47 protein-coding genes (1 of these 47 running past the window's edge) are annotated in these 57671 nt (G+C 37.3%); 15 read left to right on the top strand and 32 right to left on the bottom strand.

Annotated features, from left to right (window positions below):
- The 3 genes from IEV85_RS22715 to IEV85_RS22705 form a co-directional block, all read left to right on the top strand.
- Positions 1-333, top strand: the 3' portion of a protein-coding gene (locus IEV85_RS22715) for a cryptochrome/photolyase family protein (RefSeq protein WP_188467570.1). 1200 nt of this gene lie to the left of the window's left edge; the window shows 333 of its 1533 coding nt (coding positions 1201-1533); its start codon lies off the left edge, out of view; its stop codon occupies positions 331-333.
- A gap of 346 nt (positions 334-679) precedes the next feature.
- Positions 680-1378, top strand: a complete 699-nt coding sequence (locus IEV85_RS22710; protein ID WP_188467569.1) for a hypothetical protein — start codon at positions 680-682, stop codon at positions 1376-1378.
- An 85-nt stretch (positions 1379-1463) separates the two neighbouring features.
- Complete coding sequence (locus IEV85_RS22705) at positions 1464-2492, top strand: alkaline phosphatase D family protein (protein ID WP_229712702.1); 1029 nt, start codon at positions 1464-1466, stop codon at positions 2490-2492.
- Positions 2493-3284: 792 nt separating this feature from the next.
- Here IEV85_RS22705 and IEV85_RS22700 read toward each other — a convergent pair.
- Positions 3285-3539, bottom strand: a complete 255-nt coding sequence (locus IEV85_RS22700; protein WP_188467568.1) for a type IX secretion system membrane protein PorP/SprF — start codon at positions 3537-3539, stop codon at positions 3285-3287.
- Between the two features lie 442 nt (positions 3540-3981).
- On the opposite strand from IEV85_RS22700, the gene IEV85_RS22695 reads away from it, so the two are divergent.
- Positions 3982-5019, top strand: coding sequence for a CNNM domain-containing protein (locus IEV85_RS22695; RefSeq protein ID WP_188467567.1), 1038 nt, complete (start codon positions 3982-3984; stop codon positions 5017-5019).
- Between the two features lie 89 nt (positions 5020-5108).
- Here the strand turns inward: IEV85_RS22695 and typA are convergent, their stop codons facing one another.
- From typA to folP, 3 genes are all read right to left on the bottom strand, one after another.
- Positions 5109-6914 (bottom strand): translational GTPase TypA, encoded by a 1806-nt coding sequence (gene typA, locus IEV85_RS22690; RefSeq protein WP_188467566.1) that lies wholly within the window; start codon positions 6912-6914, stop codon positions 5109-5111.
- Between the two features lie 249 nt (positions 6915-7163).
- Positions 7164-8015 (bottom strand): diadenylate cyclase CdaA, encoded by an 852-nt coding sequence (gene cdaA / locus IEV85_RS22685; protein WP_188467565.1) that lies wholly within the window; start codon positions 8013-8015, stop codon positions 7164-7166.
- Complete coding sequence (folP, locus tag IEV85_RS22680) at positions 8012-8869, bottom strand: dihydropteroate synthase (protein WP_229712701.1); 858 nt, start codon at positions 8867-8869, stop codon at positions 8012-8014. Before folP ends, cdaA begins: the two co-directional genes overlap by 4 nt.
- Positions 8870-8904: 35 nt before the next feature.
- Here folP and IEV85_RS22675 point away from each other — a divergent pair, with 35 nt between their 5' ends.
- From IEV85_RS22675 to IEV85_RS22650, 6 genes are all read left to right on the top strand, one after another.
- On the top strand, positions 8905-9450 hold the full coding sequence (locus IEV85_RS22675; protein ID WP_188467564.1) for a DUF1599 domain-containing protein: 546 nt from the start codon (positions 8905-8907) through the stop codon (positions 9448-9450).
- The gene (locus IEV85_RS22670) at positions 9450-10544 is read left to right on the top strand and encodes a BT_3928 family protein (protein WP_188467563.1); all 1095 of its coding nucleotides are present in this window, start codon (positions 9450-9452) and stop codon (positions 10542-10544) included. Before IEV85_RS22675 ends, IEV85_RS22670 begins: the two co-directional genes overlap by 1 nt.
- Positions 10544-11041, top strand: coding sequence for a shikimate kinase (locus IEV85_RS22665; RefSeq protein ID WP_188467562.1), 498 nt, complete (start codon positions 10544-10546; stop codon positions 11039-11041). The genes IEV85_RS22670 and IEV85_RS22665 overlap by 1 nt, the downstream gene beginning before the upstream one ends.
- 140 nt (positions 11042-11181) lie before the next feature.
- A complete protein-coding gene (locus IEV85_RS22660; protein ID WP_188467561.1) occupies positions 11182-12030 on the top strand; it encodes an alpha/beta fold hydrolase in 849 nt (282 codons plus the stop codon).
- 16 nt (positions 12031-12046) lie between these two features.
- Positions 12047-12538 carry an RNA polymerase sigma factor gene (locus IEV85_RS22655; RefSeq protein WP_188467560.1) on the top strand — a complete coding sequence of 164 codons (492 nt, stop codon included), beginning with the start codon at positions 12047-12049 and terminating at the stop codon, positions 12536-12538.
- A complete protein-coding gene (locus tag IEV85_RS22650) occupies positions 12525-13130 on the top strand; it encodes a hypothetical protein (RefSeq protein ID WP_188467559.1) in 606 nt (201 codons plus the stop codon). The genes IEV85_RS22655 and IEV85_RS22650 overlap by 14 nt, the downstream gene beginning before the upstream one ends.
- A gap of 59 nt (positions 13131-13189) precedes the next feature.
- Here IEV85_RS22650 and IEV85_RS22645 read toward each other — a convergent pair whose 3' ends face one another.
- Positions 13190-14704: a hypothetical protein gene (locus IEV85_RS22645; RefSeq protein ID WP_188467558.1), complete on the bottom strand. Its 1515-nt coding sequence runs from the start codon at positions 14702-14704 to the stop codon at positions 13190-13192.
- Positions 14705-14777: 73 nt separating this feature from the next.
- A complete protein-coding gene (locus IEV85_RS22640; RefSeq protein WP_188467557.1) occupies positions 14778-16268 on the bottom strand; it encodes a pilus assembly protein in 1491 nt (496 codons plus the stop codon).
- A gap of 127 nt (positions 16269-16395) precedes the next feature.
- Between IEV85_RS22640 and proS the strand changes: the two genes are divergently transcribed.
- From proS to floA, 3 genes are read left to right on the top strand one after another with little or no spacing between them, the layout of a single operon-like run.
- Positions 16396-17871 (top strand): proline--tRNA ligase, encoded by a 1476-nt coding sequence (gene proS, locus IEV85_RS22635; protein ID WP_188467556.1) that lies wholly within the window; start codon positions 16396-16398, stop codon positions 17869-17871.
- Between the two features lie 32 nt (positions 17872-17903).
- Positions 17904-18365 carry an NfeD family protein gene (locus IEV85_RS22630; protein WP_188467555.1) on the top strand — a complete coding sequence of 154 codons (462 nt, stop codon included), beginning with the start codon at positions 17904-17906 and terminating at the stop codon, positions 18363-18365.
- A gap of 1 nt (position 18366) precedes the next feature.
- Positions 18367-19374 (top strand): flotillin-like protein FloA, encoded by a 1008-nt coding sequence (floA, locus tag IEV85_RS22625; protein WP_188467554.1) that lies wholly within the window; start codon positions 18367-18369, stop codon positions 19372-19374.
- Positions 19375-19946: 572 nt separating this feature from the next.
- Here floA and IEV85_RS22620 read toward each other — a convergent pair.
- From IEV85_RS22620 to IEV85_RS22535, 18 genes are all read right to left on the bottom strand, one after another.
- The gene (locus tag IEV85_RS22620) at positions 19947-21374 is read right to left on the bottom strand and encodes a PorP/SprF family type IX secretion system membrane protein (RefSeq protein ID WP_188467553.1); all 1428 of its coding nucleotides are present in this window, start codon (positions 21372-21374) and stop codon (positions 19947-19949) included.
- A gap of 14 nt (positions 21375-21388) precedes the next feature.
- Positions 21389-24166 (bottom strand): DUF2341 domain-containing protein, encoded by a 2778-nt coding sequence (locus IEV85_RS22615; protein WP_188467552.1) that lies wholly within the window; start codon positions 24164-24166, stop codon positions 21389-21391.
- Positions 24167-24181: 15 nt separating this feature from the next.
- Positions 24182-25366, bottom strand: a complete 1185-nt coding sequence (locus IEV85_RS22610; RefSeq protein WP_188467551.1) for a M43 family zinc metalloprotease — start codon at positions 25364-25366, stop codon at positions 24182-24184.
- A gap of 13 nt (positions 25367-25379) precedes the next feature.
- On the bottom strand, positions 25380-28301 hold the full coding sequence (locus IEV85_RS22605; RefSeq protein ID WP_188467550.1) for a PKD domain-containing protein: 2922 nt from the start codon (positions 28299-28301) through the stop codon (positions 25380-25382).
- A 6-nt stretch (positions 28302-28307) separates the two neighbouring features.
- Positions 28308-29384, bottom strand: coding sequence for a tail fiber protein (locus IEV85_RS22600; RefSeq protein WP_229712700.1), 1077 nt, complete (start codon positions 29382-29384; stop codon positions 28308-28310).
- Between the two features lie 13 nt (positions 29385-29397).
- Complete coding sequence (locus tag IEV85_RS22595; RefSeq protein WP_188467549.1) at positions 29398-31416, bottom strand: fibronectin type III domain-containing protein; 2019 nt, start codon at positions 31414-31416, stop codon at positions 29398-29400.
- A 68-nt stretch (positions 31417-31484) separates the two neighbouring features.
- A complete protein-coding gene (locus IEV85_RS22590) occupies positions 31485-32336 on the bottom strand; it encodes a hypothetical protein (RefSeq protein WP_188467548.1) in 852 nt (283 codons plus the stop codon).
- Positions 32337-32798: 462 nt separating this feature from the next.
- A complete protein-coding gene (locus IEV85_RS22585; protein ID WP_188467547.1) occupies positions 32799-33953 on the bottom strand; it encodes a hypothetical protein in 1155 nt (384 codons plus the stop codon).
- A gap of 388 nt (positions 33954-34341) precedes the next feature.
- Entirely contained in the window at positions 34342-35439 is a 1098-nt protein-coding gene (locus IEV85_RS22580; RefSeq protein WP_188467546.1) for an outer membrane protein assembly factor BamB family protein, read from the bottom strand.
- 13 nt (positions 35440-35452) lie between these two features.
- The gene (locus IEV85_RS25260) at positions 35453-35629 is read right to left on the bottom strand and encodes a M15 family metallopeptidase (RefSeq protein WP_430623645.1); all 177 of its coding nucleotides are present in this window, start codon (positions 35627-35629) and stop codon (positions 35453-35455) included.
- 115 nt (positions 35630-35744) lie between these two features.
- Positions 35745-36932 (bottom strand): outer membrane protein assembly factor BamB family protein, encoded by a 1188-nt coding sequence (locus IEV85_RS22570; RefSeq protein ID WP_188467544.1) that lies wholly within the window; start codon positions 36930-36932, stop codon positions 35745-35747.
- An 11-nt stretch (positions 36933-36943) separates the two neighbouring features.
- Entirely contained in the window at positions 36944-37303 is a 360-nt protein-coding gene (locus tag IEV85_RS22565; RefSeq protein ID WP_188467543.1) for a hypothetical protein, read from the bottom strand.
- A 171-nt stretch (positions 37304-37474) separates the two neighbouring features.
- A complete protein-coding gene (locus IEV85_RS22560) occupies positions 37475-38566 on the bottom strand; it encodes an outer membrane protein assembly factor BamB family protein (RefSeq protein ID WP_188467542.1) in 1092 nt (363 codons plus the stop codon).
- Positions 38567-38578: 12 nt separating this feature from the next.
- On the bottom strand, positions 38579-41137 hold the full coding sequence (locus tag IEV85_RS22555; protein WP_188467541.1) for a hypothetical protein: 2559 nt from the start codon (positions 41135-41137) through the stop codon (positions 38579-38581).
- A 390-nt stretch (positions 41138-41527) separates the two neighbouring features.
- Positions 41528-42052, bottom strand: a complete 525-nt coding sequence (locus IEV85_RS22550; RefSeq protein WP_188467540.1) for a hypothetical protein — start codon at positions 42050-42052, stop codon at positions 41528-41530.
- A gap of 482 nt (positions 42053-42534) precedes the next feature.
- Positions 42535-42996, bottom strand: coding sequence for a SitI3 family protein (locus IEV85_RS22545; protein ID WP_188467539.1), 462 nt, complete (start codon positions 42994-42996; stop codon positions 42535-42537).
- A 4-nt stretch (positions 42997-43000) separates the two neighbouring features.
- Positions 43001-43471, bottom strand: coding sequence for a CdiA C-terminal domain-containing protein (locus IEV85_RS22540; RefSeq protein ID WP_229712699.1), 471 nt, complete (start codon positions 43469-43471; stop codon positions 43001-43003).
- A gap of 124 nt (positions 43472-43595) precedes the next feature.
- Complete coding sequence (locus IEV85_RS22535) at positions 43596-43775, bottom strand: hypothetical protein (RefSeq protein ID WP_188467538.1); 180 nt, start codon at positions 43773-43775, stop codon at positions 43596-43598.
- A 172-nt stretch (positions 43776-43947) separates the two neighbouring features.
- Between IEV85_RS22535 and IEV85_RS22530 the strand changes: the two genes are divergently transcribed.
- Positions 43948-44541 carry a DUF4291 domain-containing protein gene (locus IEV85_RS22530; protein WP_188467537.1) on the top strand — a complete coding sequence of 198 codons (594 nt, stop codon included), beginning with the start codon at positions 43948-43950 and terminating at the stop codon, positions 44539-44541.
- Here the strand turns inward: IEV85_RS22530 and IEV85_RS22525 are convergent.
- The 8 genes from IEV85_RS22525 to IEV85_RS22490 all read right to left on the bottom strand — a co-directional run bounded on the left by IEV85_RS22525 (position 44513) and on the right by IEV85_RS22490 (position 56926).
- Complete coding sequence (locus IEV85_RS22525) at positions 44513-45073, bottom strand: hypothetical protein (RefSeq protein ID WP_188467536.1); 561 nt, start codon at positions 45071-45073, stop codon at positions 44513-44515. The two genes, IEV85_RS22530 and IEV85_RS22525, sit on opposite strands and share 29 nt — an antisense overlap.
- A 51-nt stretch (positions 45074-45124) precedes the next feature.
- The gene (locus IEV85_RS22520) at positions 45125-46057 is read right to left on the bottom strand and encodes a hypothetical protein (RefSeq protein WP_188467535.1); all 933 of its coding nucleotides are present in this window, start codon (positions 46055-46057) and stop codon (positions 45125-45127) included.
- A gap of 476 nt (positions 46058-46533) precedes the next feature.
- Positions 46534-47061: a hypothetical protein gene (locus IEV85_RS22515; protein ID WP_188467534.1), complete on the bottom strand. Its 528-nt coding sequence runs from the start codon at positions 47059-47061 to the stop codon at positions 46534-46536.
- Positions 47062-47231: 170 nt separating this feature from the next.
- On the bottom strand, positions 47232-47615 hold the full coding sequence (locus IEV85_RS22510; RefSeq protein WP_188467533.1) for a hypothetical protein: 384 nt from the start codon (positions 47613-47615) through the stop codon (positions 47232-47234).
- A 4-nt stretch (positions 47616-47619) separates the two neighbouring features.
- Entirely contained in the window at positions 47620-49578 is a 1959-nt protein-coding gene (locus IEV85_RS22505; protein WP_188467532.1) for a hypothetical protein, read from the bottom strand.
- 1 nt (position 49579) lies between these two features.
- A complete protein-coding gene (locus tag IEV85_RS22500; RefSeq protein WP_229712698.1) occupies positions 49580-54514 on the bottom strand; it encodes a hypothetical protein in 4935 nt (1644 codons plus the stop codon).
- Positions 54515-54564: 50 nt separating this feature from the next.
- A complete protein-coding gene (locus IEV85_RS22495) occupies positions 54565-56268 on the bottom strand; it encodes a TonB-dependent receptor (protein WP_188467530.1) in 1704 nt (567 codons plus the stop codon).
- A gap of 499 nt (positions 56269-56767) precedes the next feature.
- Complete coding sequence (locus tag IEV85_RS22490; protein ID WP_188467529.1) at positions 56768-56926, bottom strand: hypothetical protein; 159 nt, start codon at positions 56924-56926, stop codon at positions 56768-56770.
- A 120-nt stretch (positions 56927-57046) separates the two neighbouring features.
- Between IEV85_RS22490 and IEV85_RS24955 the strand changes: the two genes are divergently transcribed.
- Entirely contained in the window at positions 57047-57340 is a 294-nt protein-coding gene (locus IEV85_RS24955) for a hypothetical protein (RefSeq protein ID WP_229712697.1), read from the top strand.
- Positions 57341-57671: the final 331 nt, after the last annotated feature.

Genomic DNA, 57671 nt, shown 5'->3' with positions numbered 1-57671 from the left:
GAGTGGGTGGAAATCACCAATACACGGGGAATGAGTCAGTTTGCTGATGGAGGAATAATAGGCACAAAACCTTATATCTCAAGTGCTAATTATGTTCACAAGATGAGCAATTACTGTAGTAAATGCTTTTATAACCATAAAGCTAAATATGGAGAAAAAGCCTGTCCATTTAATAGTCTGTATTGGAATTTTTATGATGCGCACCGCGAAAAACTAGAGAAAAATCAACGGGTGGTAATGATGTATCGCACATGGGACAAAAAGCCTAAAGAAGAGAAAACAAAAATTCTTACGCAGGCAGCTCAATACCTAAAAGAAATAGACCAGTTATAACTTCTGTTTAAAGGTTTACAGTTGAGTCACAGTCTTCATCACACTCCATGTTAACATTTCTTAACATTGGCAGACTTCTCTTTAATATAGGATTCAACTACACAAAAATATTTAATGTAATGTTTATCAGAATCTTACAGTTAAAAATTACACCATCTCACATATTTATTTATTAATTTAATATTATATTTGTTAATAATTTGTTAACTTATAATTGAATATAGTCGTTTTAATTAACATTAAGATAACATTAGAATTGAAAGCTTTAACAACATACAGTTTCAACAGCAAATGCATTTATTTGATGCTTCTGGTGTGTTTTGCATTCGGTTTTTCTTCTTATGCTATGAATTCCCTCCCTGGCTCAGACAAAAACAATTATGAAAAACTGGCCGTCATTGATATAGAAAGTTTAGAGCAGACTCCTCAATGGAATAAGTTAATCACTAAGCTTGAAAAAAAGAGAGATTCAGATACTGAGTATTTCCTGGATTATTTATTCTATAAAACCCATCAGATCTTATTAAAGAAATATACTAAGCATACCGATTTTGAGTCTATGATCTCATCTGGCAGTTATGATTGTGTTAGTGGAAGCATTGCTTACTCGCTTTTACTTTCCTTCTTCAACATTGAACACTCAATTATTGAAACTGATTATCATGTTTTTATAGTAGCCAGAGCGGAAGGAAGAGATTATATTTTTGAAAGCACTGACCCTATTTCAGGGTTTATCAAGAATGAAGAGGCGGTTATTAAGCACATCGCTCAATTTAAACCAACTCCAACTCCCCCAAGTGTGCAAAACACTATTGAAATTGGAGCGGAAAACTATCAAACTACTGAGGGAAACACTATTTATAAAGAAGTTTCTATTGAACAACTAATAGGACTGCAATACTATAACCAGGGTATTTCCGCTATCAATAATAAAGATTTCAATTTAGCCAAAATGAAAGTTAGTCAGGCTTTAACACTTTACCCTTCTGAAAGAATTAAGTCAGTTCTTGATTTAATTATTGACCTGGAAAAACCTGAAAATTAATAATAACTTTATCTGCAATAACCTTTAAGTAACACACACGGCATTTGAGTTTTGTAGATTTACAGTTCTTAAAATCTACTAGCAGGTGAAAAAGCAATCCATTTTATTATTCATTTTATTACGCTTAAGTTTTAATATCCTTGCGCAGGATCAAACATTCAATATCTCTCCTAAGGAATCACTCGTTATTACTTTTGGTTCTTGCAACAAGCAAAACAAGCCACAGCCGCTTTGGAAGGATGTAGTTAAACATCAACCAGATTTTTTCCTCTTTTTAGGCGACAATATTTACGGTGATACGGAAGATATGAAATTGCTGGAGGAAAAATATGCAGCACAAAAAAGCCAACCAGATTATGTCGCATTACAAAAACAAACCACCATTCTGGGAGTTTGGGATGACCACGACTATGGAAAAAATGATGCAGGGAAAGAGTATCCGAACAAAAAAGAAAGTCAGCAATTGTTATTAGATTTCTTCGATGTACCGGCTGAAAGTTTGAGAAGAGAAAGAGAAGGAGCTTATTCTTCTTACCAGATTAACTGGAATGGCAGGAAGATAAGCATTCTCCTTTTAGATGCCAGGTACCATCGGGATCCACTCCAAAAGATTGATAAAAAGTATACCCCTAATAAAACGGGTTCTATTTTAGGAACTGAACAGTGGAACTGGCTTGAAAAAGAACTAAGTGATACCTCTATAGATTTGTTCATTATTGCTTTAGGAATTCAATTCATTGCTGAAGACCATAATTATGAGAAGTGGGCTAATTTCCCCAATGAAAGGAAAAAACTCTTTGATCTTTTAGCTGCCAGAAAACCTCAAGGTGTCCTTTTGCTTAGTGGCGACAGACATATTGCAGAAATATCCTCGATTGAATGGAAAGACCTGTCCTACCCCCTGGTTGACATTACGTCAAGCGGCCTTACACATACATGGAAAGAGGCCTCGGAGGAATATAATCAACATAGAGAGGGCGATCTGATTGCTAAGCTTAATTATGGCATTTTAACAATTAGCACTAATAAAGACGAGGATTTAACTGTAAATAGTAAAATAAAGGGGCAGAATCAAGAGGTTTATCTCGAAAAAATTATCCAGTTTAATAATTAACAAAATACTAATTGAATTTCCCAATTAATAAAGAGTACTAACAAAGTAAAAATTGAACAAAAACACAAGCCTTAGATTCTCCTGACCTATTTCTAATTTCTAATTTCCAAAGACCGCTTTATCAGGCTTAAAAAGAGGCTGCTAGAGCCGGAACAATTTGATCAATTTATACCAAACGAGCCAAAGAGCTTAATAATAGTTTTATTCATTGCTATAAGTATTATCCTAACAATTAACCCAGGCTACTCCCTTTTGCTCAATAAATCAGTAATTGCTGTAGAAATGGAATCTGAATTTCAAATCAGAATTTGCATTTTAAATAACCAAACCTCCATGTTAGTAATTAAAATTCATTTAAAACACCTGAAAACCTAGAACTTTAGTGAAAAATACGGATTTTAGGCTGTAACGAGGATGCTTGCTTAGACCAAGCTTTTTCAATGCTTAAAAAGAAGTAGTCTATCCCCTGACTTTTGCGAGCTTTTAGCTCATACGAAGTAGCAGGCGCTGGATGGTTCTTGAAGAACAGGTTTAGTACAAGTTAGCTTTCTAAGTTGAAAACTCATTTTTTTTAGAGTCCTGGTTGCAAACGAGGACTAGCGAAATTTTCCTCATGACTTTATTGAAGCCATAGAAAACCGCGGTAGTATTATGAAATGTAGACAATACGTATGAAGTTCCAAACCAAAAGATTGCCAAACATGAATTATTTCAATTGACATTGAAATAATAGCATGTTCGCAATGACGGTTAGCTGGGGTGAGTTAATTTGGATAATCGGGCTTAATTTTTTTAAAAGAAGGACAAGGCAAAAACCGCTCTTTTCTTAAATTTAGCAACAAAATCGTAGACAATAGATATTTCATGTGCGCCACCAGAAGCATCCCCAATATCCGAAATGGTAAAATCATAGCTATAGCCCACTTCAAAGTCCGGAAACACTAAGCCAAACAAGAGAATCAATGGATCCCTATCATAAATATTGGAGTTTTCAGCTTTGCCAAAAGGTACACCAAGGTACCAAACACCCGCGGAAATAGGGTGCAAACGAGGACTAGTGGTGTAGATGAAATTTCATTTCATTGATAAGACCCCTGACAATTTTTTCGCTGAGCTCCAAAAATTTGCAGAATGACGATAATTGTCGGCTTTTGTAATGGTGAAAAACCTATAATGCTTGCTGATTGAGCTTCATTCCAATCAACTAGTTTATCGTAATGTACGAAGCAATCTTAGTAATGAAGTACCACCTAAAATCAAATGGTTATTGCGAACACAGCACAGCAATCCTTTCTATTAAACCTGAGCGAAATTCCCAAATTACTCTCAAAGTCTGTCAGAGTATTCCTGCTTTGGCTGGAAAATCATTTTATCAATCAAGTTTCTAGATAACGAAGAACATACTACTGTAATAATAAAAGCTTTTGAGGGTAAATTGAAACAATCGGAATTCTTTCCGTTAGTAATATTATCTGCATCTAAAAACAATATGACTTTACTGCTAGTTTACCTTTTTATTGCTCTTTTCACTTCTTTTTTGTGCTCTATTCTTGAGTCCGCCATATTATCAGTACCTCTCTCTCATTTGATGGCAAAATCAGAAAAAGGTAGTAAGTCAGCCAGTACCTTAATTGAAATGAAACAAAATATTGACAAACCATTGTCGGCTATTTTATCGCTCAACACCGTGGCACATACGATAGGTGCAGCAGGAGTTGGCGCACAGGCTACAATTGTATTTGGAGAGGCCTATTTTGGTTTAGTTTCAGCAGTTCTCACCCTCTTAATCCTAATATTTACGGAAATCATTCCTAAAACATTAGGTGCCAACTTTAGCAAAGAGCTTGCACCCTTTACAGCAAAAGTGTTAAAAGTGCTGATAATTATCACATATCCACTGGTTTTATTATCAGCGGCTATCACAAAATTAATTCTAAGGAAGGAACCAGAGCTTACTACAAGCCGGGAAGAGATTTCCGCTTTAGCCAACATTGGTACGGAAGAAGGAATTTTTGGAGATAAAGAAAACAAAATCATCCAAAATTTAATCCAACTAAAAAGCACTAAGGTTTCTGATATAATGACACCCAGGGTAGTAATGGTTAGTGCAGATGAAAAAACAAGATTAGAGGAATTCAACGATAACAAAGAATTTCTTCAATTTTCCCGAATTCCTATTTATAAAAAAAACAGAGATAACATCACAGGCTATATTTTTCGTCAGCAAGTATTTGAAAAACTGGCTGACGATCAATTTGACATTGAATTGAAGGAATTAAAGCGAGAAATAGTAGCTTTTGGGGAGTCAACCACTTTGTTTACTGCCTGGGAAAAATTAATAGCAGAAAAAGAACATATAGCGCTTATCGTTGATGAATATGGCGGAGTTGACGGCATTATTACACTTGAGGACATTATAGAAACCTTAATAGGTTTTGAAATAGTTGATGAAAAAGATGAAGTGGTAGACATGCAACAATATGCTTTAGAGAGATGGAAAAAGAGAAGAAAAGGACACATGTATTGAAAGCGCCAATTCCATTTCATAGGCACTGCCAATAAAAAAGGCCAATCCAATTATGGATTAGCCTCTTTAGTATTTATTAAAACTGGATCTTACTCCATTTTATTAGCCATTCTCTTTCTCTCATTCTCATCAAGATAGATTTTACGCATCCTGATGCTCTTAGGAGTTAACTCTAAGTACTCATCTTTCTGAATATATTCTAAAGCTTCCTCCAGAGAGAATTTCTTCGGTGGCGCCAGCTTAGTATTATCATCTGAGCCTGAAGCACGCATGTTAGTTAATTTCTTTCCCTTCACTACATTTACCACCAAGTCATTATCTCTTGAATGCTCTCCAATTACCTGACCAACATACAATTCATCTCCCGGAGAGATAAAGAACACACCTCTATCAGTTAATTTATCCATAGAATAAGCAGTAGCAGAACCACCTTCCATAGAAATCATAGAGCCGTTAATCCTTCCCTGGATAGCACCTTTGTAAGGCTCATACCCTTTAAATCTATGGGTCATAATACCTTCTCCTGCTGTTGCAGTCAAGATGTTATTTCTTAATCCAATTAATCCTCTTGCAGGAATGTCAAATTCAAGATGTTGAACGTCTCCTTTAGGCTCCATTACTAAAAGCTCACCTTTTCTCATGGTAACAAGCTCAATAGCTTTACCCGCTACATCCTCCGGCACATCTATTACTAAATGCTCAATAGGCTCATGTCTTGTGCCATCAATTTCCTTGAAAAGCACCTGAGGCTGACCTACCTGAATTTCGTAGCCCTCTCTTCTCATGGTTTCAATTAGTACCGACAAGTGAAGAATTCCACGTCCGTATACTAAGAATTTATCCTCTGAACCGGCAGGTTCTACACGTAAAGCAAGGTTCTTCTCGGTCTCCTTCATCAATCTGTCTCTCAAGTGACGAGAAGTAACAAACTTACCTTCTTTACCGAAGAATGGTGAGTTGTTAATTGTGAAAAGCATGCTCATAGTAGGCTCATCAATTGAAATTCTTGGCAGTGGCTCAGGGTTCTCGAAATCTGTAATAGTATCACCTATATCGAAGCCTTCAATTCCCACTACTGCGCAAATTTCACCCGAGTGTACTTCCTCTACTTTTTTCTTGGCTAAACCTTCAAAAATCTGAAGTTCTTTTATTCTCGATTTCTTAACTGAGCCATCCTTTTTACAAAGACCTACAGTCATTCCTTCCTTCAATGTTCCCTGATATAATCTACCAATCGCAATTCGGCCCACAAAAGCAGAATAATCAAGAGAAACAATTTGTAATCTTGGCACACCTTCATTAGTAGGTGCAGCCGGAATAGTTTTAATTATCTCATCTAAAAGAGGAAATATATTGTCGTTTGGAGTTTTCCAGTCATGGTTCATCCAGCCATTTTTACTGGAACCATACATGGTAACAAAATCCAATTGCTCCTCAGTAGCGTCAAGGTTAAACATCAAATCAAAAACCTGCTCTTGTACCTCATCAGGTCTACAGTTTTCTTTGTCTACTTTGTTAACTACTACTATTGGTTTCAGACCCAAATCAAGCGCCTTTCCTAAAACAAATCTTGTCTGAGGCATAGGGCCTTCAAAAGCATCTACCAAAAGAAGAACACCATCAGCCATTTTAAGCACTCGCTCTACTTCTCCACCAAAATCGGAGTGACCCGGAGTATCTATAATATTAATTTTAACGTCTTTATAGGTAACCGAAACGTTCTTACTTAAAATAGTAATTCCTCGTTCACGTTCAAGATCGTTGTTATCTAGAATTAATTCGTCTGTTTCCTGACCTACTCGAAAAACCTGACAAGCATGGATAATCTTGTCTACTAATGTTGTTTTTCCGTGGTCAACGTGGGCAATAATGGCCACATTTCTAATTTCTGTCATTGACTTGGTGTAAAATAAAATATTTGATAATCAATTAGTTGTGATTTCAAATGAATCCTTCAACCAATCAAGTTGCAAAGGTAACAAAATAATTTTTCGCTTTTTTACTTTCTCGCCAAATTAATTAGCAGGCATGAAAGATTTATTTCAATATAATTAAAAAAACTAACGGAGTTAAATTTGAAATCTAATCTGCATAAAGAGAACGATTTAAGGCACCACATAATTCCACCTCTAAAAGAAAACACCTTACTTTACAACTTCTTCATCTTCCACTTTTTCAGTTTTCTTTTCTCTTTTACGGGTTTCCTCCATCAGGTATTCCTTTATTTTCGATCTTATTTCCTGATTAGAAAGGTTATGGTAAATCGTACCATTTCTGGCCACTGAGATTTGGCCGGTTTCCTCAGAAACTATCAGAATAATAGTATCTGTAGCTTCAGACATACCTATTGCTGCCCGATGCCGTAACCCAAATTGGGCAGGTACATCTTTTTCAGTAACAGGCAAAACACATCGGGCTGCAATAATTCTACCTTTGTGAATAATAACAGCACCATCATGTAGTGGGCTGGTTTTATTAAATATAGCAATCAACAATCGCTTGGAAACCAAGGCATCTATCCTGTCGCCTGACTCAGCGTAAAAACGCAATTCAGACCCCTTAGATAATACTACCAGTGCCCCGATATTGGTTCCTCCCAAAGATTTAGCCGCCTCTATTAAAGCCGTGATGTCCACGTCTCCGGCTATCTGCTTCTTTTTCCAGGGCAAATTTGAAAGAAAGCCATTCTCCCGGGTAAATGAGGTGGTTTTACCTAGTAAAAGCAAAAATTTCCTAATTTCTTGCTGAAACAGAATGATTGCTGCGATAACTCCTACTCCCATAAATTGCCCCAGAATAGCTGAGAGTAATTCCATCTCGGCTGCACGTACCACCAGGTATATAAGGTATAGGGACAGAAAGCCTATGAATATCCTAACTGCTACACTCCCACGCATAAGATTATACACCTGAAATAGCAGAAAGCTTACTAAAGCTATGTCCAGTATATCAACTAAGCTTACCTCTAAAAACCCTATGTTAAAAGCAACTATCAATTTTGTAGTGTATTAAATAATTTAACTGTTTCAACCGCTTCTTTTACATCATGTACTCTCAAAATATCGGCTCCATTCATCAGCGCGGTCATATTCAGTGCAGTTGTACCATTCAACGCCTCGGCAGAATCTACCCCTAAAGTTTTATAAACCATCGACTTACGAGACAACCCAATTAAAAGTGGACATTCCAGACTGTCAAAATAGGCTAAATTTTTAAGGATTTCATAATTCTGGGGAATGCTTTTTGCAAATCCGAAGCCAGGATCAATAACTATATCATTTACAGCCAATCTTCTTAGCTTCACGAGTTTTTCAGAAAGTTCCTGGATAATATCTTTTATCAAATGGTTGTAATTATTCAACTTTTGCATGGTAGCAGGGGTTCCTCTCATATGCATCAGGATATATGGAACCTTCAGTTGGCTTACCACTGAAAACATCTGATCATCCAAATTACCTCCGGAAACATCGTTAATAATATTAGCACCCGCCTCCACAGCATGTTTAGCTACCTGGCTTCTGAAAGTATCAATAGACAAAACAGCTTCAGGAAAACGAAGACTTATTTCATTAATAACAGGCAGAACCCTGTCCAATTCTTCTTCAAGGCTCACCTCTCGGGCCCCAGGCTTTGTTGAATAACCGCCTATATCAATAAAATGAGCACCATCAACCAGCATTTTCTCCACATTAGTGAGGGCTTCACTCATAAATTTGTTCTTACCACCGTCATAGAAGGAATCAGGAGTAACATTGATGATTCCCATTACCCTTGGCTGGGCTAAATCCATTAAGGTTCCTCTTATAAGAAGTGTTTTTTTATTAGAAAATGCTGTATCTTTCGCTTCCAAAAATTTTTTCTCTAACCGATTAAAGTTTAATTCTGTTGAGTACTCAAACTGAAAGCGAATATAAGCAAGTTATTGCGCTGTGTAAAGATGTTTTCGAAAAGAAAACAAAAGATTATGGAACTGCCTGGCGAATTCTCAGGCTGCCTTCTATTACTGATCAGCTTTTTATCAAAGCGCAACGTATAAGGTCGGTACAGGAAAAAGGTGTGCAGAAAATTGAAGAAGATATTCGAAATGAGTTTATAGGTATAGTAAATTATGCCATAATGGCTATCATTCAGGAAGGATTAAGCAAAGACACTCCTCTTGAAATTCCTTACGAAGAGTTGGAGCCATTGTATGATAAAGCAGTTGACGAAACTCTTTCTTTGCTTCTGGATAAAAATCATGATTATGGGGAAGCCTGGAGGGATATGCGCATTAGTTCAATTACTGATATTATTCTGATGAAACTATACAGGGTAAAACAAATTGAAGACAACCAGGGCAAAACCCTGATATCTGAGCCGGTAAAGGCAAACTATCAGGACATGATCAATTACGCAGTTTTTTGTTTAATTAAAATTGAAAATAAATCATAATGAAGATTTTAACAGCTATTGTACGGTATTTAGTAGGAGGATTATTTATTTTCAGCGGATTGGTTAAAGTTAATGATCCGGTGGGAACGGCTATAAAACTTGGTGAATACTTTGGCGTTTTTGCAGCTGATATAGCTTCTTTTTTCTCTGTATTTGAACCTCACGCATTAGCTATTGGCATCTTTTTAAATGTATTGGAAGTAGTTTTAGGGATTGCAATCATTATAAAATGGCGCGTAAAGTTCACCATTAATGTATTAAGCATACTCATAATATTCTTTACTTTTTTAACCTTTTACTCAGCCTACTTTAACAAGGTTACCGATTGCGGATGCTTTGGCGATGCCATTAAACTTACTCCGTGGGAGTCTTTCACCAAAGACATAATCCTGGTTGTACTGATAGGGTTTCTTTTCATTAATCGGAATAAAATCAAAGAAAGTACTTTCGGTGCCAGGCACATTATTATAATTTGTACTACAGCCATCAGTTTATTATTATGTATTTATGCTGTTCAGCATTTACCATTTCTGGATTTCAGAGCCTATAAGGTAGGGGTAAATGTGCAGGAAGCTATGAAACCCAAAGAAAGCCCGCAATTTCAATACACTTTTGAAAAAGAGGGTGAAGAAATAAAATCCCTCAAATACCTATCTGAAAAAGAGGGGTATAAATTAGTGGGTCATGAAATCACCAACCCTGAGGCTTCCACTCCTAAAATTACTGATTTCGCCATATGGAATGAGTCAGGTGACAAAACCAGTGAAGTACTTACCGGAAAGAAACTGTGGATTGTATCGTACAGCATTGAAGAAGCTGATACAGAAGGTTTAATCGACATTAATAATCTTGTATCGCGTATGCCTGCCGATGTTGAGCCAATACTAATTACTTCCTCATCGGCAGAAGATGTTTTAAAAATAAAGGCAGCAAGAGGTCTTCAATTCGATTTTTACTACGGTGATGCTACTGTTTTAAAAACAATTATCAGATCTAACCCAGGCATTATATTGGTAGAAGACGGAACTATTCTAGACAAATGGCATTATAATGATGTGCCCGATCCTGCTGATTTATCTGAACTTTTGAACTGATGCGTTACTTTTTGCTAGGTTTACCAGGCTCCGGAAAAAGCTATTGGGGAAAGCTTTGGGCAGAAAAAAATGACATCTTGTTCATTGATCTGGATCACTACCTGGAAAAAAAGGAAGGTAAAACAATTGCAGAAATATTTTCTTCAGAGGGCGAATCACGTTTCAGAGCTTTGGAAGCAGCTTATCTGCTTGAAGCAATTAAAGAATCACCTGATGCTATAATTGCTTGCGGGGGTGGCACACCTTGTTTCAATAACAATATGGATTTAATGAATGGGAAAGGAACCACCGTTTTTCTGAACCTTTCCATACACCATATTTCCGAGAGACTGATAGTCAGCAATGAAATTGATAAACGCCCTCTATTTAAAGGATATTCTACTTCAACACAAATTCGCACAAAACTATCAGAGTTACTAAACGACCGCCTTCCCTACTATTCAAAGGCTAAAATAGAGGTAACAGATGTAAATGAAGCTTCTTTTCCTCACTTTTAAAACATTGTCATTAGTTTCTTGCTACCTTCAGATTGAGAATTTCTATGGACCGGAATTCAAAAAATAAAAAAACTCTCCTCATTTTGTAACAAACTGATCAACTCTGTATCCAATCACTACAAATTAAAAAGGATACAGTTATGAAAACTTTAAAAACCATTATCTTATTATTTATTCTCTCAATTTCTACTGCTTTTGCACAAAGCAAAGCTTTTAAAGTGGAAGTGTTCGGAAAAGGTACCCCTCTCATATTAATACCCGGCTATAGTTGCAGTGGTAATGTCTGGAAAGAAACTGTGGAGCAACTAAAAGCAGATTATGAATGCCATGTACTTACATTAGCAGGTTATGCGGGAGTTGCCCCTATAGAATCCCCGATTCTGGAAACGGTAAAAAACGAAATTATTCAGTACGCGAAAACTCAAAAACTCAAAAAACCAGCACTCATTGGACATAGCCTGGGAGCATTTCTTAGTTTATGGGTGAGTAGTGAATCTCCTGAGCTATTTGGGAAAATAATTGCTGTAGATGGAGTACCATTTATTTCTGCTATGTATAATCCTGAAATAACTGCTGATTCAATGAAAAACACACCTCAAATGAAGCCGGAGGTGGTAGTTCAAAATTTCATGAGTTTACCGGAAGAAGGTTTTATAAAAAACACAGCCAATGCCATGATGTATCAGGTTTCGGATTCTACCAGGGCAAGGCAAATTGCAGAGTGGCAATATAACAGTGAAAGGAGAACTTTAGGGCTTACTTTAGTGGAAATTTCAACAACCGATTTACGCAACTCACTGCCAGGCATTTCACAGGAAGTGCTAATATTAGGAAGTATTTATGGCTCAAAAGACCAAAGTAAAAAAATACTCTACGAGCAATATAAAAAGCTACCATCCAAAACCATTAAAATTGCAGATAGCAAACATTTTATTATGTATGATCAGCCGGAATGGTTTTACAATGAGGTAAAAAAATTTCTGGACTGATAGTTCAAAAGATAAGATGGATAAGAAAAAGAAGTTCACAGAAATCTATAATAAGTATAGCTCCGGCCTGCGTAAGCTGTGTTATGGTTATTGTGGAGACACTGACCTGGCGGATGATTTATTGCAGGATACTTTCCTATCAGTGTGGAAAAATCTGGAAAAATTTAGAGGAGAAGCAAAATTAAGTACCTGGATTTACCGAATAGCCGTAAACACCTGCCTCTCTAATATAAGAAAGCAGAAGCTAAAAATGGTAAAATCAAACAATGAATTGTTAAATGCTATTCCTGAAACCAAAACCGACACAGAAAGCCACATCAAAACGCTTTACAAAAGCATTAGTCTGCTAAAAGAAGCTGATAGATTCATAATTATGCTATTCCTGGAAGAAAAGTCTTACCAGGAAATAGCTGAAATAACAGGCTTTAAAGAAAGCAATGTAAGAGTAAAAATTCACCGCATTAAAAAAGAACTTACCGAAATTTATAAAAGTAATGAACAGTTTTGACGATATAAAAAACCTTTGGAATAAGGGTGAGGGTACTCAACAATCACTTTCTCCTGATTTGAGTTCCTCATCAAAAGACGCCAGGTATAAGATGCAAAGTAAGTACAAATGGGGTACCATTAGTCTTGCTTTAACAGGATGTTTTATAATAGCACTCGCTATCTTCCCTGACCTAAACTTACAAAAATGGTATACTTATGGAGCAATGGGATTAATTTCATTAATTTGCTTTGCACAGGCTATCTTCCTCTACCAAAACTACCTTAAAATACAAAGAATTTCAGACCTCTCTTTACCGGCTGATCATCTCAAACAATGGGAAGCATATTATGCGTTAAGAAAGAAACAGAACAAATGGAACGGCCCTGTCTATTTTCTTGCTCTTAACTTAGCTATGGCTATTTATTTTATAGAGATATTTTCAGGAAGGCCTATTCTTAATGTAATGATCATGCTGAGCATCTACTTCGGCTGGATGGCCTTTGCTTATTTTTATATAGGCAAAAGAGTAATGAAAAAGGAGAAAGAAAGGTTAAATCAAATCATTAATGAGTTAAAAGAATTAAATATTCAATTTAAATCAGAACAATAAAAAAAGCCCATACTCAACTAAATTTAAGTATGGGCTATAATATTTTCAGTAACTTACTTTTAAAAAGTTTTGCCTAATGTTAATCTAAAGGCGGAAATTTTTGACTCTGAAGAAACAGAAGCCGCACCTGCATAAGGTGTGATAGCAGGATTATTAAAACTATTTAAACTATAAGTTAAATCTGCAGAAAAACCATTTTTAAAAATCCCGACTCCTCCACTTACTGTACTTCTATTCTGCTCAAATGTGTTTTCACTGTAAGGGTTGCCGAATAAAGCATACCCTGCACGGACTCTGAAAATATCCAGTCTACCTTCTACTCCTAATCTGTAATTCAAAGCACTCGCTAAATTATTACTTACATCAGGTTCACCATTTGCAAAGGCACCATCATTACTGTTAAATCTTGCACTGGCGTAGTCAACCCATTCTACATCGGCTGTAACAAATCCGTACTTACTCAAAAATACAGTTGCACCTCCACTTACTTTCTGAGGAATAACAAAGCTATAGCTTGGGACTTCATTGACGATTTCAGCACTTGCATCTTGTTCGTTGAAATAAATTGCATCTAATTGGATTTCTTGTATTTCATCCATTCCTATAAAGGTAGGTGAAGTATAAGAGACCCCAATATTCACCATTTGAATAGGCTTATAAATTGCACCAACAGTTACACCAACTCCAGCTCCGGAAATTTCTTTTCTATCGGTAAGTTCAAGGTAGTTCAAGATATCATTACTAGGCGTTTCTCTAAAAGTTCTGGTTTCTGTATAATTGATAAAATTAATATTTAAACCCGCTCCCAAATAGAGTTTATCATTATAATTAGCTCCATAGGAAAGGTCTAAAGTAGTTACCCCACCAGTTCTTAAGATTCTTTCAGTTTGTTGAACATCACCTATTTGATCAAAGTCGTACCTATCCACCTCATAACCCTCACCAGCTGGAAAAATAGTTAGCAAGCCAGTTAAACTTGCCAAATCAGAATAGGGGTTAGATAAAAAATCCGGCTCTATTGCTGCCTCAGAAGGATAATTTATATAACTACCATCGGGATTAATGAAAGGCTGCAAAGTATAATCTACAAAATCATAAGGTATGTTATTTTCACCACCTATTAAACTACCTCGGTAATCTATAGTATTGTAAAAAGAAGTCTTTTGGTTATACGCGATACCAAATGTCCCTGAAATCCATTTGGAGCCTGAATATTCTTCAAACCTCTTATGAAAAACCATACCTCCATTTGGCACCTGTAAATTTGCGCCAAAGTCGTTATTCTCTACACCGCCATAATTTGCATTAAATTCTCCAAACCTTAGCACAGGAGAGATACTCCATGCGGATTTGTTGTAAAAGCCTAAACCTGCAGGATTTCCGGAAATACTGGAAATATCTCCTCCCAATGATGTATTAGCTCCCCCCAAACCAATAAATCTGGCGGTACCCGAAGTGGTAGATTGGCTAAATCTAACGGCATCATCTACAAATGTACTATATCCTTGCTGAGCAGAAACTGAAAAAGTAATGGCACAAAGGCCTACTGCAAAAATGAATTTTACCATTTTCATATTATTCAATTTTTATAAAAAAGATTAAAAAAGGCGTTTTAGAATTTAAAACGCCTTAAAGAGTTTTTATATTTTAATTACCTCTCGATCTGGAACCCCCACTACTTCTTGAAGAAGAACCAGAAGAGCGACTGCTACTGCTCGAAGAAGACCTTCCTACACTTGAACTACTTCTTGACGAACTGCTGCTTGATCTTCCATAGCTTGAACTGCTTCTTGAGCTAGAGCCTGAAGATCTACCGTAAGAAGAGCCTGAACTTCTTGATGAATTCCCGTAATTTGAGCTTCTTGATGAGTTTCCATAACTAGAGTTTCTGGAATTTCCAAAGCTTGAACTTCTGGTGGTTGTATTACCTGAAGACCTTGAATATGTCCCTCTGCTATTAGTAGTTCTGGAACTATTATAATACTGAGATGCATTTCTGCTTGTATTTGCTGAAGATCGTCCTAAAGCACTTCTGTCTGAAGTTCTGCTTGATCTGGCACTATTTACAGCCGATCTGCTATTATAATCACTTGATCTGGCTGAAGAGTAACCTGCAGTTCTTGAACTTCTGTTATTATTATAAACAGCAGTTCGTGCAGCATAATCAGTTCTGCTTTGTCTGCTATTAGAAGCTATTGCTGAGTTAGCTCTTGTTCTGGTAGTAGCAGTCCTACTATTTACTGAACCTCTACTTGCTATAGCTGACCTTGATCTTTCGGCACCTGTATTTCTACTTGTGCTATATACTTGCCTGTTGGCATCTCTACTTGTTCTGCTGGCTACTGCTGATCTGGACCTGGAAATTCTAGGACTGTTGCTATATGATCTATTTCTTCTATTATTATAATTATCACTTACATAATAGTTATTGTAGTATAAGCCGTCATAAAACCCATTTCTATATCCTCTATTGTAACCCCAGGCATAGCTATTACCCCATCCCCAGCCTCTTCCAAAGCCACCATAGCCCCAATATGGATCGTAAAACGGATCATAAAATCCACCGAAGCCTCTTCCAAAACCTACTGACCAATAACTTCCTCCCCAGGAATTAAATCCAAAGCCAACGTTTAAACCAGGCCTGAAACCATATCCTCTGAAATAAGGGTCATACATATAAGAGTTCATTAAGAAAGGATCATACATGTAAGGATTGTAAAACCCTCCCATCATCATATTAGGAGCCATTCCATAATAATTATAGATTTGAGTCTGGCCTAAGTTACCTCCTCTTCCGTTGCCACCTGCTCGGGCAGCATCTTCGTCATAATACCAACCTTCTTGTTGATATAGGCTATCAGGAGTTTTATTAAGTTCCTGGTTTGTTTCTTTCTGATCTTTTCTGAAAGAATCGAAGGATTCTTTTGAGTTATCAAATTGATTATAAGCGTAGCCAGAATTACGCATTTCCTGCGCTTTTTTCTCCTCTTCAGCTTGTAATTTTGCATTCAGCACTTCTCTGTCTGCTGCTGTAAAGTAAAGGTCATCGCTCTCTGGCTGTTGCTCAGATTGAGCATTTCCTAAGTGAGGAGCTAGTCCTACGCTAAATAATATTAAGATAAAGCTTAAGGTTTTCATGGCTACTTAATTTTTAGTTTCTAATTTTACAACGATTTTTCGGATAAATTGATTTCATTTAATTTTTATTTATTCTGTCCGAAGAATCTGCAAATAAAGATACAAATATCATACCAAAAACACTATAATGAGCAAAGGTTTACCGAAAAGAAGTGAAGATTACGCCCAGTGGTACAACGAATTAGTTAAAAGAGCTGATTTAGCAGAAAACTCAGCAGTAAGAGGCTGTATGATTATTAAACCTTACGGTTATTCCATCTGGGAGAAAATGCAAAGGCAACTGGATGATATGTTCAAGGAAACAGGCCATCAGAATGCTTACTTTCCACTATTTATTCCCAAATCATACTTAAGTAAAGAGGCTGACCATGTTGAAGGCTTTGCCAAAGAATGCGCTGTAGTTACCCATTACAGACTTAAAAATGATGAGAATGGTAAAGGAGTTGTGGTTGATCCTGATGCTAAGCTGGAAGAAGAGTTAATAGTTAGACCTACTTCGGAAACTATTATATGGAACACTTATAAAAACTGGATTCAGTCTTACCGTGACTTACCGCTGCTTGTAAACCAATGGGCCAATGTAGTGAGGTGGGAGATGAGAACCAGGCTATTCCTTCGTACTGCAGAGTTTCTATGGCAGGAAGGACATACTGCTCATGCAGAGAAGCAGGAAGCCATAGATGAAACTGTTCAAATGATTAATGTTTACTCGCAGTTCGCGGAAGAGTACATGGCACTTCCTGTAATTATGGGACTAAAATCAGAGAGTGAAAGATTTGCGGGCGCGCTGGAAACCTACTGTATTGAGGGCCTAATGCAGGATGGAAAAGCACTTCAGGCTGGTACTTCTCACTTCCTTGGACAGAACTTTGCCAAAGCTTTTGATGTAAAGTTTGCAGCAAAAGATGGAAAGCTAGATCACGTTTGGGGAACATCCTGGGGAGTGAGCACGCGCTTAATAGGTGCATTAATTATGGCGCATTCTGATGATGAAGGCTTAGTGCTTCCTCCTAAACTAGCACCAATACAGGTGGTAATCGTCCCTATTTATAAATCAGACGAAGAGAGGCAAAATATTGCTGAAGTAGCAGAAAAATTGAAAAAATCATTAAAGAAAAAGCATATCACAGTCAATTTTGACAATAGAGACACCCATAAGCCAGGTTTTAAATTTGCTGAGTGGGAACTTAAAGGGGTGCCTTTAAGGATTGCTATTGGTCCAAGAGATTTGGAAAATGGAACAGTAGAGCTCGCCAGAAGAGACACTAAGGAAAAGCAAACTGTGAATATTGAAGGAATCGAAAATGTGATTGAAGAGACCCTTGAGGCGATTCAATCAAACATCTACAATAAAGCCAAACAGTTCAGAATTGATAATACACATGAAGTAGATTCATATGAAGAATTTAAAAACATTCTTGAAAGTAAAGGTGGATTTATCTCCGCTCACTGGGACGGAACGACCGAAACTGAAGAAAAAATAAAAGAAGAAACTAAAGCTACTATCAGATGTATTCCTTTAGATGCAAAGGAAGAATCAGGTAAGTGCATCTATACTGGCAAGCCTTCAAATAAAAGGGTATTATTTGCAAAAGCTTATTGATTTTTTCTTATTTTTAGATTTAATTTTTCAATATGATAGGAATTATCTTGCTGATTTTTGTGGGTTTGATACTCATCATTGCCGAAATCATATTTGTACCCGGAACTACTTTAGTCGGAATATTAGGTCTTATCCTTATGATATGCGGGATATTCATGATATTTAATGACTATGGCAATACAGCCGGTTATTGGTCTGTTGCAGGAACGGGCATTGTAACTATTTTAGCTATTGTCTATAGCTTCAAATCAAAATCATGGGAGAGATTTTCTTTAAAATCAATCAGCAGCAGTAAAGTAAACGATCAGGATATCTATACTTTTCAGGTAGGCGAAATAGGAAAAGCTGTATCAGATTTGAAGCCTATAGGAAAAGCTGAGATTTTTGGCAAGATTTACGAAGTAAGAAGTAAAGGGGACTGGATTGGCTCCGGAGAACCTATTCAAATAGTTAAAATTGATAATAAACGAATATTTGTAGAACCAATTAAATAATATGGACGCATCGATAATTTTTATAGTAATAGCAGGTATCATACTGTTATTTGTATTTCTCTATTTTGTACCCATTAACCTCTGGATAACTGCTATCTTCTCCGGTGTGAAGGTAGGTTTATTTGAGCTTGTTTTCATGCGAATCAGAAAGGTTCCTCCACGAATTATTGTGGAATCAATGATTACAGCTACAAAAGCAGGATTGGAAGTAACCACTAATGAGCTGGAAACCCACTACCTGGCGGGAGGAAATGTACCTACAGTTATAAAGGCACTTATTTCTGCTGACAAAGCCAACATTACCTTAGGTTTCAAACAAGCTACTGCTATTGATTTGGCGGGTAGAGATGTATTTGAAGCTGTTCAAATCTCTGTAAACCCTAAAGTTATCACAACACCAAAAGTTGCTGCCGTAGCAGCCGATGGAATTCAATTAATCGCTATAGCAAGGGTTACAGTGCGTGCAAACATACAGCAATTAGTAGGTGGTGCTGGAGAAGACACTATTTTGGCCAGAGTTGGAGAAGGTATTGTTACCTCCATTGGTTCTGCAGCTTCGCATAAAAATGTACTGGAAAATCCGGACAAGATTTCAAAACTAGTGTTACAACGTGGCTTGGATGCTGGTACAGCTTTTGAAATTCTATCCATCGATATTGCTGACGTAGATGTTGGAGCAAACATTGGCGCCAAACTACAGACGGATCAGGCTTCTGCCGATTTAAAAGTTGCAGAAGCTAAAGCAGAAGAAAGAAGAGCAATGGCCGTTGCTGAAGAGCAGGAAATGAAAGCAAAAGCTCAGGAAGCTAAAGCCAAAGTAATAGAAGCAGAGGCTCAGGTTCCTCAAGCTATTGCTGAATCATTCAGGAATGGGAATCTGGGGATTATGGATTATTACAGAATGAAGAATATTCAGGCTGATACTGATATGAGAGAGTCTATTTCAGGTGCTGACAAAGGAGGAAGCTCCAGAAAGAAACCTGATACCGGTAAAAAGAAAGAAGATTGATAAAAATCTCCATTATTTTAAATTTACGAAGCCTGATCTCAAAATCAGGCTTTTTTTTGTCTTATATTTTGATCAATAAATGTTTAGATAGTGGGTTTAGTATTTTTTCAATCTCTCGCTGTTTTACCTTAACCAATTGTTATATTTTACCATGTTCAATTGAAATTCGAAAACTTGTAAATCAATATCCTGTCCATTTCTAACTGACATATTCTGTTTTCAATAGTATCAAATGATCCTTCTATTCCCCCCCCTTGAGTTCAATTTATACCTGTTTTAATAATCAAATCGAGTCATAGAATAGCTATATCTCTGAGATGCCTTAACCTAACCAGGGAGAGCTGGTTGAATTATATGGAAGAAAAAAGCTACATCCAATGAATGCGTTGCATAAAAAGAAAGGAAAATCCTGCTTTCAAAACGATGAAGGAAATAGTTCTAAAAAAGTTATAAATTGTACCTGAGATTTTTTTAGCCAAACGTAAACCCTCTTTAAATTTAGCGACATTATTTTGTTTTATTGTCTGCAAAAGCTCTGCCTACTATGAGATTATTAGTATTCAATTAGATTTTCATTTACTCATTTGATAAATCCAGGGGTTGCCAATGATAATACCTTTTGAATCCATTCTGCTTAAGTTATTGATTTCTTTTTGTGCCTCCAGGAAATCTACATGACTATTTGTATATATAAAGAAGTAGTTCACTCCAGAAATACGCTGACTTTGAACAACAGAGGTCTCTAAATTTAGCTCACGCAGCAGAATTTTCTGGAATAGTTTAGCATATTTCAAAGTTTTGAAAGCCCCTACTATGGCATAATACTTTCTTTCTTCTCCTTCACTCTCACCGGTTTCCTGTTCTCCAACTTTTACCTTTTCAATTATCTTTTCAATTTCTTCCAAGTCTTCCTGTCTGACCTTTTTAAGCTCATCAATTTCTTCTTTTTGATTTTGAATTGTCTCCTTATTCTGTTCAACCTCTTTCTTCAGTACTTCGTTACTTTGTTGAAGCTGATCAATTAATTCATATTGCTCTTGCACCGCTTTTTTATAGTCACTAGCAGTATTTTCATCTTTACCTACTGTTGTTCCCTGTAATGATGAAGAGGATTTTCCAAAACGGATTCCCACCATAACTTCATGTGTGCTTCCGCCTACCCCTGCCAGGGAATTTATTGGCATTTCATAAGAATAACCAACAGTATATCTCTCTTCAAAATCAGTTCCCAGTGAAACAGCTGCGGCTGTATTGTTTCGATAACTCAGTGCTAACCAACTATTTTCCCTATATTTAAAGATAGCATTAACATCCACTTGTGAAGGTAGACCTTGAGCTGACTTCATCAACAAGTACGGGTCTATAGTTACTGTATTACTTAGGCGAAAGCTATAAGCTGCTGTTATCATATAGTGACGGATCAAGTTATAAGCAAGAAATTTCTCATCTGCAGTATTTTCAAATTGCACGGTATTTTCAAATAATTGCTGAGCTGCCAGACCTATTTTAAGTTCCTTAAATTGATAATGAATGCCCAGGTTTCCGTCAACATAAGCTCCCCTTTCGGAGTTAAGTAATAAGCTTTCCTCAAAAGGATCTTCTGCTCTTATTCGATCAAAATAAATACGGCTATCAGTCAAACCTGCTGCCAGTCCAAATGAAAGTTGGTGTTTTTTCGCTAATGGCACTGAGTATCTGTAAGCAAGAAGAGCACCTGTTTTGCCCAAAATATTTACCACATCATTATATACATATACCCCTACCCCCATCCTTTGATTTTTAATCGGACTCGTAAAAGTTAGAGCCTGGGTGGTGGGTGCTCCTGCAATGTCCGCCCACTGTTTACGATAGAGAATCATTAACTCCGGTGATGGTTGAAAACCCGCTGTTGACGGATTAAGAAGAAAGGGGTTTCTAAAATACTGGTTAAACCCTGGAGCTTGTTGTGCCCACAGCTGTTGTATGCTACCTAAAAACAATATTATTATTAATCTTTTCATTGAACCGGCTTCTATTACTGATTTCGTAAAATTGTTAATGCTCCCTTATACTGCTTATTAGAGTCTTCAAAGGTTATTAAGTAATAATAAGTGCCATCTGGAAGGATATCAGTTCCTCTGAAGCCATTCCAGTCATTTTTATATGCTTTTTTTGAATAGACTTCTTCACCCCATCGGTCGAAAACATAAACATTGCACTCACCAAAATTTTCAATATTCTTAATAATCCAGGTATCGTTTACACCATTTCCATCCGGTGTAAGCACATTAGAAACGTATACTCTGTAATCATTTTCAACAAAAACCGTTACCTCATCGGAACTATTACAGCCATTTTCATCTGTTACTGTTACCGTATAAGTTGTCGTTTCAAGAGGAGAAGCTATTGGGTTTGATATGTTTGAGTTACTTAAACCAGTAATAGGTTCCCATCTATAGTCTACACCTCCTTTTGCAGATAGCTGCACATTGAACCCTTTACTAATTGCGGTATCCGTACCTGCATCTGCTAACGGAGCACCAAATACTTCCACATAGCGGGTAAGAGAATCTTCACATCCTAATTCTGTGCTAACAATTAGCTTAACCGAATAAATACCCGGCCCCGCATACTTATGAGAAGGGGCTGTTAACTCTGAGGTAGAACCATCCCCAAAATTCCATGAATAAGTTAAGGCTCCTGAACCATATGAAGACGAGTTATTCACTTCTACCGGATCACCGAAGCAAACATCTTCCAGAGAAAAGTTAGCAACCGGAAATTCATTGACAGTTACTGTTTTTAAAATATATGCCTGACAGCCCTTATCGGAAGTCGCTGTTAATTTTACTGTATATGCACCTTTATTGAGGTACTGTTTTATAGGGTTTCGTTCAATGGAGCTTGTACCATCACCAAAATCCCAAAGGTAGCTCGAAATACTCCCGGACGCTATAGTACTGTTATTGATAAAGGAAGTGGGGCTTCCATCACAAACTGCCTGTGCCGCAAAAGTTACCACTGGCAAAGGGCTAACTGTCACTACTGCCGGTTCAGAATATTTAAGCTCACAAACTCCACTTTGAACTACTGCTCTGAATTGGGTTGTTTCTGTTAAGTTATTGTAGGATAAGGACTCAGTTGTTTCATTGATTGTATTGATACTTACCCAATTGTCAGCTGACGATTGCCATTCTAACACTTTCCCGATCTGGCCGGATAAAAGAATGATACCCGAATTTTCTTCGCTACAGGTAGTTGTTGAGCCTATTGCTTTTCCACCATTGGTAGTTGGGCTCACTTCAATAATTACTGTGTTAGATACTTTTTCTTCACAGGCTCCATTTTGAACAACAGCTCTGAAATGGGTAGTTGCCACTAAGTTCGTATAGCTTAATGCTGTGCTTGTATTATTGATTGTACCCCATGGCTCTGCCCCGGAATTAGAAAACTCCCAACGCCTAACCTCTCCTGTATTCCCTGAAAGTAAAATAGAGCCTGTATTACTGCCTGCACATACTGTTGCATCACCTGTGATTGTACCAGCTACAGTAGGTGCACTTATGTTTACTTCCGTAGTGGCTTGAACAGAGGAGCAACCTGATGGAATGCTTACTACCACCTCGTAAGTACCAGCCATAGCTGTACTTACATTTATAATTTCCGGGTTCTGCAAACCTGAGGTAAAGCCATTCGGACCTGTCCATGCATATTGAACTCCTGCAACTGCAGAAGCCGTTAGCTGAAGCGTTTGCCCGGTACAAAGCGGCCCGTTATTACCTGCCGTAGCAGAGGTAACAGACGCAACTTCTACTCCAATAGAAGTAGAGGGCTCAATTTCAGCAAACTTTCGTACACGCACCCAGTCAAGCTGAACACTTCCATTTACATCCATATTTCCTATGGCAATTGCTGTAGCAGATGGTAAGGCATAGGTAGCATCTGCCCTTGTTAAAGGGTGGGAAGAAGCTCCCGGCCAATCAATAAACTGACTAGCGGTTTGAGGCCAAGCGAACAGCCAGACTCCCTGAGTTTGTAAAGCTGAAACAGCATTGGGGGACGGACTTTCATTTGCCGCGACAAAACAGGCCGGATCGCTTGAAAAAAGCTTCATTCGCATAGTTGTTGCAGGACTAGCATTATAGAAAAGGCCGTATCCGTTATAACTAGCGGGACTTAGTAACCCTATAAAAGCACCACCTGAACCACTTACTGAATTGACATACATTTCGCTCACCACGGGTTGCGTGAAAGTAGCATGAGATACCATAGTGGCTTTCTCTGTAGCTAACGTGGTTGAAGAAAGAGTCAGGTAGTTATTTGCCACAGAGAAATCACCTTCATTACAGGTGACCCACTTATTTGTATTTACTACAACATCCTGAAAATCATCAAAAAATTCAAATGTATTTTCTCCGCTACTGATATTCTGGGCAGCTGGCCTGCCATAAAAAGCGTAAATGGTTTCCACTGCATTAGCAGGAATAGAAGCTACTTTAACCCATATTCTTGTTTGAGGAGTATTGAAGGTAGGCTTTTCAATCCAGTGTGGAAGCACACTACCACCGGCAGACAAAATTCGAAGGTCGCTCCCATCGTAATTTAATTTACCTGCTGCAATTAACTCCTGCGTGTTTAGCTCAAAAGAAACCTGGAAATTGCTTAAGGCAACAGCCGAGGTCGAATTATCAACATTTATAGGTACTCTGTAGGTCCATCCCTGCAAACACGGTTGAGCAATGGCTGAGAAACTAATCATCAGGAAGCTCAAAAGAGTTAGGCAAAGAGAGCAGAGTTTTTTACTGTTCTTCATTTTAATTGAATACTTTTATAATAGATGTAAAATTCGTTTTGTATATATTTTTTCTCTTGTGGCAACCTGAATAAAATAAATACCTTCCGGGTACCCCTCAAGGTCTATCTCTAATTTCTGAGAAGACTTTACGCCTAAGAGATACCTGCTTAAAAGGTTGGTTCCACTCTGACTGAAAACAGCAATTGATTTTATTGAAGAGTTTTCCAAACCTTTTATCTCATATCTTGTCTTTTGTCCTCTGAGAGGAACAACTGATAAACTGCCTGCAAAGCTACCTTTGTTTATACTTAGCACCAGGCTACTTGTGTCTATCACTCCCTGTCTTTCATTTAGTAAGACTGAGCGCATCACGGTAGCCTGACCTTTCGTGAAAAAGTTTAAGCAATCATCTTCAGCAAGATTCATAAAATTTTGAACCATGTCCTGACTACCGCAGGAAAACTTGCTTTCGCTGCAATCATAGATTGCATCTGCCTGAATGGGGGTATCTTCAATTCCATCGTCATCATCACATCCTCCTCTAGTTCCCCAGATATGTTGCAAGCCTAAATAATGACCTACTTCATGTGTTAAAGTTCGGCCACCCTCGTAAGGAATTTTAGCTGAGCCTAAAGTCCCTATATTTTCATAATGAATGACAACACCATCTTCTTCTTTAGCTGTGCCGGGTGGTGTGGCATATCCTAAAACACCTGGCGCCAGGTTACAAATCCATATATTGAGATATTTTTCAGTATTCCATGCATCCTTTCCACCAAGTTCAGTAAAGTGAATATCGTTGTTTCCGAAAGGGCCATGTGTAGTTTGTGTGCGGGTAATTCCATTGGAAGGTATCCCGAGCTCATCTTGTTGCGCTAAAACAAATTGGAGTTTACAATTGGCAGCTAAAGGCTTGAAAATTTCAGGAATATTAACTGAATCAGAATTGGTCTTTTGATAATCGTGATTGAGCACTCTCAACTGAGAGAAGATTTGTTCATCAGAAATATTTTGGACACCATCCTGATAAACTACATGAAAAACCACCCTTACCTGAAGGATTTCCAAATCCTCAATCTCCGTCATCTGTCGCTTTTGCTGATGTTCTGTTGTTATATTTGGTGCATCAAAGGAGCACCTTCTTTCCTGTGCATTTAATTGAAAAATAAATGCACAGCAAAGCACAAAAAGAATATACAACCTATCAATTTTCTTCATTACGAAGTAGCTTCTACAACTTAATTACTTTTCTCATCTCCACCTGATTTCCGGCAATCACCCTAACTATATACATTCCACTACTGAAGCGATTTAAATCTAATGTCTCTTTGATTGATTGCCCATTCAACTCTTTAGTTGTCATCAATATACCTCCCATATTGTATACCGAAATTCCAACTTCAGTCTCTTTAGAAAGTTCAATTTCAAGCTTTAAGTTGCCTCGGGTGGGGTTTGGGTAAATTTTAACAAGCAATATCTCTGTAAATGTTTCTCCGATTACCTCCATCTCCCCTGGCGTTCGAAGAGGCCTCACTGTAATAGTTTTTGTTAAAGTGTCAGCACATACATCATTACCTGTAATAAGCTTTACATCAAAATCTCCTGACTGATAGTAAATATGAGAAGGATCTGCCTCTTCACTATAAGTACCATCACCAAAACTCCAGTAAAATTCTGTAGGCTGTGGATAGGATACCTGAATAAACTCAAGGGTATCTCCAACATCCACAAGGCTTGCTGATAAAAAGTTTGCCGTCATGGCATTGCTCGTTTCTCGTACATTCACAGTATCAGTGATTGAACAACTTCCTCTTTCCACAGTTACCCAGTACTTACCTGGAGACACCACTTCTAAACTTTGATTAAATGCACTTAACCCTTGGTCAGAATTCCATCTATAGACGCTCCCCGGATTTCCAGCATCTAAAGTTACACCTCCCCCCTGGCAGAAAAGAATATCCTTACCGAGGTTTAGCTCTAAAGATTCTATTGTTATATAATCTTTGCTCATACAGCCCTGATCACTCATCACTTCCACCCAATATTCACCTGCCTGATCTACCCTTAAGGTTCTTTCTGTTGAATTATTTGACCAGCGATAGCTGGCACCTTCACTACCAGCATCCAGAATAAGAAATTCTCCCGGGCATAATTCCTGATCCGGTCCTAAATTAACCTGAAAATTCAACTGACTACAATCCACCGGATCAGGTCCGGGACATGCATTGATGGCAATTTCTTTACTTATTACTTCCCCACAGCCATAGGGAGAGTTTATAGTAAGGATTATTGTATAAAAACCTGCCTCTACATAGGATTTAGATGGTTTTTTTGAGGTTGAGCTTGTACCGTCTCCAAAATCCCAATAGTATGAAAGCCTTCCATTTTCACTCGTGGAGTTGTTGACTATGGCAATATCATCTCCCTTACAAACGCTTGTAAAACTAAAGTCTGGTACCGGCTTGCTGTAAACAGCCAGGGTTTGAGTGATTGAATCTTTACATCCCGCATTAGAAATTACTATCAGCTTAACATTGTAACTGCCGGCCTCGGAATAGTTTTTAGAAGGACTGACTGCAGAAGAGGTAGTTCCATCCCCAAACTCCCATAAGTATGTCATGCCCCCTGCTGCCACAGTTGAGTTGTTGGTAAAGTTTATCGTTTCACCAAAACAAACATTATCAACCGAAAAGGCAGCTTCAGGCAGAGGAGAAACTACTACAGTTTTTGTGATAGAGTCTGTACATCCGTAAGAAGAACTTACCAGCAGTTTTACTTGATAAGTTCCAGCTTCCTCGTATATAAATTCCGGATTTTCCGCAGTAGAAATATCCGTATCTATACCCGGTATACCAAAATCCCACTGATAGGTAAGATTACCCTCCGAAATTGTCGATTGATTCGTGAAAATAGTCTTTTCACCTATACAAACGTAAGAAGCCTTAAAGTCTGCGATAGGAAGAGGTTGTTCAATCAGTTGGATTTGCCCTATACCTACACACCCATTTGCATTGATGACAGTCACACTATAAATTCCCGCTTCACTTACCTCAATAGTTTGTGTAGTTGCTGTATTTGACCAGCTATATTCCATTCCGGGGTTCCCCGCATCCAGGGTGATGGTTTCTCCTGCGCAAAAATATAAAGGTGAATTCCCTAAATCTACAACAGGGGGGGCTATACAATCTCTTGGGCCAATAGTTACCCTCGTTAAAGTTGAAAAAGGAACATCTGACTTTACTACCTTGTCCTGAGCAGCATCTAAGGTTCCGCCCTGGCTGCGCCAAATTACCCCACCATCAGCTGAGTACCATAAGCCAAAAGTTGTTTCATCCAATGAAGCAAGTTCTGTATCATCCAAATACTGGAGACTAACTTCTTTTGCCTTACTTGAAGTTTCAGGAGTAAAATCATAAAAGCGAGAAATACTGCCATCTCCCGCACCTTTTTGCTGCCCATGGCCACGCGTAATTTCAGTGGTTCCAAAAAATGCATCTGTTGAAGTTGTAATGCTCAATCCCAGATTGCCCGGACTGAAAGTATTGTCTACGTTTTCTAAATATTCTCTTGTTTTCACTACGCCTTTGCCCTGTAAGCCTGTGTATATTCTGTTTGTGTTATTTTCACCGAATATACGTCCGGTCCCTGATGCATTTGTGCTGGGCGTAAAATCAATATCATAATCACCAAGAAACAAGCTACCACTCACCAATGAAAGAGAATCTAATACACGAATTGATTGCCTGAGAACCAGATTGCCCCCCTGCTTTTCTACAAATAAATGATAAAAATGCACAAATTGGGGACTTTGTATTACCTGTTCATTGCTTCCATTAAAAATAACTTTGCCTCCTGTTGTTAAAGGATCAAAAAGGTTGTTTTGTGTTTTATTCACGAGGCTGTCTCTAACAAGCAGGGTACCAGCATTATCAACACCCCCATCTCTGTCACCTTCTTTATTTACATCATTAATTAAACTTCCATTTATATATAAAGAGGTATTGGCGATTGTTATAGTTTCTCCTTTATTTGTAACTGTAGTCTGAGCCTCCAAGAACAAGGGATTAGTTAAAAGAAGTAGCAACAGAAAAGATAAGGCACATCTTTTTTTAGCAAGAATCAAAGGAAATATCTTTTTGTAGAGGTGCTTCATAATGCATTAGTAAGCAAGCTTTATTATATAGGCTAAGGTGTAGTAGGGTGGTCTGTTTTCATGCGCGCGAGTCTCATAACGCGGAGGTACAGCAGGCTTTATTATGCTTCCGTGATTAGGGTTACAACCTGTAGTTTGTCCTGGCATACACGGCTTGCCTGACATGTCTCTTTCTTCCGGACTGCCAGGGATATACACGCCTCCAGCTGCATCTGTATCAGCTGATCTTGATGTGCTCGTACCACCTCGTTCTGATCGACTTCCACCGGCATTTCCATCATTTCTATATAAGTCTGTATATTTATGCCTATGGGCAGGCATTTGCGCTTCTGTTAATTCAACTGCCGCAGCTCCTCCAGTTTTACCAATAGTATTGTAATCCACATTACGAGTATCATATCCTACAATAAAGCGCCCTCTGAGATCAGGAATTCCTGCGCTCTGCCCCTGGCAAAGTGCCCAACCTGCCGGGGGTGTAGCTCCTGACCACATTACAATTGTTCCCACTGGTACCGTACCCTCTCCATAAACCTTACTACCTGTAATAGTACCTGTTGCGGCAATATCTCCACCAACCGTTGCATCACCAGTGATTTCAGTATCTCCCGAAGCTGTAATACTTCCTGTTGTTAAATCTCCTGAGGAATTAATATCACCTGAATTTTTGATGCTGCCATTTACCTCCAGCTTCTCAGATGGAGCAGCCACACCAATCCCCACATTTCCGGACAAACGCACATAATTATCTATAGTGGGGTTAGTGTCGTCAGCCACTTCTGCTACCCAGGGATTAACAATAAACCATCTACCATTCTTAAAGAAGAAAAACATCTCATAATCTGTATCATAAACCAGCAAAGACGCTGCAGGATCTATGATATTATTTCGTTGATCTGTAGTCATTCGAGGGATTAACAGCCCTTTATCAGTAGCCTTAAGATCTAAAACAGCACTTTCGTCAGGGCTAACATTATTAATACCTACCTGAGCGAATACTTGCATTACGCCAGTGATAGTGATGAAGAATAAAAGGAAGCAAAGCATCATACCGCCTTTTAAGAAAAAGATTCTTTTATTAAACATGAGGATCAAAGATTTATTCTTTAGTTTCGATTTCTAATATTTCTGATTTTGCTACAGTACCGGATTTGGAATAGGCTCTTACTTCATAGAAATAAGTAAACCCTCCTTTCACCTGGTTATCTGTATGGTCGCTCGACTGCAACATACCAGTCAGGGGTCTAAAGGCTGATTCCTGACCTTCTTTTTTATAAATAACATATCCCAGGAAGTCGTCATTTTCTTCACTCTTCCAGCTGATAACCACATCCTTTGTTTTCTTTTTAAAAGATGCTTTTGCGAAGGTAATTTTTAGTTCCTCATCCTGAACAGCCCTTCGTCTTCCTGAATAAATAGTAGACCTGGCTGAAGTATTTCCACTGCTATCCACAGCCTGTAAACTGTAAAAATATTCCTGACCACTTTCTGTAAACCTATCTGTATAGCGGAAAGAGCTTCCTGGTAAAAGATTAATATTTAACTGCTCAAAGGATGCTGTATCACTTCCTTCTGCCCTGAATAAGTGATACCCCATCAAATCTGCATCAACATTGGGGATCCACTCAATGATCATTTTATCTTCCTGTTCCCGCACCTCTTTTATAAAGGGTTGAGCTGGCGGCAGTATATCCGGCATCCGCACCGATACTAGCTCCGAAGGCTCACTTCTATTGTAGGATGAGTCAATAGCAATAAGTTTGTACAAAAAATTATTTTTAGCATTAAAAGGAAGCTTTTCAATATGTTGGTTGCCTAAAAGAGGATCCGCATTTAACAGCACAAAATTATCCTTATCATTTTTATCCACCGTACGATAAATCAGATAGCCCATTAAGTCCTGCTCGGGATTCATCTGCCACTTTAAAACCACAATACCAGTATCTGCCACTGCTATGAATCCCTGAGGTTTTGATGGAGGAGTAATATCATGTATTTCAGCGAACACTTTCCTTGAAGGTGCTTCATTACCGGCTGTGTCAACCGAGGCTACATAATAATAATATCCTCCACTCGCTTTTGTTTCATCCACATAAGAATTTGAGGAGGATGGTAAAACAGAGCTGTTGATCTTTTCAAAAGGACCTTCACTTTTTGTACCTCTATATATATTAGATCCGGAAAAGTCCTCTGCAACAGGATTTTCCCATACTAGTTTCACCTTGGGGTTTTCTATTGTTTCCTTTAAATTGATCGGTACAGGAGGTGGGGTAACATCCCTTACGGAAACAGTGACAATCTTGGAAGGGGCTGTTTCTTTTCCAAAAAAGTCTACTCCTGAAAGATAATAGGAATAAGTGATATTTTCCTTTAGGCTATCATCCACAAACATAGCTTCAGGTTTATTACTACCACCACTTCCTTCAGGCACTGAAGAAATCATTACCGGATGCTCATTTATTTTTTTACTTGTTCTGTCAACTGAAGAAGATCTATAAATATTAACAGCATAAAACCTGTCATCTTCAGGTTTCCAGTTAATTTCCGCTTTATTTACATTCAAACTTGCCTCTACATCTTGTACTGGAGGTGCTGCAGTAAAGCTACTGGCAACAATAAAATCGGATAAACCAATAAGTTTTTCATCTGAGCCAACAATTTTGGCTACTTTATATTGGTAAGCCTTCCCTTTTTCAACTTGCTCATCCAAGTATGAGATTCCCAAAAATTCCGAATATGCTTCACTTTCAAAGGATTTAACCATAATATTCATCAGAACCAAGCCTTGTACATCGCTTGCATTAGACTCGTTTGCCAAAGCAACGAATACTTCCAGGGTTTCATCCTGTTGATAAGCTTCCTGAGACATATTCTCCTTCTTTTTTAAAGGGGCTGCATTTAACTTAATCCAGGTTACATTTCCCTTTTCCCTTCTGTATAAATTCACTCCTTCTGAATAAGTCAATTCCTGCGAATACCACTTCAAGCGAATTCCTATTTTACTATCTCTGCTTTCTTCATTTTGGATCAATATTTTCCCTAGCTGAGCAAAACCAGCCGTCACCGAGAAAACCAGGAAAATGAAAGAAATTAAAATCTTCAGTAACTTAATGTGCATTTATTCTGGGTAAAGGAAGTTTAAAAGACCTGATTGAAAATCAGGCCTTTATTGAATGCTCTTGAGATTTAATTGCAGTTATATTCGTAATTCACAGTGTTATCACCACTTTCAGCCTTCGTTGGATAGCCCTCTGGATTATAGGAGTAGGTAAAGCTGATACCATCTTCTTCTACAATTACATCATCTGAATTTTTTACAACAATTTTGGTAATATTATTAGGAGTAGAATAAAAGGCTTCATAGCCATAATAGAACCCGTTTAATGAAAGGCGCGCATTAGGTTTATCGTCATAGGTAAATTCACTTATCTTAGTTAAGGTACCATCTCCTCCATAATATTCTACTTCAAGAAAGTTCCCTACAGAATCAAACTTGGTATATAATGTATGATTTAGAATTTCATCTGTTAAAGCATCATAATAATCTACCCGAACTAATCTGCTTTTTTCATCGTAAGAATACCTTTGATAGCTTATAAATGACATTTCATCAGTTTCTGAATCTTTTTCATGGTAGGTTTCTTCTATTAACTGCCCATCACTATTGTACTCTTGAGTATAATAACCTACTAATGTACCATCTTCCAAATAATAATTTATCGTAGAGACTTTACTTTCATCATTGTACTGATAATCTAGATAAACGGAAAAACCATTATCTAGACGTGAATAATTAATTCTGTCTACCTGCTCTTTTTCATCATAAGTAATGTTTACAGAATAAATTTCTGTGTAAAATTTAGTAACTAAACATGTTTTTTCTTCTTCAGGATCGTTGTCTACATCTCCTTCTGTTTCAGGATCTGAATCTGCGTTTTCTTCTGTTTCCGGATCAGGGTTTACATTTTCATCTTCTTCATTACATGAAAGCATCAGGAAATTTGTACACAAAAAGGCAACAAAAATAATCTTCTTCATAAAAGTAATAGTCTATTTTAAATATATTTGGTTTGATTATACCGAGAGAGTTATATAAATATTTTTATTTAAAAAATAAATTTACTCCAATATCCATACTTTGATTGTTCAAAAAATACCCCAACCTTACAGCAGTAAGAAAACATCCATTTGAAACTAATTTATGTACTCCATGAGTTACATTTGTATTTATAATTACTTAGTAGGATTTTTAGCTTACTTTAAAAAGCCATTAGAAATTTTAGTGTAGACAAGCATGTCATTTCGAATCCATTGAATCATATTTTTCGGAAAACAGAAAAGTAGCTTTTACCAACTTATAGACTAAGCTACTTTTATGTTATATTACCCGCAAGATTTCTCAAAATGAGGACTTTTAAAAAAGTAATTCTTAGTTTTGCTCCACAGCCTATCCCTTTTTAGTTGAATAGCAATTATATATTAATCAAATTAAATTCTTTCTTACAATTTGTCTCCTAGTCTTACTTCCGATTCCGCTATAAGTTGCTTCAGTTCTAAGGCCATCATAGGCAGGTAATGCTCCGGTTTACTTATAATTGTTGGCTGTTTCATATTAAGCTGATGAACATATTCATTGGCTTTATCAAAATCACGCATAAGCATGTAGGCCATTGCGCAATTATATCGCAAACCTTCTGCAATTACAGCATTAATTCTAGCCTTTTTATTTTCCCCGTCCTCTGTAGTAAGTTCCTCTTCCCAAATGGCAATTGCTTCGCGAAGCTTGCTTATTTCCTCTTCGCGTGACATAACAGTTTTTTCACGAACTTTTCTGGCCTGCGAGATTTCCTTCATAATCTCTTCAGCCTTTTCCAGCTTTTCATAGTCGTACTTTCCTTTTGCTGAATACAGAGGAAAACTTAGCTTTCTAAGGGGTAAAAGCTGATCATCTAAAACTGAAGCGGCAGAGTCTACAGCGTTTTGAAATACTTTTCTGTTCAAACGGTCAATGGCGCTGTGATAAATCTGCTTCTTCAATTCCATATCTTTCTTTTTAAACTTTAGTTGTAAAAGTTCTTCCGGAGTAAAATAAAGAACCATAGCAGGTTTTGTAATTACTAACTCCTCGGGGCTCTCGCTAACAGATTGGCTATAAAACACCTCATTTGTCTGAGCATCCACTACTTTAACTACAGCCTGATAATTCAATTTCATAATCGTATCACTTTCAGGCTGCTCCACTATTTCATATTGTAGTCTGCTTACGTTCAATTCTACGGCAAAATCAATTTCCCTATTGTTTTTAAAGAATTCGGCCGATCCTATGCGTAGCCTTTCCTTAGCTATTTGAGCCGCCAATTGACCATTATTAAGCAATAGAGCTTGTTGCAGTGCAGTTTGTCTGTCCTTCTGAGTGAAATTCGTTCTACTAACTGAATCTTGCAAAAACAATATTCTCTCTTCACTAACGATGTTAATATCTGATTGAATAAAAGAACGGTAATCTCTATATCCTTCGGGCAGGTTAATACCTGCAGGCAATTCATAATCATAATTAAAACCAGAAATAAGTGGTTTTAGCTTTTGAGCGGATACTTGAGAAGTGATACCTGAAGAAAGTAAGATAAAAAGAATAAGGATGTACTTGTTTTTCATTTTGAATTAAATTGATTGGTATGATTAAAGAGGAGATAAATGATTATGTAAATAGAAGCAGCTTTAAGTTATAGCATATCGCTTCTTCAAATTATTGTGTAAATATATAATGGATTTTTAACATTCTACGAGGTGCTCATAATTATTCGATAAAATGCATAGATAAGCTGTTTACAGAATTGATAGGTTATTTAAAACATCTTTTTTAGGAAGTATATCATAAACTAGTGCATGTAATTCATATTTTTTATAAAAAAATTAAAGAAATGCAGTATTGATATAATCAACTTGTTTAGGGCTCACTTTGGGAATAGGGTGCTAAATTAACGCTTTTCGATGATCGGGGACCTGCCGTTTCCGTGGCATGCTCAATAAGATATACTCCTGATTATTTCAATATTTCAAGGCCATATATTTTATTATCCATTACTCCTATCAGAATGTTATCATCAATAAGCTCATCCATAAAGTCTATTAGTAGAAGGTCTTCTTTAGCCACCCCATCCGGATTATCCCGATTACCACCAACTACAGTTGAATTGGAGCCCTGATATAGAATTTCACCAGTGTCTTTGTCTGCTACCGTAAGCTCATATTCATTATCCTCAAAATCATAGAAAACTAAATGTCCATTTACTAATGTTAAGTGATTAGGTCTTCTTATAAAAACTCCTTTTTCACTACCTAACTTCCATATAAGACTGCCATCTTCTCGATTGATAGCATATAAATTACTATCGGCGAAATATATGGTATCATTATTAATTATTATCTTATTAATATGACCAGAATAACTTTCCATATTAAACTTCCAATCTACCGTTTTCTTATCAAGATTATATGCTACAAAACCATTATCTCTAACAATAAAATAGAGGTACTTACCCTGAAAGACCAATCTAGATAGAACTTGTCCACCTGTAGGAATTTTATATAATATTTTACCATTATTTTTGTTCAAGACTAATATCTCATCCTTGTTTACAATGAACACATTATTGTCATGGATAATTGGTTTAAAGATTATTTGAGAAGGAGAAGATGTCGACCAAATTTTTTTTTGATTATATATATTGAAAGCTTCAGTATTCATTTTATAATCTACTTCAATCCAAATACTGTCATTAGTCGCATCCACTAATTCTTTTCCAACATACCTCGTTCTCCCTCTTATATTATTAAGAACCTGACTACCTACCTTAATATTAATGATTTGCAACTTTTCCTCATTATCATAAACTAATAGAGAATCTTTCAAAGCTTCACCACTAATAGGAAATGACAATTTTCGCCCTGTTTTTGCATCAATAGCAAAATTATCTGCCGTAAGAAGATATTGACCACTCATGGCAGGTGATGTATACTTGGTTTCTATTTCAACTTCCCATTTTAGTTTTAGAAAATTTGAAATTGGCTCCGGTGATTTTTGATCAACCGAAAAGGCCTTAAAAAGTAGTAATCCAACTAGTATTGATAATATTTTCATTTTAAAATAATTTTTAGTCGAAAATCAAATAAGAAGATGTAGGTTGAAAATGCATCCAATCTCGTACTGTATTCCAATTTCCACCCCAATTAATTTTCTGAGAATCGAGAAAATAATTTACAAGTTTGTTTTCGATGTTAAAAAAACCAGTATTGCCTAATCGATTCAATGCATTTTGTGTACTATTAATATCAAATAAATTTATATATTGGCTTAAGATATCTTATAATTATTTTGTGGCCTAAAGAGGTGATAGGTAATATTTCTTAATCATCATACCAAAACTATGTAGAGAATTTAACTAGCTAATTTTTTGTTGCTTCTATGATCTCAAAACAATATACTTTGTCACCATCATCTGCTAACAAATATTTGTTTTGATAAGGGCTATACAAAAAACGAAAGCGAGTAAGGTCTAACTTGTTTTGACGAACTCCATTAATCGGATCATCGGGTGGATATTTTTCAGAAGTAAATTGCGCATATTCTACCTGATGAGTATGACGATTTAGAGCCGTGACCACTCCAGCCAAATCTTCCTTACCGCGCTGTTCGAAAAATATATGGTCATTGGTTAAAGTGATTTCTGAAATTATCTTTACATCTTCTGAAACCCAGTATACTTCTCCTGTGGTCTTGCTGATGCAGTACACATTCATAGGGGTGCGGGCAAAGATGCTGTCCCCTTCAAAGATCATTTGCATGGTGAATTCTGAGTTCTCTCGGCCTGCCAGCCAGGTAGATTCAATTATACGTGAATCTAGGTTCACCACATTCAACCCAAAAGATTCTGCCCAGAGATATAATTTATTATCTTGCATATTTAAATCACCATTTAAAGAAGTCTCTCCCTCTGTTATAATGGGAAGTCTCCACAAGATTTCACCCGTGTGTTTGTCTAACTGGTAAAAAGTGGTGCGGGTGGTCATGTTAATCAAATTTTCTTTGTACTCCTGAAAGGTATAGACCGTTTCTGGAAATTCCTGCTTCCAAGCCTGTTTTCTTGTAAATGGATTAAATGCAAAAAGCTTGTTTTTGTCTTCCTTGTAGTAAATAACGGAATCAGAAAGGAAATATGGAAAGTCATCTTGACGGTTGAATCCAAATTTTTTATACTTAGGCTTAGTAAGAAAAATCTCTCCAGTATACATGTTTTTGATCACAACCTTGTCCATGAGGTCGTACACCAGCAGACTGTCGGGCAACTTAGACTTAATTATCTGAAGATCAGATTTATTAGAGAAAAATAATTGCTTAGAGGTATTTAAATCCACCACAAAATCCATATTGAAGTGATGGATCAGCAAGTCATTTTTTATCAGTGCACGCTTGATGAAGTAGTATGAAAAATCATCTTCTTCATAAGGGAACTCCCATTTTAGTTGCAATATTTCAGCTAGACTTTTATCAGCGTAAATATTTGTGATGACTTGTGCTATTCCCTGAACGGAGAATATTAATAAAATCAATGTGAATGTTAGTGTGCGTCTCATCTCTTTTCCTGTTAAAATTTATCGTCAGCTATATATTCAAGGTGCATAAAGTCTTTTAAATCTTGGTAATTACCACCCCATCGTATATTTCCAGCCCCAGTATCTATGAACTTACGGGCAAATTCAGCGCTCATCAACATAAAACCATCTTTAGCCAAAATTGTAGCATTATTATTTAATAGGTTGATAATACCTGAATAACTGCTATTACTGCCAAAAACTTCCTCGTAATCAACTTTCCTTGACTCAATAAACGTACCAATTGCTTGGTAGCTATTAGGTTCGGGTACAGATCGGGGTAGAGTAATCGTTACATCTGTAACCCAATAGGTATAGGATCCATTAGAAGGGCGTTCACAAGCTTGTTTCAAGCTAGCTATAGCCTCTTCAAAACCGAAGAATTCTTTGAGGTTATTAAGGGTTGTTAAAAGTGCAGAATTCTGATCAGGTTTATGTTTATCAAGTAAAAATGCTCTTTAATTCCCTTAGCGGTTAAAATTAACTGGGAAAAATTATACCTATTAAAAAAGGGATACTCCTGATTATTTTAATATTTCAAGGCCATATATTTTATTATCCATTACTCCTATCAGAATGTTATCATCAATAAGCTCATCCATAAAATCTATTAGTAGAAGATCTTCTTTAGCCACACCATCTGGATTATCCCGATTACCACCAACCACAGTTGAATTGGAGCCCTGATATAGAATTTCACCAGTGTCTTTGTCTGCTACGGTAAGCACATTTTCATTATCCTCAAAATCATAGAACAATATATAGTTCTTCACTTTTGATAATCCAGTATCTTTAATGTACACTCCCTCTTTTTCTCCTATTTCCCATACTAAACTTCCATCTAATCTATTTACAGCATGTAAATTATTGTCAGAAAAATAGACTCTTTCTTCGTCAATTACAATTCTATTAACTCTACTTGAATATCTATTTATAGACACTTCCCATTCAATCTTTTTAGTATTATAATTAAAAGCAATTAATCCCTGATCTTTAACGATCATGTATAGAAATCCTTGGTATCTTATTATTCCTGAAAGTACAGGACCAGAAAAGGATATATTACTGATAATATTTCCACTTCCCTTATCAAGTATTACTAAATTAGTTGCATCAGATAAAAATACCTCATCACCAATAATTACAGGCTTGTTAAAAATCCGAGAATCAGATTTTTTAGTCCAAAGAATCTCCTCATTTTGCAAATTGATACACTGAATTAATTTAAAATCAATTATTTCTATCCAAATACTATCATTACCCAATTCAACCTGATTCGGACCTATGTAATATGATCTATTCCTCGTTCTTTCTGAGATTATTTTATTATTCTTTATATCGGTAATCTTTAATTTCTCTTCGGTACTATGTATCAAGAGTGTATCATTAAAAAGATTAATGCCGGATGAGGTAACTTTTTCACCATTTTTAGCATCAATAGCAAAACCATCTGCTATAAAAAGGATATTTTCTTTCCTTGCTGGTAAGGTATTTCTAAAATTAATTTCACACTCCCATTTTAATTTTAAGAAATTTGAAACCGGTTCAATCGATTGCGGATATACAGGAATTGTCTCGCAAACTAAAGCACTTAAGAGTATTAGAAATATTTTCATGTTAATTTTATTTTAGTCAAATTTTAAATAAGTATCTATAGGTTGAAAATGCATCCAATCTCGTATTGTGTTCCAATTGCCTCCCCAATTAATTTTCTGAGAATCAAGAAAATAATTTACAAGTTTGTTTTCTATATTAAAAAAACCAGTGTTGCCTAAATGGGTTAAACCAGTTTTAGTTGCAGGTTTATTAAGCCAATCCACATATGAATCAAAAGTCATACCCATTTTTCCATGAATCAATATTTCATTAATGCGGTCAGTGAAAATAGTAAAATCATTTATCTTGCTGCCATCAAAATTATCAACCACTTGGCAATCAAAAGAAATATTAAAAGAAGCTGGTGAATAACCATCTTCTTTAGTTTCTTCGATTTCATTAATAATTAAATTCAATGCCTTTTTATATTTTTCCAATGCTACTTTCACTGTAGAAAGATAATTATTCAAATAAACATATTCTTCGTTAAAATTAATAGACATACTGTAAGCTTTTTTGTACCCATAATCAAGCAAATTTCTATAGCGACTCACTTTGTCAATAAGAATATCAACCTTCTCAATATTGCTATTACATCTCATTGGAATATCTTCCCGCAACTCTGTAAGTATTTCATCAGTAACTTTGCCTTTAAACCATAGATCATTGACAAGATAAGATGAACGTTGAAAGATCGAAATATAATCGGTATATATAGGGTCTCCTTCTATTTTTATCTGTCCATCAATAATACTTAGAGTGTTAAATATAGCTTGTTCACCATTACTGTAAGTCTTTATAAAATTAAATCCCTCAATAATTGAAGTTAAAGATGCACTGTTAATATTTTTTTTAAATTTATTGCTCGCATTCTTCATATCCGTAACTGACAAGTTTTTAAACCAAAAATCTGTATTCGTTACAATTTTCAGAAAAAGGTTCTGCTCTTTTGATATTTGTGGATTATTGGCATAATCAATATCGAGTGCAAATCCATATGAATGGTCGCTTACAACAGGTGAATGATTCATATATCTAATAGTTTTACTACCAATAGTTTTTACTTTGTTTTTGTAATAAGCAAAATCATTATTTTGAATGATACTATTTTCAATATCAGTTATAATAGGTTGATAATTCTTATGAACATTAATTTCCCTACCTAGGAACATAAAAGTAGTATCATTCTTATCTAAATAACCCAAAGGTCCTGATTCATCTAAATTTTCAATTGCGATCTTCACAACCATCTGTGGACGGAGCAGGTTATAATATTCAAATTTCGAAGTAACTCCTGGCGCACTTTTTATAACAATACGAGCTTTAATGTCATCTGAAGCATCATTCCACTCATCTGCATATTTATGAACACGTCCTGATGTAGTGCTCTCAAAAGGAGTGGAAAAATCTGACGCTACACTAGCTAGTACCTTAATTGTAAACTCCTTATCGTCATATCTTATATATTTCCCAGCATTGTTACCCTGATTCAATTTACCATCCCATTCAAACGTCTTATCTTCTCCAATTTCAATAATTTCGCTATTTACATATGCCAGCGTACTATCATTTTTATAAATTTCGATTTTAGCAAATTGTAGAGGGTATTTATCTGTAGTTTTTATTGAATAGGTAATCTTTAATTTATCATCATCAATGCCTGCTGCAAATTGAGTATCCGTAATTGGCTCAATGGTTACCAATTCCGGACGTTCTTCATCGTCTACTAAATACGGACAAAGCATTTCCAGCAAACTATTCCATTCTTCCTGAGTAATCTCACTGCGGTAGGGGGAGCTTTTACCATTTAATTGTACCACAATTTCTTCGATAACTTCCTTATTGGCATCATTCTCTTTCACCATATTCAATAAAACTTCCGGGCCTTCGAGGTACTCGTCAATGTTTACCAATACTGCTTGCATCTTTCCTTCATCCCCTGGAAGGCAATCAGGTATTTCCATAAGTCTACTCAAGACTACTTCTTCCAAAGACTCTTTCCCATTATTTTCTAGCCAAAAGTTAACCTCTCCTTTATAATACTGCAACACTTCTATTATCAATTCTTTCTGAACCAATAGAACGCTATCTGTTTGTGTGGTATCATTCGGCATACTTCCACCACTTATTCCTTCCACTAATTTCGCCATCAAGGCATCGTAATAGGCAAGAAATAAATCTACCTCATCTGCTTTTATGGCGTCAATAGTAGCTCCGTTAAACATACTCTGCAACAACTCAGTGGCTACAGCATTTACGTTTGCTACCGTTGTATTATACTTTTCCAACTTACTACTTAAAGCAACTTCATTGGATTCGTCTAACTCAGCAGTCATGCTAATTTGGTCACCCTCGTTGATAGTACAATTAATATCCAACTCAAGGGCTTCTTGTTCCCGATACTGGTAATTGATAATTCCATTGGCCAATGTGGAAAACAATGGTACGCCCTGGGTTTTAAACCTAATTACAAGTTCCCCCTTCGCCTGATCACTTAACCTGTGGTCTATGCGATAATTTAAGGCAATGGAACTTACAACGTTTCTACCCATTGATAGTACCGTAGCACGTTCCTCTTCAGATAGTGCCATAAAAGCTTGCAACTCCTTCTCTATTTCCGGATTATGAGCACCATTGCATAAGCCATGACTAGCAATTGGTTGGCTTCCTGAAAGCCTGCACCTTGCTGAGCTTGCAGTTGCCCTACAGGAATAAGCAAGAACAATAATAATATGTATCTTTTATAGGTATATGAACCTCTTCACGCCATTATCTAATAATTGGCTTAAAGCTCTCGGTAAGGATATTTGATACTCAACGAATTAACTATCACTGAAATCAGCGGCAAGATTAGTTAAAACATCATTAGCCCACACTTTAATTGAAATGTAAGTTTTAATCTCTCTTCTGCTAATTTGTCAAGTTTTGTGAAATTTGAGAACCTGGTTTTATAATAAATTCAGGAACTGGATCAATGAAAACTAATTACTTAACTCCAACCCTAGAATATGCTCATAAAAAAGTGAATAGCGAGGATTAAAACCATTAATTTTCATACACTCATTGTAGCTAACAAGTAAAATAGATTCATCTAATTCAAAAACTTTCTTTCGAATCATTTCAATTTTAACGTCCACTATAATCGAAAGAGATCTAAAGAAAGCTCTATAATCAACGGAACACAGCCATTCTGAAGACTGTTGTTCTGCGTCAAATAGAATAACTTCTTTTGTATCATCGTCCAAAACATATTCTAAATTAGTATTAGGGTAAGAGGCTATCCAAGTAAAGCAATTTGGAATCCTAAGATTAAGTGGTTTCACAGGCGAAAAGAACTGAGTGCCAGACACTCGATCAAAAGAATACCCCATTAAAAAGTACTCAATTCCTTGAATATCTTTAGTCTGTGCTACTCGTTCTAAAGATTTTCCCATATCAACTCCGTTATCTCGATAGAGGTCTAGAAGTTGATTAAATTTCTTTACAAATAAATCTATTTCTTCCATTTCAATTTTCAATTAGGTATGTTAACAATACCAACCATTTCATCTTCAAATCGAACAATCAAGTAAGCAAAAAAATCATTCGCTCACCAACATCATCCGCCAACTCCACTGTATTATTAACCTTCCTGAGCCTTTTGCTCCTCTGGATTACCTGCTTCGCTATAGCTACAGACACCACAGGCACAGCTACTGCTCCTGCATATAAAGCAGCATTACCCCAATTACTATAGTACCCTGTATATAATGCGCCTACTACGTCCGCGAAGATGTCGGCTCCAAAGGGTTTAGCATCTTCAGAAGTAAAATATACCGTTTAATTAACCCCTTTCCATTTTAATGGCATACACTTACTACCTAATGTAACTTGTCTATTGATATCTGTTATACCTTCACCAATCTCACTAGTGATGTTATATCGGCTAACTCCATTATTGAGACCTTCAGCAAAGTCCCCTACCCCACCAACAACTTACACTCAATCTTTATGTGAGCAGATTGATTTTATTTAGTAAATCATCTGAATTCCAAAACCCAAAATTCTTGTTTATGCTAATTATACCATTAGTTCTCTCCAATACTAAAATATCACCATTGAACAATAATCGAGCATCTTCCCTGGTATTATTTAAAAGATAGATACACATATCTATCATGTTTATTCTTGCAAGTAAATTATCATAAAATTTATCCAGTCTAAAATGTATATCAATTGAGTAATCCCAATCTTCCTCGATAGTCTTATTTTCACTTATTAAATATTCGAAAAATATCTTTTCTGAAAACAAAATTGAAACCATAAAACCTAATCCCTCATAACAATAAACATTTTCACCTTTTGTTATATTCTCTTTTGAAAATAAAATCCTCTTTTCATTAAGATAACTTTCAACAAGGCTGGAAAGTGACATCTTAGTTTTAACTTGTAATCTATATTCTAAAGCCATTCTTTTACAATTCAATATGAGATACCATTTTATTTTTGTCAATTATCATTAACTCTTTTAAGTTTTCTACCGGATAATCAGTAAATTGCTTTTGTAAAGTAGCTATTTCACCATCCCAGTTTTTAAGATTTATTACTACTCTTTCTGTTTGTTTGGCGTCAATTTTAGTTTTAACTTCAGTCCATATATTCCTTACGCTTTTATTGGGATTATAAGGAGAGTAACAATCAAATATTTCTCCCTCAATTCTATAATCTGGATTTTTAATTGTGTTAGAAACACTGGGGTTTTGTTCAATGTCAAAGCCTTTTTTAGCTAAGATATCAGCTGCTTCATTTTCTCTAATCAATGAAGTCTTTGTAGCATCATCTAATCCTTCACCAATAACAGTTTTTGTCCCTCTGGGAACTGCATTTGGATTAGGCGCTTTACTAGGTAATGTTTTAATATTCCCCGCCCCACCAACATCATCCACCAGTTCAACTTTATTATTAACCTTCTTGAGCCTTTTGCTCCTCTGGATTACCTGCTTCGCTATAGCTACAGACACCACAGGCACAGCTACTGCTCCTGCATATAAAGCAGCATTACCCCAATCACTATAGTACCCTGTATATAATGCGCCTACTACGTCCGCGAAGATGTCCGCTCCAAAAGGGAGCTAATGCCAGGCTTAATGCATCTATACCGGCCATGGTATTACTGTATACAACTTGATTCTGACCTATCAGAAAGTCACTTCCCCCAGGGCCGGCAGCCGCATCCCTATCGTCATCCAAATAACCATTGAAATGTTCTTCCGCTTTTTAACTACTTTTATAGCAATACTTGAAATTAAAAAACCTCAGTTCGTTTTCCTTTATATTTAACAATTTTTATACTTTGCTTAAGTTCAAAAGTCTTTAAAATTTAAAAATTCTGCTGAAAGAGTCCTATTTAAACTGACATTTTATGAAAGAAAAAATTATTCGGGCTGTTTATGATGACGATACAATCACTGTTTATCAAGCTTACCGAAAAGAAATTGCCATACCAGCCATTAAAGCCCAGAAATTTGTTCCCCCTTTTAAAATGGAACGAATGACTTGGGTCAAACCTTCTTTCCTTTGGATGATGTACCGCTCTGGATGGGCAACAAAAGAAGGACAGGAATATGTTCTGGCAATAAAGATTACACGTGAAGGCTGGGAATGGGCTCTAAAAAACTCTTGCTTATCGCACTTTGTAAAAGAGGTACATGGTTCGCTTGATTCTTGGAAAGATTCGTTGCAAAAAGCACCGGTACGCATCCAATGGGATCCGGAAAAGGATATTTTTCTCAATAACCTAGATTACCGTTCTATTCAAGTGGGGTTGACAGGTATTGCCGTTGAAAAATATGTGAATGATTGGATTGTTTCTATTGAGGATATTTCTGACAAATGCAGACAAATACATTCGTTAGTATTAGACAAAAAAATAGAGGAAGCAAAACAATTACTTCCTCATGAAAATATATATCCTTTGCCTGATAATCTTAAAACTCAGATTCTCTATTCTTCATAAACTCCCACCTACCTAATTTTTTACGCTTTTCAATCTGATGTAGGCCTAAATCTCTAATCCTATCATCTTTCGTCTCATTTGAAAGCTTCTCTAATGCTTCAAAATTATAAGGTTCTGGCTGCGCACCAATAGAGTATATAATTTTTTTTATATAGGGATATTTTATATCCTCTCCTTCTAAATAACTTGGAATGTTAGTAATAGCTTGTATCAAAACAGGAATATTTGTGCTATCATCATTAAAATAAGTCTGAAAAGCAGTAACAATACTAGAGTGCTGAAAATGATCCTGAGTTATTAAATATTTCTGATATAACTTCCCTTCTTCTTCCTTAGTTAATTGATTTGGCATATCCCATAACACGGCTTCAAAGTTATGGTAATCTTTACTAGTCATAAAACTATCCAAATAATATTTCATTTCACTATAGGAGGCCCTAAAGTTTATCTCCTTTTCAAGCTCTTCTTTAGTAATTAACCCCGCAGAACGTCTTTTCAATGTAGACAATTCTTTTTCTGTAAGTTCTCTCATTGTACCACTTCAAAGTTTAATATATTGTCATTGAACAACTTTCCCCTCCAGTCAGGGCCTAATTCTTCCTAAATCTATATTCACTTGTTTTGAATTGGTATTTTTTGTTGTTTCCTGTTTAAAATAAACTCCCCCTCTTTCAATCCAACCAGCTGGCTTTTGAGGGTTAGGTATATCAGGGTATAAATAAGCTGCTCTGGATGATTGATCCCTAATACCTTTTGCTGCTAAAGCATCTAAAGTCCCAGGTTTAACCTGAATCTTTACAATAACACCTTCAACACCATAACCGACAGATTTAATGTACTCTAAAGAAGGAGAGGTAAACATTTCAGATGTATTTGAAGTAACTTTCAACTTATTATTAGCTATGAGATATTCAAAATCTGAATCGGTCATTCCTCTAAAAAAAACTTCTCCCTGTTCATACACCTCATAGTCACCTATCTTTTTTTCAAATTTACCAAGAGTTAATTGTCTTCCCCTCTTAGCAACTTCCCCTTCAGCCTTGAGCACCCACTCCTCATAACTACCTCTTACTGCTTTAAAGTTAGCAATAAGCCTTGGATCTTTCGCATAGTCTTGCGCTAATTTTGTGACTAATTTAGGGTTACCCTCCAGCCTTGTCAGCTCATTTTGGCTGAGCCTGCGGATAAAGTTGTCCAGCTCATACATTTTGGCATTTGAGCCTACCTCACTTCTGGAAGAGGTAAGAGCATTTCTTATATTCGGATAGCGTGCAAGAAAGGTTTCGCTCATCCTTGCCCTTACCTGTGTTTCTACCAATTTTGCCCGGGAGTTGTAAAGGCGCATCCGTTGGCTATAAGCAGGAATGACTTTAAGGGAGTTTGTAGCCATATTAGTACCTACTCCTAATGCATGAAGAGAATAAATAAGCCCCATCATGGTCATGTACTTCTCTCCCAAATAGAAGGCACTCTCAGTTCCATACTGGGCTACATACTGATCATAGCTTGAATGCAATGCAATGGGACCTGCATTTTTATGACCACTTTCACTTTGCTGAATTACTTTAAAAAATGGTGCCGTACTTCCATCCTGGTCAATCTCTTTTAACCTCTGCCTCGTTTTTAAATCAGAAAAGATGTAATCCGTTCTCTTCGAAAACTTCTAAATAATCAAAAAGAGTCGAGTTTATAATCTCCTTAAAAAAAACTCATTAATAATGATTTTTCATCATCATTCAATTTTTCAAACACTCGATTATAGGCATTTCTTGAGGTTTGGTAGACCTTGATAAATTGCCTTCTTTACTCCCTTGTAATGGCGATCTATAATTTTTTCGATTATGATTTGACCATATTCATTAAGTACCTCTTTATCCTTTTTCATAAGCTTATTTGTTATTTATTCCATTCCACGACTATCTGTAAGCACAGCTCGCAGACTTAACACAAATTGATCTGGGATACCAAAACCAAACAAGCTTACACTCAAAGTTATAATAAAACAGGATTGGCAGTTATTCCGGCGAGCCTAATCATAGACATAGGTGCAGGATAAAGCTTTCCGTTTACATCCGTCTTTTTTCCTGATTCATTCAAGATACAACCACATAAATCACATGTGAATATCAGTATATTATCATTATTAACCATTACGCGCAAATTATCATCCCCACAACATGGACAAAGTATATCAGATTTAAATACCAATAATTCCCATAAAACATCTCTAACTTTAATTACAGCTCTATCATATGTAAGGGGTGGCCGGTTCAGTAAATCGACATCAATTAACTCTTTTAATGAATACCAAGGAGTAATATTATTTTCCGGAAAGAAGCAATTCTCAAAATATTCTAAATAACTATGATAAAGTTCTTGAACCTTTTCATCTTTTATTTTCTTAACTTCTTGAGTCCAGCGAAGTAATATTTTCAATAGTGTTTCTCTATCTAAGCTTGAACGTTGAACTTTTAGTTCTTCTTCCAACTCTTTCCATTTTTCTAACAGAATATGACTCATGGTTTAGCTATTGGGTAGACTGTGATTACATTTCCTTTAACATCTGGAATCTCGGTTCCATAGTGTTCAGTAAATAAATTTTCAGGATTTTGGAGGTTAAGCCTATAGTAATATAATATTTGGTCTACCTAATACTGCTGCTCCAGTTACAGACATTCGTTTGCTCGTGCTCATTCCGGGCTGTCATTCTTCAACTCCTTACTAAATCGCTCGATCCAGCCACCTTCTATAATGGGTTCGGCTTTAAGCATCTCACTGATCTTGTTCAAGTCTACCTGCTGACCTTCTTGTTCATAAACAATTTTGAATTGCTCGTTTTCTTCGAAAACCCGCAGTACGTCAAATAAAAAATTCCCAAGGGTGTTTTTCATATACCTTTGAAGGATGCGAAAGCTTTCATCATCAATCTTGCTTAGAACTTCGACATAATCCTTAAACAATTGGGGGGGATTTTCTTTCTTTCGAAGACTTTCCATATTCGCATAAGTAGGGTCGAAACATTCTTGTATTAATTTCCTTCCTATTTCATTAAGTATTTCTTGATTGCTTTTCATAACATTATTTGTTTAAACCATTCCACGGTATATTAGTAATTAACGTTACACCTTGTGCTTTAAGATCTTCCAATGCTTTCAGTACCCACCCAGTAGCAATGTCTTCCGGGATGCCGGCATTTTTCATTGCTCTTATTTCTATCTGTACCATATCAGTCAAAGTCAATTTCACACTTGGATTAGCTCTCCTCCAGGTAGAATAAAGGCTGTTTTGCTGACCTGTAATCGTTCCGTGAATGTTTCTAATTCCTGCAACCTCATCTAACTTTTGAGGAGACACACTAAAAGCTTTATTGTAGTCATAAGCGATATCTCCTTCAAAAGCTTTTTTAGCTGTTGGGTGGTGGCCTTTTACTGTTTTGTAGTCTCCGGTACCTTCAAGCACATATCTAGCCTTAGTTTTAAGGCCTGAAATCAAGCCATCAATCTCATCAGTAAACCGGATTCCAGCTCCTACTACACGAGCTCCTACATTTCCTGCACCATCTTCTACAATTTCAATTGCATCATCCAGAGTTTTGCCATCAATTACGTACTTCACTCCTGCCAGCTTCGCTAAGATCCTTTCACCCCCATAGTTCCAATATATATCCTGCAGCACCCCATCAGCGAACCTCCCAATTTGCTTGATCCCCTGACTGCCATACAGGATTACCTCATTGGTACCTTTCATGACCACTTTCAGGCCTGCCTGCCGTGCACCAACAAGGAAACTTCGTGTAGCAGTGGCCACCTTGGTAAAATCAAATACCTTGTTACCTATCTTGATGACCAAGGCTGTGATCCCAGCCTTCGCTAATGCTTCACCTGGAATTACGTCAAAGGCACCCAACACCTGTTCCCACCATTTCAACTCATTTCCAGTTCGCCAGTGATTACCAGTAATCCAGCCATATATTGTGGGTACTCCGGTTGGTGCTGTAACAAGGTCAGCCGTAAATTCAGCATAGGCTACCAGCCAGCCTTCCTGTCGAGCAATCTTCGCATCTTGAATACGCATGTAGTTCCAAAAAGATTCTGAAATCCCTTCTGTAAAAGCCGCCTCTGCTTCAAAGTAAGGAACTTTGTAAATGTTCCTAAGCATATCCATCAGTTGTTCCTCTTCCATTCCTGAATGGAAAGTGGTCTCTTGCTCTATCGTAGCATTCTCTGCAATGGCTACACTTGTCCTAACCTTACAGTCACTTCCACCACAGTCAATTGTGACATCGTTATAGAACCCTTTATCGTCCAGAAATTTTTTCAATACTAGCGCAGCTCTATGCCAATGAGGCTTGGCCATAAATTCTTCCTTCAGGGCGACTACATCTTCCTCTGATAAACCCTCTTCACTTCCTTCCGCAGGCATCCCCTCTTCCATAAACCTCTTCACAATCGTATCATAAAGGGGAGCAAGCAATTCGCTTTCGTCCACTTCAATGAAATCATAGGTTTTATCATGAAGGCCTGCTTTTTCGAACTCCTCTGTCGCAATGCGCTCCAGCTGTTGCTTAGTACCATATTTATTGATTACAGCCTCTGACCCATCTACCATCATCGCAACTGTATAAGCTCCCTTGAAGTCTTTTGTAAAGCTGAAGTGAACCCTTCCATACATTGACAGGTCTTCATACTCACGCTCACCCAATTCACGCAGGGCTTCAGGTATAAGCGCTTCTCCATCTACATACACCAAACAAATGAATTCCGAAGCAGGTGTAAATTCAAGCTGCTTCATCCTTTTATTGATTCTAAAAGCGTTGATAACACTGCGTGCCTCTTGAAAAGCAACCCTCTTTTCCTCTTCCGGCAGCGCCATAAAGGCTTCCACCTCCTCCTTCATTTCGGGGTTCTGAGCCGCCAGTGCAAAGGCTAAAGCCAAATATTGCTGGTCCTCCACATAGGGTGCCTGGGCTTGCAGTTGCTCTACAGGAAGAAGCAAGAGCAACAAAGAGAGCAAGAGTAATGTGTAGCTGTTTTTCATTCTATAATACCTTTTCAAAACCTGCATCAAACGAACATGAAATAATTCCCACAAGCTTTACATAGCCACTTACATTCCCGCTTATGGTACTTGGCTTGGGGTTAAATTTTACCAGCATATTACCCTGGCAGTACAAATCCACCAACGTTACGCTTCCTTTAAGGGCAAAGGCTTGATAATCTACTATCACCCTGCCCCATAAATCAACCCACACACCTGCTTCCAGCAGCATAAAGGACGGGCTGTACTGCGCTTTCGCCACCAGACCAAAGGCAACTCCGGCATCCACACGTATCCCCAATGCGAACACACCTGCCTTAAAGCTGGCGCCTGCAGCAACAGAGAACTGCAGCCCTAGTCCTAATTCGGCTGTATTTTGGTTGACGTCCAACCAGCCGGTAGGTGACCAGCCGGCACAACCGGGTACAAAAGTCAGCCGTTCCTCACGAGAACCCAGGGCTACCCGCCATGCGCCAGGCTTTACATCCACCAGGATGGAACCCGATGCACATAAAGCACCAGGTTTATCAATAGTCACTGCTCCATAGCCAATGAAGTGTTCTTCGGCTGAGTTATATTTGATGGAGACTACTCCCAGGGCCATGGCATTTTCGTCAATCTTTAGCACATCGGGCTTGGTATTCACTAATTGCATATTGCCGTCAAACTCCACTACATAGTCTCCACTCTCTTGCATTTCAATGCCAGCAGCCACATCCAGCCGCATGGTTGACCCCTTCTTATCTGCATCAAAAAAAACAAAATTCAGGTAGGCACCATATTTCATGGTAGAGTCCGGCACTATGGCCTTGCCAGGCTCATCTCTCATGTGAGAGTACACCCGTCCTGAGGCACCTACCATACTAACCGGCCCCATGTTTACCGGAGAATCAAATGGTTTAGCCCTTCGTGTTAAGGCTCCTCCTGCCTGCACTTCACCGTCTCCCGGAGAGATCTGACAGAACCAGTAGGGATTCCCTCCTTTTCGGCCATTGATAAAAACCCCGTCCAGCGAGAAGGGCTTGGGTACTTTTACTGCAAAATCAATATTCCCCCTCCATACGGTTCCGTATACAGGGTCCTCCGGTGTATGCTTAACCACCCCGTTTAAGGAAACAAATTTGGTGTTGATTTTAATAAATACGGGATCCAGGGCTAGTGCCCCTTTCAGGTCACCTTTTCTTATCTTATCCCCCAGGTCACTAAAATCCATAGGGATACTGATGCCAATACTTTCCGATAAGTTGTCCAGGGCATCACCGGTAGCTGCTTCTATGGCTGCTTTGGCTACAATTACTGCTACTTCCCCTACTAACTGGTCTAAAATTAGCTTGGTATCAATGTTTTTAAAGGCATCCTGCCCCAGCGCTTCCAGGTTAGAAAGTAGCTTTTTGAAATCGATCTTCTGGTCAAAAATTACTTTCGCCAGCCCCTCTAACTTTTTGCCTACATTCCCTTTGAATTCCGCATGCCCTTCTCCCGCCTTCACATCCAGGCCAACTGAGACCATTTCATTTTTGATGTAAACAGCCGCATTTTTAGCCAGCTCTTCTTTTATATAAAAGGTTAATGGCACTGTAACATTCTCGCCCACCGATTGTACAATGGCTGCCTGCACCTCTTTGGTAATGGTAGTTTGTATTCTTGCCGCTGCCCCGTTTATCTGTTCATAAACAACTGTATTCTCTGCAGATACCATTGTAAGAGAGCGGTCACGTAAATTCTCCACCAGGAAGCCTACCTGGTCTCCAATTTTTTCATTAAGGCTATCAGTCAGCTGATTAATCTTTGTGGTAATTTTCGCATTCAGCTTGTCTGCTTGCGCATTAATAAGCACTGTAATAGGATCACTTAAAAGAAGCAAGAGCGAATCGAAATAAACCTTTTGTCTCTGGTTAAAATCATTATAAAGCTGAAACAAGGCTGCTGTTGTAGAGTCCATTTGTTCTACTGGAAGCAAGGCGATATCCATGCTGGAATAGGAAGTGTCACCGGAAGAAGAAGCCAGGTTGTTTTTTACTTTTTCCGCCTGCTCAACAATCTCCGGGCTACTTGCATTGATAGCTTTTTCATCAAAAGTAGGCAATGGCACGTCTGAAGTACCACCTCCGTCTCCACTACTTCCGGAACTTCCGGTAGCGTTCTCATAATTTATTGTAGGGTTGCTTTCTTTACTGGCAAAGGAATTGGCGGCTACTGTATATATATTAGCTTCAGGAGGACCCGTATTACCACTCACGTCTTCTGCCATCATCACCTTACCGCTAATACCAAAGGAATATTGGCCTGAGCTGCTCCCTGCCCCTATACCATCTATAGTAATGGGAAAACCACTTACCTTGGCATTTACTTGTTTATTTAATGCTACAGCTCCATTGGGCTGCCCAAAGCCTATTGCATTATTTCCCCATACTTTAAAGCCGTTTACCGCTTTTAACTCAACTCCCATAGAAGGCCATTCCAAATCCAGGGCCATATCCAGCCTGTTCCTGTTAGCAAATACAGCTCGCTTAATTAAGATTTTAACCTCCTGTTCTCCTCCTCCTTTATTAAAGGTAAAGTTGGTTTCGTCCAGTTGGTCCATATAGCCTTCCTTAAACCCATAGTCTGAAAGTGGAATGGTGTAGGAGAAGTAGTTGACCGTATCAATAAAAGGGATTAACATCCCGCCTTTGAGATGGCTTTCGGAAATGGAGTTATTAATAACAGAAAGTTTTAATGCATAAAGTTGCGATTGAAACTCATTAAAAGAGGCTTTTGCTGAAGCATTGAATTGCTGTGTCAATTTTAAATCAAGTCCTTTGCTGCTTACCCAGTTTTCTATTTCATTTCCTTCCTCAATAGCAAATTCATGTTCCAGTTCCTGCTGTAAAGACAGCTGATCGGTTTTATCAATGGTGGTTTTATAATTTAGCTTAAACTGATCGATATAAACCCCTTTCCATGCCTTGTCGGCCACCAGCTTAGCCGGAGATTCTTCTTCCGACAAATCGATAATAAAATGCTGCGGTAACATGAAAATATCCGCATTTTTTAACAGGGCTACCTGGCCATTGATCTTCTTTAAAGCTTGTTCATGTGGGGTGATGTAAAACAATTGCCGTGCATCATGAATAGGAAGGCTTAGTAGCCCGCCCTCCTTCGTTTTTACTTTTTCAGGCAGGCTAATTGCGCCATAAAGTTTAAAGTAAAAAGTATTATTCTGGATAACGTATGCCGAAACGGTATCTAAACTTAGTTTAAAACCATAAGGATCTAATAAGTCAAAGGTATTTTTATCATTTAGATAGGCCCTACCGTTCAATTTGTACTTATCAAAATTCAGCCAGCTGGTATCCGATACTACCTGCGCCACATCAGGCGAAATGGCAGGATGTGGCAAGTCCCAGGTTGTTTTACCCTGCAATGATAAAGCATCTTTGTTTAACCTGAAACGCTCAGGTGCAAACACTGCCTTCCCGTTCTTTTCATATTGAGGCTGTAAAGCGATGGTATCAATTGAAGGGAACTCATGAATAATTTCTCCCGATTCCAATACAAAGCGCCCACCAGTCAGTTCCTTAATTTTTAGATTCTCGAACTTTATAATAGCTGTATCCGTCTTGCTCCAGCGGACCTTGCCTATTCCGGAAAGCTTAGTCAGGTCAGCACTTTCCGTGGAAGAAACCTGTACAATATGCATGCCTGCATTAAATTGTTCAATTATACCGGGGCCTCTAAAAGTAAATACTGTGCTTTTTGCGACTTCCTGTTGGCCGGAAACAGCTATCACCTGCCATGCATAATCCGTCATCGGATCCAGTGGCCTGTCCAGCAGAAAGTTAAAGCCGGTAGTGGCCGTTAAAGGATTGGTTTTCTTTTCGTACCATATAGTATTTGACAGCATAGCCTGCTCCGGCTCCTGTCCATCATTTACTTTTACAATCTTCAAATAATAAGCAAATGGCTGCCCCGGCACTCTCTTATCCGGTGCTGACCATTTGAAGTATACAGGATCTTTTTTAGAAAACCCACTTTCATTTAAAGGTTCATTTAGTGCAATACTTCCTCCCATAGGATAACCAAAATAGAACCAGCACACTTCACTATATCCCTGATTTTTGAAAACATCTTTTCCTTCCGGATCAATTGCCTGTACCTGGTAAACATATAGTTTTCCGGGATCCAGTGTGGGTGAGGCAATATTGTAGAGATAATTCGTCTGATTAAGTAATTCAGATTCAAATATTTTCAACGTTTTACCATTGGCAATCGCACTTCTGGGGTTCGTTGAGGGATCTGTTACTTCATATAAATGCAATTTGTAGCTGGGGCCGAAACCTGTATTCGGTGAAATAGCATTGGCTTGTTGCCACTGAAACAGGATGTTCTGGGGAACGGCCGGCTCAACATAGGTATCACATAAAGGATTGATGATTCTGGGAGGGTCCTGTAAAATTAACCAGGCATTGGCACATGATTTGGATGAAAGCACTTTTCCTGAACGATAGTCCAATACCTCAAAGCAAAATGAGTACATTCCTTCCGGAAGTCTGGCATTCTGTCGCAATTCAGCAGCTGATATTCCGGAAAAATTCAGGTTATTAAAGTCAAAATACTCAGCAAGGTCTGCACCACTTAACATTACCGGCACACCAGGTGTTATATTGAGAGGTTGAACAGGAAAAAAGTCCGGACGGGTTTGAATTTTCAGCTTGGTACTTTCTATGGTTAAGCGAAGCCGTACATCCCACGAGGGTTCATTATAATCATTAAAGATGATGTTGGTGGTTAGTTTGTTAGATCCTGCCTGGTAGTAATCGCTCAGGTAAACAGAATAGGGCGCACTAACTGTAGTATTGATGGTTGCCGGAAGCCGCTGTGCGTTAGCACTTACCATGCAAATAAAAATTAAACCAAATGCAAAAAAGAACCTTTTGCTAAACGGATAGTTCATTATGTTAATTAGCGGTGCCAATTGGCTATAAAACGTTCCCTTTTCCATTACTAAAATGTATAACTATAAAGAATCCCTGCCCTTAGTTCATTAAAAGACTTGTTATTTTCTGTGTAAGCTTCTCTGCTCACATAAGTAGCATCAAAGGACAGCGTATGTTTTTTTGCATAAGAATAAGCTGTCATGAATTTTGTACTATAAATATCTGCAGCCTTTTCTGCGTTGAGTTGATTATACAGAGCAGTTGAGGTTAAGCTGCATTTTAAAGATCGTTTAAAAAAATGCTTCGCAACAACAAGAGAAGGCCCAAAAGATTTATTTCTTACCTGCTCACTTGAATTATCATTATAGTTAAATGACGTACTTACCGTAAAATCTGCAGGCACATAATTAAGCTGATACCCTGCATTAACATTGTAAAAAGTAGTGTTATTTCCCTGGTTACTACTGGCATCCTGATAGCTGGCATTTGAAAAGAGTACATTGCGAAAGTCTCCTTCTCCTACAGAATAATTAGCGCCTAAAGAAGCATTATTAGTCACCTGAAGGTAGTATAATGAATCTCGCATGATAGGACTTAGAGTGTTGGCGGAGAACTGAGTAAGCTGGCTACTTGCATTAAAGTTAGCAACAGAAGCATTCAGGTTAAGATGGTTACTTACAGTATAAGCAATGTTTGCTCCTGCCACAATCCGTACCATACTTGACAACTGCTCATCATCCAAATTATTTCTTTGGACTCCAGCATTGGTTGACACATTGATCTTTCCTTTTAACATGCGCCAGGAAACACCCCCGGTAATATCTTCCAGGTCATTGTTAAGAAATGTGGAACCCATTGTTTTATACTCAGGCCCGATCCTTCTGTACTTTACCTGCAATTGAATCATTTCCCCTCCATAAGTAAGGCTACCTGATATCGCTCCGTTAAACTGAGATGACTCTCTTGGAACATATATACCTCCAAGGTTATTGGCATAGGTGAATTTGTCCAGTACAATTTCAGGGTTTCGGGTATCTGTTGTATAAGCACTCAATGCGTATTCCACATTTATCTGGGTTTTTTCTGTTATCTGCTGACGGGTATTTATTCCCAGTACAAAGTTCTCCTGAGGCTTCAAGCCTACTGAATCAGCTAACGTACGATCTATAGATTCAAGATTATCAGCTGCTTTGAAAAAAATCAGATCAGCCTCCCGCTTCTCATTGCCCACCGTTACTTTACTTCCATAGCCCCAGCGCTCGTAAGCAGGTAGACGACTATTAAATCCCTCCGCCCCTCTTTCATTAAGTGCTCGTGCAAACCTTCCATACATAGCACTTACCTTTACAAGACTATTTTCAGGAGCTACTTCCACACCAACTCCTAAAAACATATTGCCAGCAAGGGTAAATTCAGAAAAATTCAGACTTCTATACCCTAAATGCAGTGTAACACTCTTATAGCGAGGACTTACTCCAAACTGATTAAAAGGCAATTGAGCATCGAAATCGCTTTCCTGCTGACTTACAGTCGCGGTAATAGGAATAGACCATTCAAGAAAACTAATGTTTAAATTGCCTGAGAAGATCCAGTAAAAAGGCTCGCGCCTATTGGGAATACCAGAAACATGATAACCCACAGCATTAGCACTTAAAAAGCCTGAAATTTTGAAGCCTTCTTTAACTTTTTCTTTAGCTTTTTCTGTAAGATTCTCCTGACCAAAGCTCCTAAAGCTAAACATTAACACAATGGCAAGGTAAACGTATTTCAATTAAGCTTTTTTTTAACGAAAAATGACAAAATTCTCTGGATTAACAGACTATTCAGTAGCTGCGTGGTGAATTAAGTTGCAAGTAGTTCAGAAATAAGTGTAAAAAAATTATAGAAAATATTATAATATTACAGGAGTACTGTGCGAATAAAATTACAAGGATAAACCATTGGTCTAATTATTTAACAACCTATATTTCAGATAAAAAGTCATCTTTTTTAGTTTTACACACAGTATAAAGGTCAGTACAAAACCATTATCGGCAACATATATAGTCGTGAAAGATTTAACTAAGGAAAAATATAGTACATCTACAGTTTTATACTTTAATCAGGTAAAGTTTAATTAAATGGCTATTGAATTGATATACTGTTAACAATGAGATATTATTGGTTGCACTCTAATTCTGCTTTTAGTATTAATTTACTTTCTCTGGATTTATTGAGACTTAAGTTTGCAACCTGAGTTTTTTTTTAATCAAAAAAAAATGGCTTCCCTTCTAATGCGGATCAAAATTAATACTTACTTTCTCAAAAGGGTTAAAAGGTGCTCTAGGTTTTTCACCACTACAAAAGCCAGCAAGTATCGTCATCCCGGAAATTTTTGGAGAGCACTGGAAAAAATTATCAGGGATTTTTTCAATGAAATGAAATTTCATTACCTGAATTTTATAGAGTAATAGAAAAGATTGCCTGGTACCTGTCAATGACTATTTAATTGTAGGTTTATAGCATAAAGCAATTCTATAAAAAAGACACTATTTCAACATCCTGTTGAAATGAACAGATTCCCACCTCCCGATAATGATCGGGACAAGTTGCGTGGGAATGACGAGGCTAATAATAATTTCAATGAAAAAACCTATCTTATTGCACAAATAAACAGAAAAACCAAGGTCTGTGGCTCACAGACCTTCCTCTTTTTGCTGGACTGTAAGCCGCAGACCAGTGGAAAAAAAGACCTAAATAAGCAAGCACTAAATGCTTGTCATCACCACAAAAGTCGGCAATTATCGTCATCCCAGAAATTTTTGGAGAGCAACGGAAAAAATTATCAGGGATCTTTTCAATGAAATGAAATTTCATTACCTGACTTTTCTAGAATAATAGAAAAGATGGCTTTGTGCCTGGCAATGACGTAAACTTCTTAAGATTGCTTCAGTCGTACCTCCTTCGCAATGAACTGTGATAAAAATCAAGTAAAAAGTAAAATCATTCAAAATAAAATATTGTTTGATACTAAATCAACCAATATAATCAACTTGATAATAAGTATTGTTTTTGGCAATTGCGAAGGACTGTTTGATCAATTTATTGACTACAGCGATGATGGCCAAATTATGACTTTTACCTTTGGTTCTAAGTCTATCATATAGATTTTGACATGTCGAATTACATTTAATA

Origin of the sequence: Marivirga lumbricoides (assembly GCF_014636295.1) — a bacterium.
Classification (GTDB): Bacteria; Bacteroidota; Bacteroidia; order Cytophagales; family Cyclobacteriaceae; genus Marivirga; species Marivirga lumbricoides.
This window is presented reverse-complemented; position numbering and strand designations above follow the sequence as displayed.

What these genes read in the sequence shown, in the direction of transcription:
- IEV85_RS22710 (WP_188467569.1), top strand. Translation starts at nt 680, where the DNA reads ATGAATTCCCTCCCTGGCTCAGACAAAAACAATTATGAAAAACTGGCC.
- IEV85_RS22515 (WP_188467534.1), bottom strand. Translation starts at nt 47,061, where the DNA reads ATGAGTCATATTCTGTTAGAAAAATGGAAAGAGTTGGAAGAAGAACTA.
- IEV85_RS22650 (WP_188467559.1), top strand. Translation starts at nt 12,525, where the DNA reads ATGAACAGTTTTGACGATATAAAAAACCTTTGGAATAAGGGTGAGGGT.
- IEV85_RS22510 (WP_188467533.1), bottom strand. Translation starts at nt 47,615, where the DNA reads ATGAAAAGCAATCAAGAAATACTTAATGAAATAGGAAGGAAATTAATA.
- IEV85_RS22620 (WP_188467553.1), bottom strand. Translation starts at nt 21,374, where the DNA reads ATGAAAAGATTAATAATAATATTGTTTTTAGGTAGCATACAACAGCTG.
- IEV85_RS22630 (WP_188467555.1), top strand. Translation starts at nt 17,904, where the DNA reads ATGATAGGAATTATCTTGCTGATTTTTGTGGGTTTGATACTCATCATT.
- IEV85_RS22550 (WP_188467540.1), bottom strand. Translation starts at nt 42,052, where the DNA reads ATGGAAGAAATAGATTTATTTGTAAAGAAATTTAATCAACTTCTAGAC.
- IEV85_RS22505 (WP_188467532.1), bottom strand. Translation starts at nt 49,578, where the DNA reads ATGAAAAACAGCTACACATTACTCTTGCTCTCTTTGTTGCTCTTGCTT.
- IEV85_RS22525 (WP_188467536.1), bottom strand. Translation starts at nt 45,073, where the DNA reads ATGAGAGAACTTACAGAAAAAGAATTGTCTACATTGAAAAGACGTTCT.
- IEV85_RS22530 (WP_188467537.1), top strand. Translation starts at nt 43,948, where the DNA reads ATGAAAGAAAAAATTATTCGGGCTGTTTATGATGACGATACAATCACT.
- IEV85_RS22490 (WP_188467529.1), bottom strand. Translation starts at nt 56,926, where the DNA reads ATGAAATTTCATTTCATTGAAAAAATCCCTGATAATTTTTTCCAGTGC.
- IEV85_RS22615 (WP_188467552.1), bottom strand. Translation starts at nt 24,166, where the DNA reads ATGAAGAACAGTAAAAAACTCTGCTCTCTTTGCCTAACTCTTTTGAGC.
- IEV85_RS22590 (WP_188467548.1), bottom strand. Translation starts at nt 32,336, where the DNA reads ATGAAGAAGATTATTTTTGTTGCCTTTTTGTGTACAAATTTCCTGATG.
- IEV85_RS22605 (WP_188467550.1), bottom strand. Translation starts at nt 28,301, where the DNA reads ATGAAGCACCTCTACAAAAAGATATTTCCTTTGATTCTTGCTAAAAAA.
- IEV85_RS22500 (WP_229712698.1), bottom strand. Translation starts at nt 54,514, where the DNA reads ATGAACTATCCGTTTAGCAAAAGGTTCTTTTTTGCATTTGGTTTAATT.
- IEV85_RS22695 (WP_188467567.1), top strand. Translation starts at nt 3,982, where the DNA reads ATGACTTTACTGCTAGTTTACCTTTTTATTGCTCTTTTCACTTCTTTT.
- IEV85_RS22640 (WP_188467557.1), bottom strand. Translation starts at nt 16,268, where the DNA reads ATGAAAACCTTAAGCTTTATCTTAATATTATTTAGCGTAGGACTAGCT.
- IEV85_RS22665 (WP_188467562.1), top strand. Translation starts at nt 10,544, where the DNA reads ATGCGTTACTTTTTGCTAGGTTTACCAGGCTCCGGAAAAAGCTATTGG.
- IEV85_RS24955 (WP_229712697.1), top strand. Translation starts at nt 57,047, where the DNA reads ATGAACAGATTCCCACCTCCCGATAATGATCGGGACAAGTTGCGTGGG.
- IEV85_RS22545 (WP_188467539.1), bottom strand. Translation starts at nt 42,996, where the DNA reads ATGGCTTTAGAATATAGATTACAAGTTAAAACTAAGATGTCACTTTCC.
- floA (WP_188467554.1), top strand. Translation starts at nt 18,367, where the DNA reads ATGGACGCATCGATAATTTTTATAGTAATAGCAGGTATCATACTGTTA.
- typA (WP_188467566.1), bottom strand. Translation starts at nt 6,914, where the DNA reads ATGACAGAAATTAGAAATGTGGCCATTATTGCCCACGTTGACCACGGA.
- IEV85_RS22595 (WP_188467549.1), bottom strand. Translation starts at nt 31,416, where the DNA reads ATGCACATTAAGTTACTGAAGATTTTAATTTCTTTCATTTTCCTGGTT.
- IEV85_RS22645 (WP_188467558.1), bottom strand. Translation starts at nt 14,704, where the DNA reads ATGAAAATGGTAAAATTCATTTTTGCAGTAGGCCTTTGTGCCATTACT.
- IEV85_RS22610 (WP_188467551.1), bottom strand. Translation starts at nt 25,366, where the DNA reads ATGAAGAAAATTGATAGGTTGTATATTCTTTTTGTGCTTTGCTGTGCA.
- IEV85_RS22555 (WP_188467541.1), bottom strand. Translation starts at nt 41,137, where the DNA reads ATGGCACTATCTGAAGAGGAACGTGCTACGGTACTATCAATGGGTAGA.
- IEV85_RS22600 (WP_229712700.1), bottom strand. Translation starts at nt 29,384, where the DNA reads ATGTTTAATAAAAGAATCTTTTTCTTAAAAGGCGGTATGATGCTTTGC.
- IEV85_RS22655 (WP_188467560.1), top strand. Translation starts at nt 12,047, where the DNA reads ATGGATAAGAAAAAGAAGTTCACAGAAATCTATAATAAGTATAGCTCC.
- IEV85_RS22585 (WP_188467547.1), bottom strand. Translation starts at nt 33,953, where the DNA reads ATGAAAAACAAGTACATCCTTATTCTTTTTATCTTACTTTCTTCAGGT.
- IEV85_RS22660 (WP_188467561.1), top strand. Translation starts at nt 11,182, where the DNA reads ATGAAAACTTTAAAAACCATTATCTTATTATTTATTCTCTCAATTTCT.
- IEV85_RS22570 (WP_188467544.1), bottom strand. Translation starts at nt 36,932, where the DNA reads ATGAGACGCACACTAACATTCACATTGATTTTATTAATATTCTCCGTT.
- IEV85_RS22580 (WP_188467546.1), bottom strand. Translation starts at nt 35,439, where the DNA reads ATGAAAATATTATCAATACTAGTTGGATTACTACTTTTTAAGGCCTTT.
- IEV85_RS22670 (WP_188467563.1), top strand. Translation starts at nt 9,450, where the DNA reads ATGAAGATTTTAACAGCTATTGTACGGTATTTAGTAGGAGGATTATTT.
- proS (WP_188467556.1), top strand. Translation starts at nt 16,396, where the DNA reads ATGAGCAAAGGTTTACCGAAAAGAAGTGAAGATTACGCCCAGTGGTAC.
- IEV85_RS22560 (WP_188467542.1), bottom strand. Translation starts at nt 38,566, where the DNA reads ATGAAAATATTTCTAATACTCTTAAGTGCTTTAGTTTGCGAGACAATT.